This is a genomic window from Rhizobium sp. RAF56 (assembly GCF_052113965.1).
Taxonomy (GTDB): Bacteria; Pseudomonadota; Alphaproteobacteria; order Rhizobiales; family Rhizobiaceae; genus Rhizobium.
In genome coordinates, this window is record NZ_JBFRDU010000001.1 from 284,436 (window position 1) to 342,106 (window position 57,671).

The 57,671-nt window shown below is 61.6% G+C and carries 50 protein-coding genes (2 of these 50 cut by a window edge); 27 read left to right on the plus strand and 23 right to left on the minus strand.

Translation table 11 applies throughout. The features are described 5' to 3' along the window. The 4 genes from AB4048_RS01305 to AB4048_RS01320 form a co-directional block, all read left to right on the plus strand. Positions 1-650, plus strand: partial view of a transporter substrate-binding domain-containing protein gene (locus AB4048_RS01305; protein WP_442200093.1) — the 3' portion only. Its footprint begins 130 nt before the window's first position; 650 of the gene's 780 nt are visible here — the last part of the coding sequence; the start codon falls outside the window, past its left edge; the stop codon is at positions 648-650. Between the two features lie 150 nt (positions 651-800). Then, positions 801-1,526, plus strand: coding sequence for an ABC transporter permease (locus tag AB4048_RS01310; protein ID WP_442200094.1), 726 nt, complete (start codon positions 801-803; stop codon positions 1,524-1,526). Position 1,527: 1 nt separating this feature from the next. After that, complete coding sequence (locus AB4048_RS01315) at positions 1,528-2,352, plus strand: ABC transporter permease (RefSeq protein WP_442200095.1); 825 nt, start codon at positions 1,528-1,530, stop codon at positions 2,350-2,352. 1 nt (position 2,353) lies between these two features. Further along, positions 2,354-3,523, plus strand: a complete 1,170-nt coding sequence (locus AB4048_RS01320) for a M20 aminoacylase family protein (RefSeq protein ID WP_442200096.1) — start codon at positions 2,354-2,356, stop codon at positions 3,521-3,523. Between the two features lie 33 nt (positions 3,524-3,556). On the opposite strand, the gene AB4048_RS01325 is transcribed toward AB4048_RS01320, so the two are convergent. The 3 genes from AB4048_RS01325 to AB4048_RS01335 all read right to left on the minus strand — a co-directional run bounded on the left by AB4048_RS01325 (position 3,557) and on the right by AB4048_RS01335 (position 6,515). Then, complete coding sequence (locus AB4048_RS01325; protein WP_442200214.1) at positions 3,557-4,333, minus strand: FadR/GntR family transcriptional regulator; 777 nt, start codon at positions 4,331-4,333, stop codon at positions 3,557-3,559. Positions 4,334-4,491: 158 nt separating this feature from the next. After that, positions 4,492-5,484 (minus strand): sugar-binding protein, encoded by a 993-nt coding sequence (locus AB4048_RS01330; RefSeq protein WP_442200097.1) that lies wholly within the window; start codon positions 5,482-5,484, stop codon positions 4,492-4,494. A gap of 50 nt (positions 5,485-5,534) precedes the next feature. Beyond that, positions 5,535-6,515: an NAD-dependent epimerase/dehydratase family protein gene (locus AB4048_RS01335; protein WP_442200098.1), complete on the minus strand. Its 981-nt coding sequence runs from the start codon at positions 6,513-6,515 to the stop codon at positions 5,535-5,537. 222 nt (positions 6,516-6,737) lie between these two features. Between AB4048_RS01335 and AB4048_RS01340 the strand changes: the two genes are divergently transcribed. The 3 genes from AB4048_RS01340 (at position 6,738) to AB4048_RS01350 (ending at position 9,726) form a co-directional block, all read left to right on the plus strand. Beyond that, on the plus strand, positions 6,738-7,499 hold the full coding sequence (locus AB4048_RS01340; RefSeq protein WP_442200099.1) for an ATP-binding cassette domain-containing protein: 762 nt from the start codon (positions 6,738-6,740) through the stop codon (positions 7,497-7,499). Positions 7,500-7,542: 43 nt separating this feature from the next. Beyond that, positions 7,543-8,541, plus strand: coding sequence for an ABC transporter permease (locus tag AB4048_RS01345; protein WP_442200100.1), 999 nt, complete (start codon positions 7,543-7,545; stop codon positions 8,539-8,541). Between the two features lie 132 nt (positions 8,542-8,673). Next, a complete protein-coding gene (locus AB4048_RS01350; protein ID WP_442200101.1) occupies positions 8,674-9,726 on the plus strand; it encodes a FecR family protein in 1,053 nt (350 codons plus the stop codon). A 21-nt stretch (positions 9,727-9,747) separates the two neighbouring features. Here the strand turns inward: AB4048_RS01350 and AB4048_RS01355 are convergent, their stop codons facing one another. Continuing rightward, complete coding sequence (locus AB4048_RS01355; RefSeq protein ID WP_442200102.1) at positions 9,748-11,916, minus strand: CHASE2 domain-containing protein; 2,169 nt, start codon at positions 11,914-11,916, stop codon at positions 9,748-9,750. 160 nt (positions 11,917-12,076) lie between these two features. On the opposite strand from AB4048_RS01355, the gene AB4048_RS01360 reads away from it, so the two are divergent. Continuing rightward, positions 12,077-12,307: a hypothetical protein gene (locus AB4048_RS01360; RefSeq protein WP_442200103.1), complete on the plus strand. Its 231-nt coding sequence runs from the start codon at positions 12,077-12,079 to the stop codon at positions 12,305-12,307. Positions 12,308-12,358: 51 nt separating this feature from the next. On the opposite strand, the gene AB4048_RS01365 is transcribed toward AB4048_RS01360, so the two are convergent. Next, complete coding sequence (locus AB4048_RS01365; protein ID WP_442200104.1) at positions 12,359-13,636, minus strand: DUF763 domain-containing protein; 1,278 nt, start codon at positions 13,634-13,636, stop codon at positions 12,359-12,361. A gap of 132 nt (positions 13,637-13,768) precedes the next feature. Between AB4048_RS01365 and AB4048_RS01370 the strand changes: the two genes are divergently transcribed. Next, positions 13,769-14,377, plus strand: coding sequence for a DNA-3-methyladenine glycosylase (locus AB4048_RS01370; protein ID WP_442200215.1), 609 nt, complete (start codon positions 13,769-13,771; stop codon positions 14,375-14,377). A gap of 8 nt (positions 14,378-14,385) precedes the next feature. Here AB4048_RS01370 and AB4048_RS01375 read toward each other — a convergent pair whose 3' ends face one another. From AB4048_RS01375 to AB4048_RS01390, 4 genes are all read right to left on the minus strand, one after another. Continuing rightward, positions 14,386-15,933, minus strand: coding sequence for a DHA2 family efflux MFS transporter permease subunit (locus AB4048_RS01375; protein WP_442200105.1), 1,548 nt, complete (start codon positions 15,931-15,933; stop codon positions 14,386-14,388). Next, the gene (locus AB4048_RS01380) at positions 15,926-17,143 is read right to left on the minus strand and encodes an HlyD family secretion protein (protein WP_442200106.1); all 1,218 of its coding nucleotides are present in this window, start codon (positions 17,141-17,143) and stop codon (positions 15,926-15,928) included. The genes AB4048_RS01375 and AB4048_RS01380 overlap by 8 nt, the downstream gene beginning before the upstream one ends. Beyond that, a complete protein-coding gene (locus AB4048_RS01385) occupies positions 17,136-17,600 on the minus strand; it encodes a MarR family winged helix-turn-helix transcriptional regulator (protein ID WP_442200107.1) in 465 nt (154 codons plus the stop codon). Before AB4048_RS01385 ends, AB4048_RS01380 begins: the two co-directional genes overlap by 8 nt. Positions 17,601-17,832: 232 nt before the next feature. After that, on the minus strand, positions 17,833-18,627 hold the full coding sequence (locus AB4048_RS01390; protein ID WP_442200108.1) for a helix-turn-helix domain-containing protein: 795 nt from the start codon (positions 18,625-18,627) through the stop codon (positions 17,833-17,835). A gap of 1,074 nt (positions 18,628-19,701) precedes the next feature. On the opposite strand from AB4048_RS01390, the gene AB4048_RS01395 reads away from it, so the two are divergent. From AB4048_RS01395 to AB4048_RS01420, 6 genes are all read left to right on the plus strand, one after another. Next, positions 19,702-20,745 (plus strand): fibrinogen-binding protein, encoded by a 1,044-nt coding sequence (locus AB4048_RS01395; protein ID WP_442200109.1) that lies wholly within the window; start codon positions 19,702-19,704, stop codon positions 20,743-20,745. Between the two features lie 146 nt (positions 20,746-20,891). After that, positions 20,892-22,970, plus strand: coding sequence for a hypothetical protein (locus AB4048_RS01400; protein ID WP_442200110.1), 2,079 nt, complete (start codon positions 20,892-20,894; stop codon positions 22,968-22,970). 35 nt (positions 22,971-23,005) lie between these two features. Next, a complete protein-coding gene (locus tag AB4048_RS01405; protein WP_442200111.1) occupies positions 23,006-25,594 on the plus strand; it encodes a type I secretion system permease/ATPase in 2,589 nt (862 codons plus the stop codon). A 5-nt stretch (positions 25,595-25,599) separates the two neighbouring features. Further along, positions 25,600-26,964, plus strand: coding sequence for an HlyD family type I secretion periplasmic adaptor subunit (locus AB4048_RS01410; RefSeq protein WP_442200112.1), 1,365 nt, complete (start codon positions 25,600-25,602; stop codon positions 26,962-26,964). A 131-nt stretch (positions 26,965-27,095) separates the two neighbouring features. Then, positions 27,096-27,587 carry a hypothetical protein gene (locus AB4048_RS01415; protein WP_442200113.1) on the plus strand — a complete coding sequence of 164 codons (492 nt, stop codon included), beginning with the start codon at positions 27,096-27,098 and terminating at the stop codon, positions 27,585-27,587. Between the two features lie 146 nt (positions 27,588-27,733). Beyond that, complete coding sequence (locus AB4048_RS01420; RefSeq protein WP_442200114.1) at positions 27,734-29,491, plus strand: GNAT family N-acetyltransferase; 1,758 nt, start codon at positions 27,734-27,736, stop codon at positions 29,489-29,491. A gap of 68 nt (positions 29,492-29,559) precedes the next feature. Here the strand turns inward: AB4048_RS01420 and AB4048_RS01425 are convergent, their stop codons facing one another. Further along, the gene (locus tag AB4048_RS01425; protein ID WP_442200115.1) at positions 29,560-29,841 is read right to left on the minus strand and encodes a hypothetical protein; all 282 of its coding nucleotides are present in this window, start codon (positions 29,839-29,841) and stop codon (positions 29,560-29,562) included. 167 nt (positions 29,842-30,008) lie between these two features. On the opposite strand from AB4048_RS01425, the gene AB4048_RS01430 reads away from it, so the two are divergent. Genes AB4048_RS01430 through AB4048_RS01450 form a run of 5 tightly spaced genes read left to right on the plus strand, consistent with a single transcriptional unit; the run spans position 30,009 to position 35,491 of the window. After that, positions 30,009-31,901, plus strand: coding sequence for a SurA N-terminal domain-containing protein (locus AB4048_RS01430; RefSeq protein WP_442200116.1), 1,893 nt, complete (start codon positions 30,009-30,011; stop codon positions 31,899-31,901). A gap of 27 nt (positions 31,902-31,928) precedes the next feature. Next, positions 31,929-32,945 (plus strand): anthranilate phosphoribosyltransferase, encoded by a 1,017-nt coding sequence (gene trpD, locus AB4048_RS01435; RefSeq protein WP_442200117.1) that lies wholly within the window; start codon positions 31,929-31,931, stop codon positions 32,943-32,945. A gap of 14 nt (positions 32,946-32,959) precedes the next feature. Further along, a complete protein-coding gene (gene trpC, locus AB4048_RS01440) occupies positions 32,960-33,775 on the plus strand; it encodes an indole-3-glycerol phosphate synthase TrpC (protein WP_442200118.1) in 816 nt (271 codons plus the stop codon). A gap of 1 nt (position 33,776) precedes the next feature. Continuing rightward, positions 33,777-34,277, plus strand: coding sequence for a cyclic pyranopterin monophosphate synthase MoaC (gene moaC / locus AB4048_RS01445; protein ID WP_442200119.1), 501 nt, complete (start codon positions 33,777-33,779; stop codon positions 34,275-34,277). Continuing rightward, a complete protein-coding gene (locus tag AB4048_RS01450; protein ID WP_442200120.1) occupies positions 34,274-35,491 on the plus strand; it encodes a molybdopterin molybdotransferase MoeA in 1,218 nt (405 codons plus the stop codon). Before moaC ends, AB4048_RS01450 begins: the two co-directional genes overlap by 4 nt. A gap of 36 nt (positions 35,492-35,527) precedes the next feature. Here AB4048_RS01450 and gnd read toward each other — a convergent pair whose 3' ends face one another. Further along, positions 35,528-36,556, minus strand: a complete 1,029-nt coding sequence (gene gnd / locus AB4048_RS01455; RefSeq protein WP_442200121.1) for a phosphogluconate dehydrogenase (NAD(+)-dependent, decarboxylating) — start codon at positions 36,554-36,556, stop codon at positions 35,528-35,530. Between the two features lie 384 nt (positions 36,557-36,940). Here gnd and AB4048_RS01460 point away from each other — a divergent pair, with 384 nt between their 5' ends. From AB4048_RS01460 to AB4048_RS01475, 4 genes are all read left to right on the plus strand, one after another. After that, entirely contained in the window at positions 36,941-37,762 is an 822-nt protein-coding gene (locus AB4048_RS01460; RefSeq protein WP_442200122.1) for an alpha/beta fold hydrolase, read from the plus strand. Between the two features lie 248 nt (positions 37,763-38,010). Beyond that, positions 38,011-38,727: a dicarboxylate transporter/tellurite-resistance protein TehA gene (locus tag AB4048_RS01465; RefSeq protein ID WP_442200123.1), complete on the plus strand. Its 717-nt coding sequence runs from the start codon at positions 38,011-38,013 to the stop codon at positions 38,725-38,727. Further along, positions 38,715-39,002, plus strand: coding sequence for a potassium-tellurite ethidium and proflavin transporter (locus AB4048_RS01470; protein WP_442200124.1), 288 nt, complete (start codon positions 38,715-38,717; stop codon positions 39,000-39,002). Before AB4048_RS01465 ends, AB4048_RS01470 begins: the two co-directional genes overlap by 13 nt. A 428-nt stretch (positions 39,003-39,430) precedes the next feature. Then, on the plus strand, positions 39,431-41,284 hold the full coding sequence (locus tag AB4048_RS01475) for a tetratricopeptide repeat protein (RefSeq protein WP_442200125.1): 1,854 nt from the start codon (positions 39,431-39,433) through the stop codon (positions 41,282-41,284). A gap of 12 nt (positions 41,285-41,296) precedes the next feature. On the opposite strand, the gene AB4048_RS01480 is transcribed toward AB4048_RS01475, so the two are convergent. The 7 genes from AB4048_RS01480 to AB4048_RS01510 all read right to left on the minus strand — a co-directional run bounded on the left by AB4048_RS01480 (position 41,297) and on the right by AB4048_RS01510 (position 49,205). After that, a complete protein-coding gene (locus AB4048_RS01480) occupies positions 41,297-43,150 on the minus strand; it encodes a CHASE2 domain-containing protein (protein WP_442200126.1) in 1,854 nt (617 codons plus the stop codon). A 65-nt stretch (positions 43,151-43,215) separates the two neighbouring features. Further along, a complete protein-coding gene (locus AB4048_RS01485) occupies positions 43,216-43,746 on the minus strand; it encodes a FecR domain-containing protein (protein ID WP_442200216.1) in 531 nt (176 codons plus the stop codon). Between the two features lie 145 nt (positions 43,747-43,891). Continuing rightward, positions 43,892-44,941 (minus strand): HoxN/HupN/NixA family nickel/cobalt transporter, encoded by a 1,050-nt coding sequence (locus AB4048_RS01490; RefSeq protein ID WP_442200127.1) that lies wholly within the window; start codon positions 44,939-44,941, stop codon positions 43,892-43,894. 151 nt (positions 44,942-45,092) lie between these two features. Beyond that, a complete protein-coding gene (locus AB4048_RS01495) occupies positions 45,093-46,721 on the minus strand; it encodes a CTP synthase (RefSeq protein ID WP_442200128.1) in 1,629 nt (542 codons plus the stop codon). Between the two features lie 141 nt (positions 46,722-46,862). After that, a complete protein-coding gene (secG, locus tag AB4048_RS01500) occupies positions 46,863-47,306 on the minus strand; it encodes a preprotein translocase subunit SecG (protein ID WP_442200129.1) in 444 nt (147 codons plus the stop codon). Positions 47,307-47,424: 118 nt separating this feature from the next. After that, entirely contained in the window at positions 47,425-48,195 is a 771-nt protein-coding gene (tpiA, locus tag AB4048_RS01505) for a triose-phosphate isomerase (RefSeq protein WP_442200130.1), read from the minus strand. 119 nt (positions 48,196-48,314) lie between these two features. Continuing rightward, positions 48,315-49,205: an alpha/beta fold hydrolase gene (locus AB4048_RS01510; protein WP_442200131.1), complete on the minus strand. Its 891-nt coding sequence runs from the start codon at positions 49,203-49,205 to the stop codon at positions 48,315-48,317. 216 nt (positions 49,206-49,421) lie between these two features. Here AB4048_RS01510 and parE point away from each other — a divergent pair, with 216 nt between their 5' ends. After that, complete coding sequence (gene parE, locus AB4048_RS01515; RefSeq protein ID WP_442200132.1) at positions 49,422-51,488, plus strand: DNA topoisomerase IV subunit B; 2,067 nt, start codon at positions 49,422-49,424, stop codon at positions 51,486-51,488. A gap of 121 nt (positions 51,489-51,609) precedes the next feature. Beyond that, positions 51,610-52,791 (plus strand): AI-2E family transporter, encoded by a 1,182-nt coding sequence (locus AB4048_RS01520; RefSeq protein ID WP_442200133.1) that lies wholly within the window; start codon positions 51,610-51,612, stop codon positions 52,789-52,791. Between the two features lie 117 nt (positions 52,792-52,908). Here the strand turns inward: AB4048_RS01520 and AB4048_RS01525 are convergent, their stop codons facing one another. From AB4048_RS01525 to AB4048_RS01540, 4 genes are all read right to left on the minus strand, one after another. Further along, entirely contained in the window at positions 52,909-53,364 is a 456-nt protein-coding gene (locus AB4048_RS01525) for a GNAT family N-acetyltransferase (RefSeq protein WP_442200134.1), read from the minus strand. Between the two features lie 92 nt (positions 53,365-53,456). Then, positions 53,457-54,572, minus strand: a complete 1,116-nt coding sequence (locus AB4048_RS01530) for a DUF2336 domain-containing protein (protein WP_442200135.1) — start codon at positions 54,570-54,572, stop codon at positions 53,457-53,459. A gap of 126 nt (positions 54,573-54,698) precedes the next feature. Then, complete coding sequence (locus AB4048_RS01535) at positions 54,699-55,310, minus strand: flavin reductase family protein (protein WP_442200136.1); 612 nt, start codon at positions 55,308-55,310, stop codon at positions 54,699-54,701. Between the two features lie 5 nt (positions 55,311-55,315). Further along, the gene (locus AB4048_RS01540; protein ID WP_442200137.1) at positions 55,316-55,897 is read right to left on the minus strand and encodes a nitroreductase family protein; all 582 of its coding nucleotides are present in this window, start codon (positions 55,895-55,897) and stop codon (positions 55,316-55,318) included. Positions 55,898-56,006: 109 nt separating this feature from the next. Between AB4048_RS01540 and AB4048_RS01545 the strand changes: the two genes are divergently transcribed. Continuing rightward, complete coding sequence (locus AB4048_RS01545; protein ID WP_442200138.1) at positions 56,007-57,107, plus strand: hypothetical protein; 1,101 nt, start codon at positions 56,007-56,009, stop codon at positions 57,105-57,107. Between the two features lie 28 nt (positions 57,108-57,135). Here AB4048_RS01545 and AB4048_RS01550 read toward each other — a convergent pair whose 3' ends face one another. After that, positions 57,136-57,671, minus strand: partial view of a lysophospholipid acyltransferase family protein gene (locus tag AB4048_RS01550; RefSeq protein WP_442200139.1) — the 3' portion only. Its footprint extends 298 nt past the window's final position; the window shows 536 of its 834 coding nt (coding positions 299-834); the start codon falls outside the window, past its right edge; it ends in the stop codon at positions 57,136-57,138.

A 57,671-nucleotide genomic window follows, 5' to 3' on the forward strand; every position in this document is an offset into this window, starting at 1 on the left:
CGAGCGGTGACTGGGTCGGCTGGGAAGTCGATTTCCAGAAGGCCGTCTGTGCCCAGGCAAAGCTCGACTGTGTTATCACGCCGGTTGCCTGGGACGGGATCATCCCTGCCCTCACCTCGAAGAAGATCGATATGATCATCGGCTCGATGTCGATCACCGAGGAGCGTCTGAAGACGATCGATTTCTCCGATAAATACTACAACACCCCGACCGGCATCGTCGGTCCCAAGGATGAGAAGTTCGACGCGTCACCTGAAGCCTTGGCCGGCAAGACGATCGGCGTTCAGGTCGCAACGGTTCACCAGGACTACGCCAAGAAGTATTTCGGCCCGAAGTCGACGATCAAGGAATACCAGACCCAGGACGAGGCCAACCAGGATCTCGCCGCCGGTCGCCTTGACGCCATCCAGGCGGACGCCATCGCGCTCGACGCCTTCCTGCAGAGCGAGCAGGGCAAGGAATGCTGCGAAGCCAAGGGTAACGTCGTGGATGACGAAGCGATCCTCGGCAAGGGCGTCGGCGTCGGCCTGCGCAAGGGCGATACGGCGCTGAAGGAAAAGATCAACGCCGCGATCAAGGCGATCCGCGCTGACGGCACCTACGACAAGATTTCGAAGAAGTACTTCAACTTCGACGTCTACGGTAACTGATAGTGGCAGACGACCGGCGGGCACACACCCGCCGGTTTCGCCTTTTGATCATAGAGCGGCGAGAACGCTTCTCCCCTCCAAGCTTTTGATTTAACGCGCATCTCTGACTGAAACCGCTTCGCACGTTTCGGGATGCGCTCCAGAGAGCCGATGACCGACGCCTCGACCTTCATCAACTGGAGCCTGCTTGCGCTCTCCCCGCCCGGCTGGGGCGGCGTGCTGCTCGCCGGCTTCGCCAACTCGTTGAAAATCGCGGTGGGCGGTTACGGCCTTGGCCTGCTGCTCGGCATCGGCGGCGCCTCCGGCAAGCTCTATGGCGGGCCGATCATGCGCGATCTGCTGGAGTGCTACACCACCATCGTGCGCGCCGTACCCGAACTGGTGCTCATCCTTTTGCTCTATTATGCCGGCACTGACGTCCTCAACCGGGCGTTCGAAGTCTTCGGCTTTGGCTCGGTGGACATCAGCGGCCTTGCCGCCGGCATCTTCGTCATCGGCGTCGTTCAAGGCGCCTATTCGACCGAAGTGCTGCGCGGCGCGATCAAAGCTATTCCCGCGGGACAGATCGAGGCGGCACGGGCCTTCGGCATGTCGCCGCTGAAGGTCATGCGCCGCATCACCATGCCGGCCATGCTGCCTTACGCTCTGCCGGGCCTTGCCAACCTGTGGCTGGTCGCGACCAAGGACACCGCGCTTCTGGCGGTCGTCGGCTTCAGCGAGCTGACGCTCGTGACACGGCAGGCCGCGGGCGCGACGAAGGCCTATTTCCTGTTCTTCTGCGCGGCCGGCGTGCTCTATCTGTTGCTGACGCTGGTTTCGAATTTCGTCATCAAGATCATCGAGCGCCGTGCGCGGCGCGGACTGGCGAGGGCCTGAGGTGACCGACGAAACCATCCACGCCATGGCCATCGAGCCGGACGACCTTCCGGATCGCGCCAGCTTGCTGCAGCCGCACCGGCTTGTGCTGATGGCCGTCTTCGCGGTTATCGTCGTCGCGGTTATCGTCTTCATGCGTTGGGACTGGTTGCCGCAATATCTGCCGCTGCTCGCCTGGGGTGTCGGCGTTACCTTGATGATGTTGTTCAGCACGGCGATATTGGGCTTCTTCTTGGCCGTGCCGCTCGGCCTTGTGCAAGTGACCGGCCCATGGCTGCTGAAGGCGCCGGCGCAGGTCTTCTGCACGATCATTCGCGGCACGCCGCTCTTGCTCCAGCTCTGGCTGCTCTACTACGGTCTTGGATCGCTTTTTCCGCAATATCCTGTCATTCGCCACTCCATCCTCTGGCCTTATCTGCGCGAGGCATGGCCCTATGGCGTTGCGGCGCTGACGTTATCGTTCGCCGCCTACGAAGGCGAAGTCATGCGCGGCGCCTTTGCCGGCGTGCCGGCCGGCGAACTGGAAGCAGCGCGCGCCTACGGCATGAGCCCATGGACGACGTTCCGGCGCATCTGGCTGCCACGCGCAATCCATCGCGCGTTGCCGACGCTGACCGGCGAGACCGTGTTGCAGCTGAAGGCCACGCCGCTCGTCGCGACGATCACCGTTATCGACGCCTATGCCGTCGTATCGAAGGTGCGCCAGGAGACCTACATCACCTATGAGCCGCTGCTGCTCCTGGCACTGATCTATCTCTGCCTGACCGGCCTTCTGGTCGTCGGCTTCCGCTATCTCGAAAACCGCATCCCCACCCGTGGAGCCTGACATGACCGTGCATTCCGCGTTCGCCAACTCGGCGCCCGAACTCGTCGCGATTCGCCGCGACCTTCACGCCCATCCCGAACTCGGCCTTGACGAGGTCCGCACATCCGATTTCGTCGCCAAGCATCTGAAGGAGCTTGGCTACACGGTGACCCGCGGCCTTGCGAAGACCGGCGTCGTGGCGACGCTGAAGAACGGGACCAGCAACCGTTCGATCGGCATCCGCGCCGACATGGACGCCCTACCGATCCTTGAGGAAACCGGCCTCGACTACGCCAGCAAGACACCGGGCCTGATGCATGCCTGCGGCCATGACGGGCACACCACGATGCTCCTCGGCGCCGCGAGAGCAATTGCCGAGCGTCGGAATTTCGACGGCACCGTCCACCTGATTTTTCAGCCCGCCGAGGAGAACTTCGGCGGCGCCAAGATCATGATGGATGATGGGCTGTTCGAGAAGTTTCCCTGCGACGCCGTCTTTGCACTTCACAACGAGCCCAACCTCCCCTTCGGCCAGTTCGCCCTCCGCGACGGTCCGATCATGGCGGCGGTGGACGAAGCCCGCATCACCGTCAACGGGCGTGGCGGGCACGGCGCCGAGCCGCAGGAAACGGCCGATCCGATCGTCTGCGGCGCAAGCATCATCATGGCCCTGCAGAGCATCGTCGCCCGCAACATCCATCCGATGGACCCGGCGGTCGTGACCGTCGGCGCGTTCCACAGCGGTTCCGCCAGCAACATCATTCCCGAGCGTGCCGAAATCGTCGTCGGCATTCGTTCCTTCGATCCGAAGGTTCGCGATGATCTGGAACAACGCATCACCATGATCGCCAAGAACCAGGCGGAAAGCTTCGGCATGACGGCCACCGTCGCATACGAACGCAGCTACGACGCCACCATCAACCACAAGGCGGAGACGGATTTCCTGCGCGACCTCGCGACGCGCTTTGCCGGGACGGAGAACGTCAAGGATCTCGAGCGCCCGTTCATGGGAAGCGAGGACTTCGCCTATATGCTGGCGGAACGCCCCGGCAGCTATTTCTTCCTCGGCAGCCGCGTGACCGGCGACGAAAAGCCACTTCATCACCCGGGCTTCAATTTCAACGACGACCTGCTGCCGATCGGGGCCGCGTTCTGGACCGAGCTTGCGGAAACTTACCTGTCCCGCGCCTGAGATAGAGTGACCCGGCCTTGCCGGCGCAGCGCCTCACGTCCGCCTGATGATCTCGTCCGTGTTCGCAAGGAGCTTGCGAACAGCTTGGCGCGCGGCATTGGGGCGTTGCAGGCGGATGCATCGCTCGATGTCGGAGTGGAGCTTTTGGGCGAATTCCTGGCTGGTGTGCCTGCGGGTCACGTGCAGGAAGAGGTGCTCCAGCGCAGACTCGATCGCCACCCCGAGCGGCACCAGGAGTTCATTGCCGGATGCCCTGAGAATGGCGACGTGAAAACGCGTATCGGCTTCGGTGCGCTGCTGAAACGACGCCGCCGATCCCATGTCGTTCAGCGCCCGGCTGATATCCCGCATCTGGTCGGCGTCGCGCCTGACGGCCGCAAGTGCCGCGGCCTCCGGCTCGATGATGTGACGGAATTCCTGCAGTGTCCTCAGAAACGCTTCGCGATCGGGCGATGCCGCATACCAGCTGAGTACGTCGCGATCGAGAAGGTTCCAGCGCTCCCTGGGTTCGACCCAACTTCCGACCTTTGGCCGGGATGCCAACAGGCTTTTAGCCATCAGCATCTTGGTTGCTTCCCGCACCGCCGAACGACTGACGTCGAAAGTCTGCGACCATTGCGCCTCGTTTGGCAGGATGGTGCCTGGAGGATAGTCGCCGCGCACGATGCGCAAGCCGATTTCGCTTGCGAGCGAAAGGTGCACGCTCGTGCCTGTCATTCGGGGAACGTCAGCCCGGCGCATGGCCGGTGGTCGGTCTGCCTTCTGCGTTTTTCGCGCAGCCGGAGGCTTTTTGGATTTTCGGTCCGACATCTGCTTCGCCTCGGCAATCTTCGGCTCGACGCGCGACATTGGCGCGATCGCAGAGTTGCAACGATCCCTCGCGGACAGTTCACTGGCCGCGCCGCATTCCTAGATTTTTGCTGCGAGGAGAGCGGCAAGCCGTTGGCCTGCCGCTCCCAGATGACAGGCTACTTCTGAATGCAGGTGTCGACAGTGTCCTTCGTGCATTCGTCAAGACCGGTGAAGACCGGATCTTCAACCGGCTTGCCAGCGATCAGGTCGAGCATGACGGTCGGTGCCTTGTAGCCCATTTCGAACGGCCGTTGGCCGACGAGCGCGGTCACAAGGCCGTCCTTCGCGATTGCGACTTCATCGCCGATCGTATCGGCTGCGCCGATGACGAAATCGTTCTTGCCGATGCGGTCAGCCAACGGCTTGAACAGATCACGGTAAGGCTGCGGCGCACCGAAGAGCGGCCAGCCGCCCATGATGCCGAAGGCGTCGAGCTTCGGATTGGCAGCGAGGATGTCGGTCATCGCCTGAACACCCTTGGCGCCGTCGTCATTGGTGAAGACCGGGCATCCGGCGACTTCCGTCCAGCCGCCCTCACCCTTCAACTCGGCGAGCCCTTCCTTGCCGGACAGAGCGTCACGCATACCTTGCGCGCGGCGCAGGATGTTGTCGGCGCCGGGGTTGCCTTCGATCGTGCAGATCGTACCGCCGCTAGGCTTGCCCTTCTTGATGTACTCGCCGATTTTCTTGCCCATCAGGTAGTTGTCGGTTCCCAGATAGGTCTTGCGCAGCGCCGAGTCTTCCTTGGCAAGGTCGGCGTCGACAGTCATGATCGGGATCGACGGGTTGGCCGTCTTCAGCGTCTGGGCAATCAGCTTGGCGTTGGACGGGGAAATGGCCATGGCCACCGTTTCGGCCTTGCCGAGCAAATCCTGAACGATCTGTGCTTCGCCGGCTTCGTCCGAAGTGGACGCCGGACCGGTGTAGAAGCACTCATACTCGGAACTGGCGTTTTCCTTGTTCCATTTTTCGCAGCCCTGGTGGATCGCCTCGAAGAACGGGTTGTCTAGGCCCTTTACGACGATAACCAGCTGCTTCTTGGCGGCGAACGCCTCTCCTGAACCGAGCGCCAAGACCGCTGTCGCGGCGAGCAATAATGCCTTCCTCATAGTTTCCTCCCATTAGATACAAACGGACACGGTCGTGTCCGCCACTCAAATCAACCCGGATACCAGACGATGCGAGGGTCACTTTCTGGACGCTCGTATTGCCAGGCCGAGTCGATAAGCCTTTCGAGATCGTATTGCGGTTGCCAATCCAGCAGATATTTTGCCTTGCTGTTGTCCATCCAATTGGAGTGGTAGCTGCTGGGAATGTCGGTGGAACCGAGACCGCGGGTGCGTGCGAGATAGGCGGCGACTTCTCCGTAATCGACCGGCCGATCCATGCAGATGTTGAAAAGCTGGCGCGTGGCGCGCGGATTGTCGAGCGCGGCCAGAATTGCCGATGCCAGATCGTCGACATGAACGAAGTTGCGTTTCAGCGGGCGCTGATCCGCATCGAGCAGGAGCGGGACGGTGCCCTCCGCTGCGTAGCGCCTGGCGTCAGCTTCGGGAACGAGCGTCTTCCAGACGGGACCGCCGAAGACGTCGTCTCCAAACGACAGCGTATATTTGAAATCATCCTTCTCCATGATCCACGGCGCGCGCAGACAGACCGTATCGATGCCGTACTGGATGCCGAACTGCTCAAGCACCACCTCTTCAAGCACCTTCGACAGCGCATAGCTGCCCGGATAGGCCTGGTGCCGGGTTTGCTCGGTTATTGGCCCGTCGTGGCGATAGAAGAAATGCCCGATCCCCGCGTCGCCGCCGATCAGGATGAACCGTCGCGCACTGGCGCTGGCGCGAAACGCTTCGAGCAGCCAGAAAAGACCCTTCACCGTGACGTCCATGACGTCTTCGGGTGTTTCCTTGCAGGTGGCGAGATGAACGACGTGCGTGACGCCGGCAAGTGCTGCGTCCGCAACATCGCGATCTGCGATGGAGCCGCGCACTACCTCAAGCCGTTCGCTCCCAGGAAGCACGCGATTATGACAAAGCGCACGGATCCGCGCTTCGCCAAACCGCGAATCGGCAAGTAGCCGCGCAATGAAATGCCGTCCGACCTTTCCGGTCGCGCCGGTGACGAGGATCAGCATGCTCTTCCCCCCAAGAGCGGTTGTCCAAGTATGAAAGCCTGTGGGTATTTGTCCTACAAAACAGATATTATCATATTTTTCTAATTTTGACAGTCAATTGATTGACGCTTTCATTTCGTTTTGCGTAAATGCTCTCAATTGCCGGGCTGGGGGGAGAAATCGGCCGGGCGACATGCGCAAGGACTTCAATCGCTCCTGTCGGGGCGGTGGTGGTTCTAGCGGTTGCGGGAGGCTAGACGACGGGTGCCGGTTCTCGAACTCACCAACATATCCAAGCATTTCGGCGCCATCCAGGCGGTCAACGACGTTTCTATCTCGATTGATGCCGGCCAAGTGGTCGGCCTGATGGGCGATAATGGCGCCGGCAAATCGACGCTGGTCAAAATGATCGCCGGCAATTTCCGGCCGAGCCACGGGACGATGCGCCTGGACGGAAAGGAAATCGTCCTTCACCGGCCCGTCGAAGCCAGGCAGCACGGCATCGAGATCGTCCACCAGGACCTGGCGCTCTGCAATAATCTGACCGCGGCTGCGAACGTCTTTCTCGGGCGCGAATTGCGCCGTTGGCTCGGCCCCGTCGGCATCCTCGACCACAAAACCATGTACCGGCGCGCCGGCGAACTGTTCAAGGAGCTGAAGTCGGAGACGCGTCCGCGCGATCTGGTGAAGCAGATGTCCGGCGGCCAGCGGCAGGCGGTAGCGATTGCGCGCACCATGCTTTCGGAAGCGAAGATCGTGCTGATGGACGAACCGACGGCGGCGATCTCGGTTCGCCAGGTCGCGGAGGTGCTGAACCTTATCAGGGAATTGCGCGACCGCGGGATCGCGGTGGTGCTGATCAGCCACCGCATGCCGGACGTCTTTACCGTCGCCGACCGCGTGATCGTCATGCGGCGCGGCCGGAAGGTCGCCGACAAGGATATCGCGGCGAGTTCGCCGGAAGAAGTGACAGGACTTATCACCGGAGCCATCGAGCAGGTATGACCGCTCGATTGAGACAGGTTTCGGTAAGAAACGAAGGTCGATAATGGCGATTACACTGGATCGGACAATCGAACAGAAGCAGCACAGCTGGCTGAGCACTGTATTCGGCAGCCAGACCTTCTGGGTGCTGATCGCCGTGCTCCTCGCCTGCCTGTTCTTGAGTTTTGCAACGGATTCCTTCGCGACCGCCAAGAACCTCTATAACATCACGCGCAACGTCACCTTCGTCGCGATCATCGCGCTCGGCATGACGCTGGTGATCATCACCGGGGGCATAGACCTCTCGGTCGGCTCGGTGCTTTGTCTTTGCAGCATGATCCTGGCCGTCGTCATGCATGCCGGTTACAGCATCGAGGTGGGCATCGCCGCTTCCATTGGCACGGCGCTGGTGGTTGGCGCCTTCAACGGGCTGCTGATCGCCTATCTGAATTTTCCGCCCTTCGTGGTGACGCTCGGCATGCTCTCGATCGCCCGCAGCCTGGCGATGGTCGCCTCCAACAACACGGTCGTCTTCCAATTCGGGCCGGATCACGACAAGCTTCTGGCCCTTGGGGGCGGCGCCTGGCTGTTCGGCATCGCCAACCCGGTGATCTACATGATCGCGCTGGCGCTTCTGACGGGCTTTGTACTGCGCTGGACGAAGTTCGGGCGCTATGTCTTCGCCATCGGCGGCAACGAACACGCAGCGACGCTGACGGGTGTTCCCGTGCGCGCGATCAAGGTCGTAGTCTATATGATATCGGCCCTTTCGGCCGGTGTTGCCGGCATCATCCAGACAGGTTGGCTCGGTGCCGTCACCACCAATATCGGTGCCGGCATGGAGCTGCAGGTTATCGCCGCCGCCGTTATCGGTGGCGCAAACCTTGCCGGCGGCGTCGGCACGGCCTTCGGAGCCATCATCGGCGCGGCGCTGATCGAGGTGATCCGCAACAGCCTTGGCTTGCTCGGCATCAACGCCTTCTGGCAAGGCGCATTCATCGGCGGCGCGATCGTGCTCGCTGTCCTCTTCGACCGGCTGCGCAATTTGCGCCAGTCAGAATAGCTGCGTACGAAATCCCAAGTGAGCCGGCTGCGGTAGCTAGGCGGCTTCTTGACTAGTCGTATGAGTACGCAAATTGGATAATGCGACACCCTTCCTATCCCATGGTAAAACCATGATAATTAGGAGGGCGATATGTTGTTTTCGCGTGGTGCAACTATCGCCGCGCTGGGTGCCACGCTCTTTTGTCCAGTGCTGGGGTATGCCGCCGAGCAAGTCGGCGAAGCCACCAACATCCGGACCGAGGTCACCGGGGCAGCCGGTTCGATGGGCGTCAACGATCCCGTCCATCGGGACGAGCGAATAAAAACATCCATGTCCGGACTGGGACAGTTCCAATTTCGGGACGGCACCAAGCTTGCCGTCGGATGGGGCTCGTCGGTCACGATCGACAAGTTCGTCTTCGATGACCAAGACACCGTCAAGAAGCTGACGATCAAGGCCGCGAAGGGAACGTTTCGCTGGATCAGCGGCAGTTCTAATTCGTCCGCCTATCAGATCCTGACGCCGGCGGGCACGATAGGCGTGCGCGGCACGGCTTTCGACTTCTTCGTCGACCGTGACGGAACGACAGCGGTCGTCTTGCTCAACGGGGCGGCCCAGTTCTGCGGTCCTGGCGGTTGCCGGCAACTGAGGAAAGCGTGCGACTGCGTGGTGGCAAAGCCCAATGGCCGCATGACGCAAACCGCTCGTGTCAGCCGCGACATCTTCAAGACCCTGGGGAATGCGCGCGCCCTGCCCTTTCTTTCCGGCGATCAGTCGCTGACAGGGCGGCTAGGCTATGTCGCGGCAAGCCGCTGCGGGTTGTCGATGAACACGGCGCCTACCCGCACGTCGCCGGGGATCCAGTCGCCCCGTGACGCGCCGCAAAGCCCGCAGGCACCTAGCCCGCAGTCGACGCCGGCCGCAGCCGCAGCACCTGCCGCGCCCGCTGCCGCCGCAGCACCTGCTGCCGCGGCACCACGGAGCACGCCAAGCGATCCTGGAACACCGAGCCCACCCAGCGATCCGGGGACGCCGAGCCCTCCAAGTGATCCGGGGCCGGACTGCGACGACAACGGTCATGATCACGCTCACGATCATCATCATGGACGTGGCGGGTGGGGCCACGGCGATCGCGGCGACGGCGACGGAGGTGACAGCGGCGGTGGTGACGGCGGCCGTGGGCATGGGGGTCACCATCGCTAGAAGCAGGCCCCGCCGCTTTGCTTATTCCGCGACGCGTGTGGCCTCGACCGGGTCGTCCGCGAAATCATCGGCCCGCCGAGAAATCCGTCCGTAGAAATCCTCAAGCTGCGACGTTATTTCGAAGCCCAAACTTCTTGCCGCGCCAATGAGCTTTCGGCGCGCCTGAGATCGCATCCGCAACGCCTGGACCAGCAGTGTATGAATCTGCTTCAGTTCGATGAACTGGGGCGATGACGCGAGGCGTGCGTCACCTGCTACGGCAAAGAGCTTGGTCCGCATGCTCTTTCCCTTGAGGGCGAGAGCGCCTGCCTCCAGGATCGCGTAGCCTGGCAGCTGCTGCATCGTGCTTTCCGAGACGAGGACATCGAAGTTCACATCCTTGCAGGCGGATTCGATGCGCGCCGCGATGTTGACGGCGTCGCCAACCGCTGAGTAGTTGAAGCGCGCCTCAGCGCCCATATTGCCAACACAGGCAATCCCGGTGTGGATGCCGATCCCAATGCGAACTTCGCGGTCACCGCCGAAACCGAAAGCATCTCTGGCATTCAGCTCCGCCATCGTTTCGCGCATGGCAAGCCCCGCCTTCACGGCTTTTTCGGCATGATCGGCGACGTCGACGGGAGCGTTCCAGAACGCCATGATGGAATCCCCGATAAACTTGTCGAGGGTGCCCTCATTGGCGATGACGTGGCGACTCAGTGCATCGAGGAGCGTATTCAAGAATCGGACCACCTCCGTCGGCGTCAGCTTTTCGCTGATCTCGGTGAAGCTGCGCACATCGACGAACATTACGGTGAGCTCGCGGTCGTCACCCCCAAGACGCAGCGCGTCGCGGGTATGCTCGATGCGATAAAGCAGCGACGGCGATAGGTAGTGGCCGAAGGCGCGGCGCACCTCGCGCCGCTCCCTGTCCGTGACTAGGAAGCGGAAAGCGGTCGCCGCAAAATGCGTGATGGATGCCGCGACGATGGGCGCCAGGGGATCGAAGAGGAGCCCGCCATAGAAGAATGCCGCCCAGGACGCCGCAAGTCCAAGGCCGGTGATCATCAGGCCACAGGCAAGTGCGACCGCTGGATTGACGAAAGTGGTGAGCAGCACGAGAAGCGTGCCCGCGGCCGCGATCGAAAATATTTCCAGCCCGTTTGCCCAATCCGGCCGGGATAGGAAGCGGCCGGACAAGATCTGCTCGACGATCTGTGCGTGGATCGATACGCCGGGCACGTTCTGGCCGAGCGCCGTGGTGCGGATATCCTGCAGGCCCGCCGCCGACGTGCCGATGAAGACGATGCTCCCTTCGATGGCGGCCTTTGTCTCGGCTGAAGCGCCACCGGCCGCCAGAACCTTCCGAGCCGAAACGTACCGCTCGGCCCTGTCAGGGTCTAGATAGAGCCACAGCGCGCCGGACCCCGTGACCGGCACGACGAAATCGCCGATCTTGACCATCGTCATGGTATTGGGCGCGTCGGGAGCGCCGGCAATGACATAGGTGGATGCGCCCTGTGCGATGCGAAGCGCCTCAAGGGCAAGGCTTGGATAAAGCTGTTCACCGTCGGTGAGAAAAAGCGGCACGGCGCGAACGACGGAAGACGGGTCGCCGGGATTGAGACTGATGTGCCCGATGCCGGCGGCATTTGCCTCGAGTTGGGGCCTGAGCGGCGTTGCCGCCTTCAGGAGCGGCGGCGCGTTGACCGGACTTTCGCCGGTATAGGCGATGCCGGCTTTGACAGGCGGGCGGTATGAGCCTTCGTTGGAGAGGCCGACGCCGAGGACCACGGGTCTGCCTTCGATCGATTTGGCGAAGATTTCGTCGTTATCAGGAAGTCGCTCCAGCACCGAGCGGTCGACACCCCCGATGTCGCGAACGACCGAGCGCGGCGACAGGCGATCGGGCTCCGCAAACAGAATGTCGAAGGCGATCGCCGCCGCCCCCATGTCCACGAGATTGCCGACCAGAGCGGCGAGCCTGTCTCGCGGCCAAGGCCACTGGCCGAGTTCCAGCAACGACGCTTCGTCGATATCGACGACCCGGACCGGCATGCTGACGTATTTGCGCGGCGCGATGCGCTGATACTGGTCGAAGGTCGCCTCGCGCGCTGCTCTCAGCACATCCGGGTCCCTCGCGCGCAGGGATGTGAGCGCCGCGACGATCGCGAGGCCAAGCAGGACGCCAATCAGCTGCGCGCGTGTCATGCTGCGGTTGAGCCCTCCTTGCGGCTATGCCGATCGCTGCGTCACTTATGAACCCACTCTGCCCGCCTTCGCCACCTGACCATTCGGCGATCCGACGAACCGGCTTGACTCCTGTCATCAGGCTGTCACGTTGGCACCCAGATGGTATTGGGAGGACGAAATGGCGCTAGTGAAAAAACAGTTCTACAAGAACAAGAAGGACAACGGCGACGAATATTGGTTCTCGCTGGCCCGCGACACGGATACGGGCGAAATCTCGGTCATTCGCGAATTCGACTACCTGGTCGACGGCGGCAGCGAAAAGAAAATGTCGCTCTACGAATTCCTGGCCAGCGGCGGTAACCGCCAGAATGCGCTTCTGCAATTGATCGGCACCTTGGTGCCAGACTAGCGATTTGGATCGCGGCGGGGCGTCACGCTCGTGTGACGGTCGGACGCCTCGTCATCCCCGCGATGTGCCCTTCGCGTCATCGCCGGCAAGCTCCTCCTCCCAGCCGAAAACCGAGCGGCCGCCAAACGAGGTGGATTGACGGAATTCGCCGGCAACTATTTCCTTAAGGTCAGGGCCAGTAGCATAGCGCTCAAGCCGCCGTGCCTGATCGTCCAGCCTCTTCAATGCCTGCAATTCCTCCTGATGCCCAAGCCGGCCTTTTTGCACGGCGGATTTCATCACCCTGATCGTTTCGTCATAGACCCGGAGCGGCACCGGAAACGGATGCCGATCCTTGCCGCCGTGGGCGAGCGAGAAGCGCGCCGGATCGGAAAAGCGGCAAGGCGCACCGTGCAGCACCTCGGCGACCATGGCGAGCGCCTTCACCGTGCGCGCGCCGACACCTGGCGTCAGGAGCAGCTGTTCGAAATCCTCCGGTCCTCGATCGGCAGCCGCGGCAAGATTGCCGTGCAGCCGGCGCATATTGACGTCGCTCTCGCGGACATCGTGATGATCAGGCATGATCAGGTGCGGCAGCATCGGCTGTGCCGGCAGGGCCGCCGGTACAGATTGACGGTCCTCTCTTTCAAGGGCTGCCACCTCGCGCACGATCCGGTCCGGGCCGAGCGAGGCAAGAAGATCCAGCTGGCCCTTCCGCGAGGCATCCGCGCGCCGGTCGGCGAGGTTGACGATACGCCCCTGATCCCTGCCCTCGATGGCGGCATGCGGAGAGTCGATGAAGCTCTTCAAACCCTCCGACAACCAGTGATAACGCCGCGCCTGCCGCCGGTCGCCGTTCATGCCCTGCTGGACGACGACCCAACGCCCATCGTCGGTGACGATGAACCCGTGCAAATAGAGATCGAAGCCGTCCTGTACGGCGGCGCTGTCTACCTTCGCGATCAGCCGGCTTGTGGTTGCCAGCCCCGCGCCGTCAAAGCCGACGCGATTCCCGATCGCGACCAATTCATCCGGTGTCTTGCGCGAATGAGCGCCACGGCCGCCGCAGATATGGATCCCAAGCTCGCCGGAGAGCGGCTTCAGGCCACGTTTCAGCGCTCCGATAACGCTCGTGGTGATCCCCGAGGAATGCCAGTCCATGCCCATCACCGCGCCGAAGGACTGGAACCAGAATGGATGCGCCATCCGCCGCAGCAATTCGTCGCGACCGTAATGATGCACGATGGCTTCGGTGATGACAGCGCCGAGTTTTGTCATGCGCTCGCCAAGCCACGGCGGCACCCGGCCACCATGAAGAGGAAGATCAGCGCTGCCCGCGCGTTGTGCCATGCCGTCAGCCCGTTCCTGAAATATACGATTCGACTATAGCACCTTGGCGCTGTCGATGCGGCGATGTTGAGACTGGAGCGAAGCTTGAGTATATCTCGTTCATTCGAGCAGGTATGGGCGAGTACCGACATAATGCATGGTGATCATTCCGGCCTCGCGCCGCCCGAATCCGGCCGAAGATTTTCATTGCAAGGCGAAAAGCTTATCGCCTTTTTCTCGCGTGACTCTGTAGCTGTCGCACGTGATCTGATCGACTGGCGCTTCTTCGTCGACGGCGTCGGCGGAAGGATCGTCGAGACCGAAGCCTATCGTCCCGACGACGAGGCGTCGCATAGTTTTCGCGGACCGACCGCGCGCAACGCCGCGATGTTTGGTCCTCCCGGCCGGGTCTACATCTACCGTTCCTACGGCATCCACTGGTGCCTGAACTTCGTCTGCCGGGACGCGAGCGCGGTATTGATCAGGGCAATCGAGCCTGAAAGCGGCTTGCAACAAATGATCGAGCGGCGGGGGATGCAGGACGTTGTCCAGCTCTGTAACGGCCCGGGCAAGCTTTCGCAGGCACTTGCAATCGATATTGGCGTGAACGGCCGTTTTCTCGATGCCGCTCCCTTCGATCTCGTTGCGGCCGAACCGGTCAAGGTCGCCGTCGACAAGAGGATCGGCATCACCAAGAATGTCGATCCGCTCTGGCGTTTCGGCGCGGCGGGCTCCCGCTTCGTGAGCCGCCGCTTCCGATAGTTTGCGCCCTAATCCATCGCCGCGCTGTGATCGACCACCGGCGGCGCCTTGGGTTTGCGCAACAGCACGACCAGAGGCATGGCACAGAGCGCCATCAGCATCAAAAGCTTGAAATCGTCGACATAGGCGATGATCGTTGCCTGCAATGTGACGATGCCATCGAGCGCCGCCCGGCCAGCCGCCGTCATCGGGTCGACGGCCTGAATTGCCGCCGGCGCGTTGAAGGCATGGTTGAACGGGGTCACGTATGAGGCGATGGCCTCGTGGTTTGCCTGAACGTTTTCGGTCAAGAGGGCCGCCACGATCGAAATGCCGACGCTCGAGCCGATGTTTCTCGACAGGTTGTAGAGGCCGGTGCCCTCGCCGCGCATCTGCGGCGGCAGTGTCGCAAAGGCGATCGTCGTGAGCGGCACGAACAGAAATCCGAGGCCGGCTCCCTGGACGAAACCGATGGAAATGATCGTCGATTGCGAGACGTCAGGCGTCCAGCCGGTCATCTCGTACATGGCCCATGCGGTAAGCGCGAGGCCACTCAGAAGCAGAAGGCGCGTGTCGATTTTCCCGATCATGCGGCCAACGATGAACATGCTGAGCATCGTTCCAAGGCCACGAGGCCCCATGACGATGCCGGCGGTAATCACCGGATACCCCATCAGCGTTTGCAGATACGGCGTCATCAAAGCGAGCGATGCCAGATAGGTCACGCCGATGATGAAGATGAAGAAGATGCTGACAGTGAAATTGCGGTCGAGGAATAGCCGCGGATTGATGAAGGACCGCTCTGCGGTGAACGTGTGCACCACGAGCAGATAGAAGGCCGCGGCACAGACAACCGCCTCAAGGACGATTTCCCCGGAGCTGAACCAGTCGAGCTGTTCTCCGCGGTCAAGGAAGAGCTGCAGCGAGGCGATCGTGATGCTCAAGGTGGTGAATCCGAACCAGTCGAGCTTGGCGAGCACGTCACGCTTCGTCTCGCCAACGAAGACGACGATGCCAGCGAAAGCGAGCGCCCCGATCGGCACGTTGATGTAAAACACCCATCGCCAGCTGATGTGATCCGTCAGCCAGCCGCCGATCACGGGGCCGAGTACCGGCCCGACCATGACCGACACGCCGAAAAGCGCCATCGCCCGGCCACGTTCCTCCAGCGAATAGATGTCTAGCAGGATGCCCTGCGAGAGCGGCACGAGCGAAGCGCCAAAGAGGCCCTGGAGCAGGCGGAACGCGACGATCTGCGGCAGCGACTGCGCAAGCCCGCAAAGCACGGATGCGGCGACGAAGCCGGCGATGGCCGTCAGAAGCACGCGCTTGCGGCCGAACTTCGCCGCGAGGAACCCCGACGGCGGCGTCATGATCGCGGCCGCGACGATGTAGGACGTCAGCACCCAGTTGATCTGGTCGGCGCTGGCCGAGACGCTGCCCTGGATATAGGGCAGCGCAACGTTGGCGATCGTGGTGTCGAGCGCCTGCATGATCACGGCAAGGATGACGCAGGCCGTGATCGCACCGCGATTGGCAACCACCAATGCGGGACCAGCGGATGCAGCGCTACTCATGTGCCTTACCGCTCGAACGATCGAAGAGCTTGCTGATGCTGTCGGGCAGACCGCGGGCGTGGCCAGTCTCCACATCGACGACGGCGCTCATGCCGACCCGCAGCGGCGGCTTGCCTTGCAGATCGGCGACGTCGACGCGCATTGGAATACGTTGAACCACTTTCACCCAGTTGCCGCTCGTGTTCTGTGCCGGCAGCAATGCGAAGGAGGAGCCGGAAGCAGGGCTGACGCTCGCGACGGTGCCCTTCCACTCGACGCCCGGATAGGTGTCGATCGAGATGGTGACGGACTGGCCCGGCTTCACGTAGGTGAGTTCAGTTTCCTTGGGGCTCGCCGCGATCCACATCTTGGTGTTCGACACCAGCGAGAAGCCGGCCTGCGCAGCCGTCAGGTAGGAGCCCACCTGCAAGGCGCTGACGTTGGTGACGATGCCGTCGAACGGAGCGCGGACGACCGTGTCGTCAAGCTCGCGTTGAGCGTTGTCGACGGCGGCTTTCGCTTGAAGATAGACGGGATTTTGTTCGACCGGCTGATCCGCATTGCCACCGAGCTGGGCGAGCGTGGTTGCCGCCGTCGCCTTCGCGACCGCCACCTTCTGCAGGGCCGCGTCGAGATTGTGCTTGGCCTCGTCATAGGCCGACTTGGACGCTACGGAGCTGTTGATCAGGTTTTGCTGGCGGGTAAATTCGGTCTGATAAAAGGGAATGTCCGCCTCGGCCTGTTCGGTCTGCGCGAGTGTCTGGCGGTAGGTCGCCTGCAGGTTCAGGATCTGGTTGCGGGCAGCGCCAAGCTGCGCCTCAGCGCCGTCAAGCGTGATGCGGAAGGAGTCGGGCTTCAGGCGAAAGAGCACCTGCCCGGCTTTCACCGGCTCGTTTTCGTGAACCTCGATCGAGGCGACGGTGCCGGAAACATCCGTCGACACCCCGACCATATCGGCCTGGACGTAGGCGTTGTCGGTCGACATCACCTGGCCGCCGGTCACGTAGTAATAGCCGCCGATGACGAGCGCCACCGGCAATAGGGAAAAGAGAACCGGCCGCGTCATGTTGCGACGGCGGCGCGGTTTCGTCGGCGCAGCCGCGGAGGTCGGCGGCGGCGCAACGTCAGCGGCAGGAGCCGGATTGGTCGGCGCTTCGGCCCTCTCTTCGAGGGGAACGGCCGTAATATTGGCATTTGCGGGTACGCGAAGGTGGGAGGATGCCTCAGCCATAATGTGTCTCTTTGCAGTCCGTCGGCGTGCGGCACGCCTGGGCCAGGTTGGATTTCATGCGGGTAAGAATTTCGAAAAGCTGGTCGCGATCGTCGGCGGAAATGCCCTCGAACGCTTCCGCCCGGGTCGTGTCGCCGAGGCCGCGCATATCCTTGAGCAAGGGACGCGCCTCGTCGCAGAGGTAGAGAAGCCAACTGCGGCGGTCATTCGGGTGCTGGCGGCGCTCGACCAGGCCGCGCTCGGCGAGCTTGTCGAGGATACGGACCAGCGTGATCGGCTCGATCTCGAGGATCTCGGCCAATCCGGCCTGATGGATGCCCTCGTTTCCCGCGAGATAAGCAAGCGTCTGCCACTGCGACCGCGTCAGCCCAAGCCCCTTCGCACGCTGCTCAAACCGCTTCCTCAGGAGGCGGGCAACGTCGTGCAGGAGAAATCCAAGGGTGGGCGCTGGGTTCATAAACAAGAAGCCTGCTATTCATAAGCAACCTTATAATGCTCTTGCATATAGTAAGGCATGGCGGCTTACAAGTCCGCGGCAGGGCGAAAAATGTTGGGATTGCCAATATGTCGCAGGACAGCGAGGGCACTAATCCTGGAGCCTAGCCGCAGCGCGGCAACCGACTGGAAACGGAAACGCCGCCCGAGCTGGGAGGCTCAAGCGGCGTCGAAACCGTGCCATCATCGGCCAGTCAGTTGCGCCAGCGGCGCCCGCCATCGCGGTCCTGACCGACGTCCGAATTGAAGAACCGCGAGGCGGCTTCCGTTCGATTACGGACGTTCATCTTCTTGTAGATATTGCGAACGTGCACTTTCACAGTGTTTTCCGACAGGTTGAGCTGATCGGCGATGATCTTGTTCTGCGTACCTTTGCAGATCAGATCGAGTATCTGCACTTCGCGTGTCGTCAGCGTCTGCAGGTGTCCGCTGCGGGCGCCAGTCCCTTCGTCGTAGGACCTAGGCCCTGGGGCCAGGCGCGTAGGCGATGGGTAGTAGGTCGGGGCGCTATGCTGAGGCTCTCCTGAAAGCCGCCGCAGCAATGCCGAGGGGAAGTGTTCCCCACCCTTCATCAATAGGTCGATTGCCGCCATGAAGACGTCGAGACGGAGATTGAGCGGCAGTACGCCGTGCAGATTTCTCGCTTCGACCAGTTTTGCCACGTAAGGGTCGAGCAGATCGATCGTTTCAACGACTAGGCCGATCGAAATGCTAGGGGCCGATGAACGCAGCATGCGTAGGATCTCCTGCAATTCATCTGACGGCAGATGATACAGTAGAATTAGTTTAACGTGTTCCAGGACGTCGCCCTGAAGCGTCTTCGGATCTGCCACACTCACTATATCATATGCCGAGAATCTGACGCCAAGCGCTTGTGCCAAGCATTCAGAAAATAGATCGGCATCCGCGAGTACGATGATGGTGTCTTTTAGCGGTATGATATTGTGATTTTCTTCGGCATCCCCTGCTCTTGTGCTTGCGATGTACATTTGTGCATCCCCCAAAGCTCGCAGCCAGTTTCATTCACCCGCTTCATGCTGGAGTATTATGATTAGCTTTCGTCGCATATCAGGACTGTTGCACAGCCTCTTAACACCTAATTAAGAAACACTAATATAGCTCCGATGCAAATGATATTGCCCAAACGGGTTAATTTTGCTGCAAAAGCGTTAAAAATCGTCAGGAATGTGGGATTTAGAGTAAAATTAGTACCCTATTTCAGGCCAATAATACACATTTACGACCGCTTATATTCGTTCGCCGGTGCCCTCGTGGGGGTAATGCAAGCCACGCGATCCCAGACGCGGTACGATCAATCCTATTGTAATTACTCATTTTATGTCGATGACGGTCGGGTTAAGCAGCTTCTTTTCGGGGGTAGCCGTGGCTGGATACGTTTTGTTACGCCCTGCAACGACGCGAGAGCCGCAAGTAAAATTCGTCTCGGGGTCAGTAAATTTTTACTTTTCAAATACCTAGCGCCCCATGCCGGTAAGCAGGACGGATTAGAGGAGAGGCTTTGGCGGGCCCTTTTTCCTCACAAGCGTCAGCTCGGCAAATTATTCTTGCGTTGTCGCTTCAGCCCGAATTCGAAACATTCGTAATGTCTTATGTATGAGGTTTGCTTGGCTTACGAAGCAAAATGGCAGCCGCGGAGCCCTTTAGCCCGAATTGATATCTAGGAGTTTGCCTGCTTTTCAGCGACATTCGGCGTGTCTCTCCAAACAAGAGACGGGGCTTAGGGGAAACAAAAATTCGGCAGTTCAAGTTCCTTGCGTCGCCGAACTAAAGACTCCCCCACTCAAAACAAAATCGAAGAAAGCAACATTGACACGCAGCGGTGTGTCAAAGCGGTTCTGCAATGTGTGTGTGTTTGTTTTGTAACGAGTATGCAGATCCGAAGGGCCCAGGCCTGATCCAACAGGCCGGTACCGAACGGCAGATGAAGAGGAGTAACGCGTACATCGGCCGAGTTGTAACAGTACCTGGGGCCGCCGCGAATTGAATCCCGATATAGATGAAAGGGATTGTTCGGACGGCCTCCTCACTCCGGAGGAGATATCATGCCCACAGACCTGGATCTGGCAAATGTGACGGCTGACGACGATCTCAAAGTCGGCGCGCTGGCGGATGGCCTTGCCTCGACCGCAACCGATAAATCGGATGTCGATGATAGCGCTATCGGGGTCGCGAATGCGTCCGATAGCAACAACGGAAGCAACAACGACAGCAGCACCACGAACACGGATAACAGCGAAGCCAACAACAATGGCGACAACCGTAGCAACGATTATGACTTCGACCTGAAGGTAATCAACGCTACGAACACGTCGAACAGCACTTCGACATCGACAGAGACTGACGATCATACCAAGACAGTCAGCATCAACGATCCGAAGCACAGCTACAACACGGATGATAGCTACAATACGGATTCGAGCACCCATACGAAGGATAGCTACAACGCGGATTCCAGCACGCATGTGAAGGATAGTGGCAACACCTTCGACTATGCCGACTCGAGCTCCCACGTGAAGGACAGTGGCAACACCTTCGACTATGCCGACTCGAGCAGCCATGCAAACGACAGCTACAACAGTGACTCCAGCAGTCATTGGGGTACGCTCGATGATGTAACGAACGGTGGCAATATCGGTATTGCCGGCGGCGACCTGAATTTCCATCTCGGTGACGACTTCTCGTTCAACCTCAACCTCGACAACGTGCTCAACAACGCGTTGAACGGCGAAGGCAACGATACGGGCTTCACCCTGGCGCAGGCGAACAACCTCGCCGACCAGGACCAGGCCTACAGCATCTCGATGGATAACTCCGGAGCCCACAACAACCTTCATTCCAGCGGCGGAGACCCGACCGGTGGCGTGGGTGTAGGTTACGACGTGTCGCACGAGCACCATGCAGGTGCGGGCGACGCTACGAACACCGCCGGGCATGACCAGTCGAGCTCGGTCGATGCTTCGTCCATTCTCGCCAACTCTGGCTTCCATCAGGAAATCGTTCAGGGTGCGAACTTGGTCAGCAACGCAGCCGATATCGCGATTACCGGTGGCAACGACCATCACGACACCACGAGCAGCAGCTCCTGATCCCAGATCGCGACCACCGAAAACAGCACCGGCCATCCCGGCCGGTGCATTTCTGGTGGCCATGACCGGTGCCAATTGGCGCGGGCGTCGCGAAATGTCACGGGCCGGCGAAATCCGGACGGTGGCGAATGCTGGGGAGGCGTGCTATGGACGTCCAAAGAGTTTCCGAGATCATTGCCCATTTCATCGGCCTGTTCGATACGCAGGTCGACGACGTTCGTTTGCGGCAAGAGCATCTCGACGGCCAACTGGCTCGCGAGGCCCATGCCGATCCGGCGGTCGCTGACATCCAGCAAACTCCCTTCTCATCCGATCTCGACCTCAAGGACTATGATCCGCACCTGAGCTATACGCCGCCTCAGGACAGCTACGATCAGCTCCAGCTCCGACTTTACGACCGCACCTTCGAAGAGAGCCTGCAGAAACTCACGGCTCTTGCCCACGAGGACCTGTCCCAAGAATATCAGACCACACCGCTGTCGAACTACGACATTCCGACCATCCGAGAGGTATGGAGTGAATTTCGCCCCATCGAGGTGAATAGCGTGCTTTCGCCGGACATCGGTCCGGGCTCCGAGGGAGTGCACGTTCTCCAGGCAAATTCCGTGCGGGACGACGACATCCTCGACATGACGAACGGCAACCACCCCGTTCAGGATCTGACCTATCTCCATGAACAGCTTGGCGAACTCGCAGCCAAGGCTGCCGACCTGTCGCCTTTCCAGACCTGGGATCGAACGGAAAACCCCGACGATATCGCCAGAATGGACAACGAGGTCCACGACGTCGCCACGGCGGCCACGCAGGATACCGATACGCTGCCCGACGACAGCGGCCAAAGCAGCTATCATGTGACGCAGGCGATCGATACCAGCAGCAGTGACCCCATCATCATCGTCGATGGCAAGAGCGCGAGTTCCGCGCCGCAACTCGACGACTACCTGCCCGATCGCGGCCTTGCCACCCCGAAAGAGGATCCACAGGGGAGCGACACGCCGCAGCACCTGGAAGGTTCCAGCGGCAATTCGCTGGACGTCGAGGCCGGCGCCAACCTAGTCGCCAACATCGCCACGATCGTGGACACCAACGTCGTGGCGCCGGTCATGGCGGTGCTCGGCGACTATCACTCGGCCAACGCGATCTCTCAGATCTACGTCTACAGCGATCACGACAAGGTTGACGGCGTGCTCGACAGTAGCGCCAGCTCGTCGATGAGCGCTCAGACGATCGGCACGAACATCGCGATATACGCGCACAGCCAGTACGACGCTACCAATAGCGCCGACGTCGACGCCGCCGGCCATGCGCGGATGCCGAACGCCTGGCACGTCAGCGTGATAGACGGTGACGTTTCGTTTGTGCACTGGACGGAGCAGTACAACTTCCTCTCCGACAACGATTCCATGACGGTCACGACTTCTGGCGTCGATACGACGGTGCTGACCGGCGGCAACTCCGTGCTCAACCTGGAATCCTTCCTCGGCCTCGGCACCCAATACGATCTGATGATCGTCGGTGGATCGACCTACAACCTCAACGCCATCACGCAGATTTCGGTGCTCTACGATAACGACACCGTCAATCTTGGCGGGAGCGCCGGGGACGTCCATACGGGCAACAACCTTCTCTGGAACCTCGCCTCGATCGAAAACGTCGGCGATCCCGGCCGCTTCGCCGCGATGCCCGACTATATTTCCGAGACGCTCAAGAACATCGAGAACAAGGTCAACGACATGCCGACAGGCCTGTCGAGCGATGCGAACTTCGCCGGCTATCACGGCCTGAACGTTCTCTACATCACCGGCAACTTCTTTGATGTGAATGTCTTGAAGCAGGTCAACATCGTCGGCGACGCGGACTCTGTGCACAAGGTCGCCAGCAGCGTCCTCGACGACAATCCGGATGCGGTGGTCAAGGTCGATACCGGCAGCAACGCCGTCATCAATATCGCCAGCATCATCGATTTCGACAGTGGCGCGCACACGACTTACGTAGCGGGGACCGTCTATTCGGACGCCGTGCTCATCCAGGGGGGCATCATCGAGCACGGCGTCACGGATGGCACCGGCCAGCCCACCAACCAACTCGCCCCGGAGGCGATCGCCTTTCTCGGTGATCATGATCCGACCGGACTGGCGACCGATCACGACGCAATCACAATTGGCCATGACGCGAACCTGCATGCCGGCGCCGTCGGCGACGTCATGCAATCCGTTACAGGCTAGGCACAACTCATGGGTACTGGGAGAGTGGCAGGCAGATGAACCAAGTCTCAAAACTAAGAATGGCGGAAAGCCGCACGTTGCGCCTGAGATCTTCCATTTCCCAGATCAACGACCAGACGAACGACCGCGACCCGGATGCCTTCGTTGCCGCGATAGAAGATGCGGTCGAAAGCCTGCGGTGCTTGCGCCGCGAGACCGCCACCAAGGATCTGGCCGCCACGCGACCCGCCCCCGAAGCGTTGCCCACGGTGGACGAGGTCGTCGAAAGCCTGAGAAAGCTGCGCGAGGACCAACAGTTTCGCCCGATCCCCGTGGCGCCTCAGGAAATCGAGGCTGAACCGATCGCCGTAGCCGAGACCGCTGTCGAGGCGCTGCCGCAGACTGTTGTCGAGGCACTGCCTCAGACTGTTGGCGAGGCGCTGCCGCAGACTGTCGTCGAGGCACTGCCGCAGACCGAGCCCGAGACAACGAATAGCCCGGCGCCCACCCCTGAAATTATTATCTCCGCGGAGCCGGCCCAGGAAGTCGTGACGGCAGCACCGCTAGCACCGCCGGCAAACCAGGCCAGCCCGGTTACTCCGGCGACCGTGGTACTTGCCGAACCGTCGCCGGCGCCGGCGCCCATGCCGATGGCGGCGATGCCCAAGCCGGCCGTGGCCGAACCACAGTTGCGGCAGGCTCCCCTGCCCGAGATCGAACAAAAGGCGGATTTCAAGATCCCGCCCCCGCCGCCTCTTCCGAAAACGATCGACAACAATCCCGGCCCGATCCGGGAAAACGAACGCCATCCCCGCGCCGGCGGCGGCGGCAACGACAACGATAAGGACGGCGACAACGGTCGCGGTGGTGGCGGCGGCGGCAACGACGGCGGCATTTTCCATAAGCGCAGCAACCAACCCATCAACTTCGCGCTCAGCCTGCGCAACGGCATGGCGGCCGTCCGGCGCAACATGCTGATCGTCATGATGTTCACGGTTGCCATCAACGTCCTGGTCCTGGCGATCCCGATCTATCTCTTCCAGATTTCCGACCGCGTGCTTACCAGCCGCTCCGTGGACACGCTGGTGATGCTGACCATCGCGGTCGTTGGCGCGATCGTCCTGCAGGTCATCTTGGATTCGGTTCGGCGCTTTATTCTGATGCGCACCGCCGTCGAATTGGAAGTACAGCTCGGCGCGCCGATCCTAAGCGCGGCGGCGCGCGCCTCCCTGCATGGCAACGGTCGCGACTACCAGATCTTGTCCGACCTGCAGCAGCTGCGCGCATTCATTACCTCGGGCACGTTGGTCGCCTTCCTCGACGCCCCGCTGATGCCGCTGTTCGTGCTGGTGGTCTACCTGGTTCACCCGCATCTCGGCGTCATCGTCATGGCCTGCTGCGCGATCCTCTTCGTGATTGCCTACCTGAACCAGAAGATGACAGCCCCGGCGTTCGCCGAAGCGAATGCCTTCATCAGTCGCGCGAACTTCCACCTCGATTCCATGTCGCGCAACTCCCAGATCATCAACGCGCTGGCGATGATCCCGGAAGCGGTGAAGATGTGGGGCCGCGAGACTGCCGGTTCGCTAAAGGCGCAGGTCGCCGCACAGGACCGCAACATCATGTTCTCCGGCCTGACCAAGGGCTGCCGCATGATCACGCAGATCGCGCTGCTCGGCTGGGGTGCGCATCTTTCGCTCTCCGGACAGCTTACCGGCGGCATGGTTATCGCCGCATCCATCATCTCGAGCCGCGCGCTGGCGCCGGTTGAGGGTGCGATCGAAGGCTGGAACCAGTTCAACCACTCCCGTGCCGCCTACGGCCGCATCAAGCAACTGCTCCTTAATTCGCCGCTTAACTTCCCCCGGCTGAGGCTCCCGAACCCGGAGGGCCGCCTGGATGTCGAGCGCATTCTCTTCGTACCGCCGCCGCAAAAGCGCGTCATCCTGAACGGCATCACCTTCTCGCTGCAGAAGGGTGAATCGCTTGCCATCATCGGCAATTCCGGCTCCGGCAAAACCACACTCGGCAAGATGCTGGTGGGCTCGATCCTGCCGACCTCCGGCAATGTGCGCCTGGACCTGATGGACCTGCGCAACTGGGACCAGCGGCAGTTCGGCGAGAGCATCGGCTACCTGCCTCAGGACGTGCAGCTGTTTCCCGGCACCATCAAGGCGAACATTTGCCGCATGCGTGACGACGTTCCTGACCGCCTCATCTACGAGGCCGCCGTCCTTGCCGACGTGCATGAACTGATCGCCTCCTTCCCGCAAGGCTATGAGACCGTGGTCGCGTCCGATGGCGCACCGCTCTCGGGCGGACAGAAGCAGCGGATCGCGCTTGCCCGCGCCTTCTTCGGCGATCCGAAATTCGTGGTTCTCGACGAGCCGAATTCCAATCTCGACACCGCCGGCGAAGCCGCGCTGGCCCGCGCACTGCTTCACGCCAAGAAGCAAGGCATCACGACGGTTACGATCACGCAGCGGCCGGCTCTTTTGCAATGCGTCGACAAGATCCTCGTCCTCAAGGAAGGTTCGGTGGCGCTGTTCGGAGAGCGCGCGCATGTGCTGAATGTTCTTAGCGGCAAGTCGGGTGATGCAGACAGCATCGGCAATGGCCAGCAGGTTCCTAGGATTCAAGGTTAAGAAGCATGTTCAAATTCCTAAAAAGCAATAAAAAAACCGAAACTGCTGAACTGGGCCAGATAGAGTGGTACTCCGAAGTTCCCCGTTCCATCCGCCTTCATAGCTTTACCGGCATGGCCATCCTGATTGCCTCGTTCGGCGGCTTCGGCTACTGGGCGGCAACTGCCCCGCTTTCCTCGGCGGTCATCGCCCAGGGCAGCTTCGTGGCGACTGGCAACAACAAGATCGTCCAGCACCTCGAGGGCGGCATCATCAAGGAACTGATGGTCAACGAAGGCGACGTGGTGCATGAGGGCGACATTCTCCTGACGCTCGATCCCACGGCGGCACTCTCCAGCGAGCGCGCTCTAAAGCTGCGCCGGCTGCGCCTGGAAGCGGTTGTAGCCCGCCTCAAAGCCGAGGCACAGGGTGCCGACGACTTCGACGTGCCCGCCATCGTCAGCCAGGAATCCAGCGATCCGGACGTGACCGCAATCATCCAGAGCCAGAACGTCATCTTTCATAGCAAGCAGGTGAAGCTGCAGGAGCAGCTCAATCTCATCGACAAGAACATCGCTTCGCTCGAATCCCGCAACAAGGGCTATGACGGCCAGAAGCAGGCGTTCGTAACGCAGCTCAACCTGCTGACGGAAGAGCAAGGCGTGCGGCAGAAGATGGCGGATGCAGGCGTCATGCGTCGCACCGACCTTCTTGCCATCCAGCGCGCTGTCGCCGACGCAATGGGCGAGCTTGCGCGTCTCGATTCAGAAATCAATGAAAGCCTGGCGCAGGTCGCGAAATACCGCCAGGAGGCGATCATCGCGATCAACGCCAACAAGCAGGCAGCGCTCGACGCGCTAGAGACCGCCGAGTCCGATCTTGAAAGCGTGCGCGAGCAGGTTCGTGAGGCTTCCGGCGTGCTCGACCGCACTGTCATCCGTTCGCCCGTCAGCGGCACCGTCGTGCGCGCCTACTATCACACGGCCGGCGGCGTGATAACGACCGGCAAGCCGATCATGGAAATCCTGCCGAACAACGTTCCCCTGATCATCGAAGCGCAGGTGCTGCGCACCTCGATCGACCAGCTTCGCGAAGGCGAGAATGCATCGATCCGTCTCTCGTCCCTTAACCGCCGGACGACGCCGGTTCTGAACGGCAAAGTATTCTACGTTTCCGCCGACTCCATCGAAGACGCCTCTGGCAGCTTGCAACGCGACGTCTATGTGGTGCGCGTTGCGATTCCGAATGAGGAGCTGAAGCGCATCCCCGGCTTCCGACCCGTTCCGGGCATGCCCGCGGACGTGTTGATCGCAACCTCCGAACGGACCTTCTTCGAGTATCTGGCAAAGCCCGTCGTCGACAGCATGTCGCGCGCCTTCAAGGAACGCTGATCGGTCCCACCCGCACTTCATCCACCGCGGCCCTCTGGCCGCGGTGCTGATGCACGCAATAAGATGTGATGATAAGCAAAGCGATTTATGGCTAATATGTAAATCTTCGAATTTAGCCCCAGGATCGCCCCATGCCCGCGATGTCAGACATTCTCTTGCGTGTCGGCCGGTTGAACTACGTCTGGACGAACACGGAAAGCCTTCTCATCTACATCATCGCGCATCTTCTCAAGGTCGAGAAAGACGCGGCGATCGTTGTCTTTCTCACCCTCAATACCACCCGCGCCCGCATCGATCTTGTCGAGCGTCTCGCCAAACTGCCAGCGACCCCCGAGCACGAAACCGACGTGGTCTTGGGGCTGATGGCGCGGCTGAAGCGCGAATCCAAGATGCGCAACAAGTACAATCACTGCATCTACTCCTTCGATGATGCCGGCGACATATCCAGCACGCAGCTGATGCGCCTGATCGAGGACGAGCGGGAAGTGAAATACGGGAAGGTCGAACCGCTCGACCACAGGGAAGTGGACAGGCTCGAGAAGTCGATCGGCGCGATCGTAGACATCAGCAAGGGCCTATGGACCTTCATCCGCGCCAGCCCGCTCTACACCGACGCGGCCTGACTCTATCGCTTTGGTCTGGCACTCGAGGGCTTCTAATCCCATTGGCGCGTCAAAATAACACGAAGGGAATATTTGAAGCGGCTCAATTGCGGCTAAGATGAAGCATCCGGCGATACATGTCACGCTGACGCTACGGATGGGGCCGCATGCGCATAGACGTCATCGAAACGCTTTCCGATCTGGAAGCCATCAGGGACAATTGGGATCGTGTCTATCTGAACGATCCGTCGGCCCAATACTTCCTCTCCTGGACCTGGATTTGCGACTACCTGCGCCGGCGCGGCCGGTGGTTGATCCTCGCCTTGCGCGAAAGAGAGCCGGGCTCGCCTTACGTCGCCTTCTTCCCGCTTCGGCTGGTGACCAACCAGGATCCTAAAACAGGTCTATTCACTGACGACATCGTCATGGGTGGCAGCCGCATTGCCGACTATACTGGGCTGCTTAGCGATCCCTCCTATGAGGACCGCGCAATCGAGGGCTTCGCCCATTTCTTGCGCAGCCAGAATTGGACCATGCTTCGCCTGGAGAATTTTCACGGGCCCGCCAAACGCCAGGATGCGCTGCTTCGCGCGCTCAGCGCGGCTGATGTGACGGTCCACCGCTTCACGCCAGTCGACAACGGCGTTGACCAGTCGATATGCCCCGTCGTGGAATTGCCTGATAGCTGGGACACCTATCTCGAAACGAAGATGAGCAGCCAGATGCGGCAGAAGCTTCGGCGCTTTCTTCGCCAGGTCGAGGCTGATCAGGCTTTTCGCATTACCTTCGCCACGAATGAAACCATCGCCAGCGACCTCGACATTCTCTTTCGTCTCTGGCGCGGCAAATGGCAGGAGCAGAAGGGCGATAGAACAGAGCCGATCATCAATTCCGCCTGTGACATGCTTCTCGATACGTTCGATCGGGGCGACCTGTCGCTTCCGGTCCTGTGGCATGGCGCCCGGCCGCTGGGTGCGCTCGCCAATTTGCTGGACCGTCAGAAGAAAGCCGTTCTCTTTTATGTGACCGGGCGGGACGACACATGGAAGACGCCCTCGCCCGGGCTCGTTCTGCATGCGACCGCCATTCGCCAGGCAATCGCGCAAGGGTATCGCACCTATGATTTCCTGCGCGGAAACGAGCCTTACAAATACGCCTTCGGCGTCGAGGAGCGGTTCATCCGCTATCACCATCTTCGCTCCAAGACAGGCCGCAACCTGCGTGGTGGTCTAAATCTGCGCAGCGTCGCCTACGTCTACGAACGCGCGGTTCAGCACTATGCGAAGGGAGAGAAAGCGTTCGCAGCGGTCGCATTCAACCAGGTCGCCGCTACCGATCCGGAACATTACGGCGCCCGCTTCGGCCTGGCGCAGCTGCTCTTTGACAACGGTCGTCTCGCTGAGGCTGAAGCCGCGTACAAGCAGATTCTCGGCAAACTGCCCGATGTGGCGGCCGTTCTCCTCCGCCTCGGCGACGCGCAGATGGCTCAGCAAAAATTTTCCGATGCCGTGAAAAGCTTTGCTGAAGCGGTGGAGCATCAACCAAATTCCTGCGAGGCGCTCTATAAGCAGGGTATCTCGCTGGTCGCAGCCCGGCGAAAGGGCGATGCGATCAAAGCCTTCCGAGCGGTGGAGGCTCTTCATTCCGACGATGCGGCGAATGCTACCTATCGGCAAAAGGCAAGAGAAACGCTTTTGAAGCTGCTTCCAGGACCTGCGGCTGAGGTCCATCTGCCCGCGATCCATCCTTCCGGGTGCCCGCTCTCGACGGATTCTCCGCTGTTCGCGAAGGACCTCGCAACGAGGCTTTCTGCCTCCGTCGGCGTATTGCCCAAGGAAGGTTCGCTGCCGCCGCTCATGATGTCCGAGCTTCCGCAGCGCCGTCGCGGCGCCACGAAAGTCCTGGGATTGCGGACGAAGCATTGATTTGAATTGCGGTAGTCGGCCAGCGCGCCAAAAAAAGTCCGGCAGAAATCTGCCCGATTCGAACGAACCTATCGGCGGCTGAGCAACCCGATCATGTAAGCGATCCCAGCCGTGACCGCGATAGCGAACAGCGGCTCTTCACGAACCTTGTCGCGCACCCGCTCCGTCATTAACGAAGCTTCCTCCGTGACGACCGATTTCGCACCCTGCCCGATGGCCACCACACTCTCGGACAGTTTTGCAAGATCAGCTCTCAGAGCCGCGATCTGCGCGGTCAACTCATCTGCCGCCACCTCGGCCTCGACACGATTGGCGGCTGATTGGGCGGTGGCGGATTTCAGTTCGGCCATGATGGACTCCTCTTCATGCGTGTTCTCAAAACGCTCTGTTCGGTCAAAGGTTCCTGGCCCCGCGTCATTTCGGCCGAAGCTCTTCAATTCCGTTTCGGATTGTTCTAAGGAACGACGGATGCTTCGCCCTAAAGCGAAGCCCTGGTTGATATGAGGTTTGCAGTCCGATGTTCGATATCCTGAGAAGAGCCGCCCAGACCTGGGTCGCCAAGGCGCTGATGCTGTTGTTGGTCGCGTCCTTCGGCATATGGGGCGTCTCGCGTTCGATGATGACCGGTGGATCGAGCAACACCGTCGTGTCACTCGGCGACCAACATATCGACGTCAACGAATTCCGCCTCGCCTACCATCGTCAGGTTGCAGCACTCAGCCAGCGCTTCGGCACGCAGCTGACCAGCGAACAGGCGCGGGCTTTCGGTGTCGAGCAGCAAACGATCGCCCAGCTCGTCGCCGGTGCCTCGCTCGATCAGCTTGCCAGCGAACTCAGCCTCGGATTGTCGGAGGATCGCCTTGCGAAGCTGATCGGCGACGATCCGGCATTCAAGGCCGTCAACGGCCAGTTCGATCGTGATCTCTTCGCAAGCCGCCTGCGCAACGCCGGCCTCACCGAGGAAGACTTTATCCGCGAGCGCAGCAAGGTGGCGATCCGCAGCCAGATCGTGGACGCCGTCTCGAATGGCTTTGCCGCTCCGAAGACGCTCGTCGACGCGCTGAAGCTCTATCATGACGAAAGCCGCGGCATCGACTACCTCCTTTTGACGAACGCCAACATCGAGCCGATCAAGACCCCGGCCGACGATGTCCTTGCCAAGTGGTTCGACGGCGTGAAGCAGCGCTTCCGCGCGCCGGAATTCCGCAAGATCGCATTCGTCAAGCTGCAGTCCGAGGATATCGCTGACCTCGGCTCGGTTTCCGATGAGGCCATTCGCGCCGAGTTCGAGAAGCGTAAGGACAGCTTCAAGACGCCTGCCGCGCGCACGATCGAGCAGCTCACTTTCGCCAACAAGGACCTGGCCAATGCCGCGGCTGAATCCTTGAAGAGCGGAACGACCTTCGACCAGTTGGTTACCGATCAGGGCAAGACCAAAACCGACGTCATGCTCGGCGAGTTCACCAAGGACAAGGTGCCGGATCCGGCGGTCGCCGAGGCAGCTTTCGCCATTGCCAAGGATGGAGGCACGAGCCCCGTCGTCGAAGGCTCGTTCGGGCCGGTCATCCTGCGCGTCACCAATCTGATGGAAGAAACCGCCAAGAGCTTCGACGACGTCAAGGAAACGATCCGCAAGCAGTTGGCGCTTGTTACCGCCTCGCAGGAAATCGTTGACGTGCACGACCGTTTCGAGGACCTGCGCGGTTCAGGCGCAAGCCTGCAGGACGCAGCCCAGCAGCTCAAGCTTAAGGCCGCGACAATCGATGCGATCGATGCCACGGGCCTCGACAAGGAAGGCAAAGAGGTCAAGGACGTGCCGGCGAAGCAGCAGTTCCTGGCCGCCGCCTTCAAGACGGAACAGGGCATCGACGCCCCGCCGCTGACGCTCGGCAACGACGGCTTCGTCTGGTTCGACGTACAAGGCATCACGCCGGAGCGCGACCGCCCGTTGGCGGAAGTGCACGATAGCGCAGTGGCGGACTGGACCGCCGAGCAGCAGAAGGCAGCACTGGCCGCCAAGGCGCAGGCGCTGAAGACTGAAGCTCAGAACGGAAAGTCGCTTGCCGACATCGCAGCGCCACTCGGCATCACAGTCGAGACCAAGTCGGACGTCACGCGCACCACGGACGACGCGGTGCTCGGGCACGGCGGTGTAACCGCCGCCTTCTCCGGCCCGGTCGGGACGGTCGCGGCCTCTGTCGGCGGCGACGAGACGACGCAGATCCTTCTCAAGGTGACCGACGTCAACGCAAGCCCGACAACCGATGTGCTCGCCAATCAGGATCAGCAGGCAATGGCGATTGCCAATGCCGCCGGCGACGATATCCTCGATCAGATGGTGAGCGCGCTGCAGACGAAGTATGGTGTTTCGGTCAACGAGAAGCTCGCCGAACAGGCGACGGTCCGCTAAGGCTGACCCCAAGGAGAAAGAGAGCCGATGGCCGATCTGAAACCGCTCCTTGCGAAGGTAGCCAGCCGGGCATCGCTGACGCGGGACGAGTCCCGGCAGGCCTTCGAAATCATCATGTCCGGGCAGGCGACGCCTTCGCAAATCGGCGCCTTCCTCATGGCCTTGCGCGTTCGCGGCGAAACGGTCGACGAGATCGTCGGCGCGGTCACCACCATGCGCTCGAAGATGCTGCATGTCGTTGCGCCCGCCGATGCGATCGATATTGTCGGTACGGGGGGCGACGGCGCCAGCACCTATAATATTTCGACGCTCGCTTCGCTGATCGTCGCCGGTGCCGGTGTTCCCGTCGCCAAGCACGGCAATCGCGCGCAGAGCTCGAAATCGGGCACGGCCGACAGCCTGGCGGCACTCGGCGTCAAGCTCGACATCGGGCCTGACGTCATCGCCCGCTGCATTCGCGAGGCTGGCATCGGCTTCATGTTCGCACAGCTGCATCATTCCTCGATGCGGCATGTCGGGCCGTCCCGCGTGGAACTCGGCACCCGCACGATCTTCAACCTCTTGGGGCCGCTTTCGAATCCCGCCGGTGCGCGTCGTCAGCTGCTCGGCGTCTTTGCCTCGCAATGGGTGGTGCCGCTCGCCGAAGTGCTGCGCGACCTGAAGGCGGAGAGCGTGTGGGTCGTACATGGAGACGGGCTCGACGAAATCACGACCACCGGCACAACGACGGTAGCGGCGCTGGAAGACGGCAAGATCCGCACCTTCGAACTGACGCCTGGCGATTTCGGCCTGGCGCCGGCAAAGCTCGCCGACCTCAAGGGCGGTGACGGCATCGTCAATGCCGCAGCGCTTCGCGACGTGCTCTCCGGTGCAAAAAACGCCTACCGCGACATCGCGCTCGCCAATGCCGCCGCCTCCCTCGTCATCGTCGGCAAGGCGGAGACGATCCGCGACGGCATGCGCCTTGCCGCCGATTCCCTCGATAGCGGCGCGACCGCTCTGGCGTTGGACAGGCTGATCGCCGTCTCCAACGACGAAGGCTGAAAAGCGAGGACGCGATGACCGACATCCTGAAGAAGATTGAAGCCTACAAGCGCGAAGAGATCGCCGCCGCCAAGGCTGCCGTTACGCTCGCCGACCTGAAGGCAATGCAGGCCGATCAAACGGCGCCGCGCGGTTTTCACAAATCACTGGTCGAAAAGCGCGACGCAGGCAGCTACGGCCTGATCGCGGAGATCAAGAAGGCAAGTCCCTCCAAGGGGCTGATTCGTCCGGATTTCGATCCGCCAGCGCTTGCGAAAGCCTATGAAGCCGGCGGTGCGGCTTGCCTTTCGGTACTCACCGACACGCCAAGCTTTCAGGGAGCGCCGGAATTCCTGATCGCCGCGCGTGCTGCCTGCTCGCTCCCGGCGTTGCGCAAGGACTTCATGTTCGACACGTATCAGGTGCACGAGGCGCGTGCCTGGGGCGCAGATTGCATCCTGCTGATCATGGCCTCGCTCAGCGATGACGTCGCCGAAAGGCTGCAGGACGAAGCGTACGGCCTGGGCATGGACGTGCTGGTGGAAGTCCACGACGCCAACGAAATGGAGCGGGCGTTAAAACTCTCCTCTCCACTGATCGGCATCAACAACCGCAATCTGCGCACCTTCGACGTCAGCCTCACCACCAGTGAAGTATTAGCGCCGATGGTGCCGGCGGGTCGGTTGCTTGTCGGCGAGAGTGGCATATTCACCCACGAGGATTGCAGGCGCCTCGAAGCCGTCCGCATCACCACGTTCCTGGTAGGGGAAAGCCTGATGCGCAAGGAAGATGTCGCGGCGGCCACGCGCACGCTCCTGACCGGCAGCTCCGCCGCGGTCGCGGCCGCGTGAGATGAGCGGCGACCGCCCGACCCTCACCCATATCGGCGCCACCGGCGAGGCGCATATGGTCGACGTCGGCGGCAAGAGCGAGACGGCGCGTAGCGCCACGGCCGAAGGCTACGTGAAAATGAATAGGGCAACCCTTCACCTGATCCGGGAAGGGAATGCCAAGAAGGGTGACGTCATCGGTACCGCCCGCCTAGCCGGCATCATGGCTGCCAAGCAAACCGCAAACCTCATTCCACTCTGCCACCCGCTTATGCTGACGAAAGTCGGCGTTGATATCGTCGAGGACGAGACGTTGCCCGGGCTACGCGTGACGGCCACCGCGAAACTCACCGGCCGAACCGGCGTCGAAATGGAGGCTTTGACGGCGGTTTCGGTTACCTGCCTTACCATCTACGACATGGCCAAGGCTGCGGATCGCGAGATGGAGATCGGCGGCATCCGGCTTGTCGAGAAGTCGGGCGGCAGATCGGGCGACTACCGCCGCGCAGAGGGCGGACAATGAACCTCCTTCCGGTCGCAGAGGCGCAGGACCGGCTGTTCGGCAAGGCTCAACATATAGCAAGCACCGAAACCGTGCCGCTTGCCGAAGCCGACGGCCGCGTGCTTGCGGAAGACTTGTGCGCACGTCTAACGCAGCCGCAGTTCGATGCCTCCGCGATGGATGGCTATGCCCTCAGACAAGAGGATGCTCCCGAACCCGGCGCCATCCTGAAAGTCATCGGCACGTCGGCTGCCGGCCGCGCCTTCGGGGGCAGCGTCGGCAAGGGACAAGCCGTTCGGATCTTCACGGGCGCGCCGGTACCTGACGGTGCCGACAGCGTGCTCCTGCAGGAGGATGCGGAAAAGCTCTCGGATGGCACGATATGCAGCACCTTCCGCGTGCGCCCCAGCCAGCATGTCCGTCCGCGTGGCCAGGATTTCGCTCTTGGTGAACCCGTGCTGCCGGCCGGAACCGTCATGGATTTTTCCAGGCTGACGGTCGCCGCGGGCATGAACTACGAAACGCTCAAGGTCTACCGCCGCCCGCGCGTGGCAATCCTTGCGACCGGCGACGAGTTGGTGGCGCCGGGCCGCGAGCCCGGGCCGGCGCAGATCGTCGCTTCGAATACCTTCGGCATCGCGGCGCTAGCCCGCGGGGCCGGCGCTGAGGTCCTCGATCTCGGGATCGTCCCAGACGACAGGGCTGCGATCACTGCATCAGTCGAACACGCGCGTACCGCCGGTGCCGACGTTCTTGTCACGCTCGGTGGCGCTTCGGTCGGTGATCACGATCTCGTCCAGGCGACGCTTGTCGCCGCTGGCATGACGCTTGATTTCTGGCGGATCGCCATGCGGCCGGGCAAGCCGCTGATGGTTGGAACGCTCTCAGACATGCATGTGCTGGGTCTGCCCGGCAATCCGGTCTCCAGCCTGGTCTGCGGCCTTCTTTTCCTGGAACCGCTCGTGCGCAAGCTCGCCGGCCTGCCGCCATCGCGGCGGGAGGCGACGGCGCTAGCGGCGGTTGCGCTGAAGCCAAACGAGCAGCGTCAGGACTATGTCCGCGCGCGGCTCACGCAGTCGGCGGCCGGCGAATGGCTCGCCGAACCCTTCGGCAAGCAGGATTCCTCGATGATGAAGACTTTCGCGCGTTCCGACTGCCTCATCGTTCGTCCACCGCACGCGCCGGAATTGCCTGCTGGGGCGCCCTGTCCCATCCTCCTGCTCAGGCAGGTTTAGCGGCGCGGTAACCGCGCCACCATTCGCGACGATCGTCTACTTTGCGGTCGGCTTTTCCGCATGCCCGCCGAAGCCTGCGCGCATGGCGGAAAGCAGCTTGTTTGCGAAGTCGTCGTTGCCGCGCGAACTGAACCGCCCATAGAGCGCGGCACTCAGCACCGGTGTCGGAACGCCCTCATCGATGGCGGCGGAGATGGTCCAGCGTCCTTCCCCCGAATCCGAAACCCGGCCGGCATACTGCACAAGTTCCGCATCGCCGTGCAGCGCGTCGGCGGTCAGATCCAGCAGCCAGGAGGTGATGACGCTACCGCGCCTCCATACTTCGGCAACCTCGGCGACGTTGAAGTCGTACTGGTAGAACTCCGGATAGGTGAGCGGCGCGGTCTCGGCGTCGGCTTCCGCCTTCACCTTCCCGATATTGGCATGATGGAGAATGTTCAGCCCCTCGGCATAGGCAGCCATCAATCCGTATTCGATGCCGTTGTGAACCATCTTGACGAAATGGCCGGCGCCGTGCGGTCCGCAATGCAGAAAACCTTGCTCGGCGGTGCTTGTCCCGGCGCTCGCCGCGGTTCGCAGCGGAGAAGCCGCGACCCCGCTGTTGCCCGGTGCCAGCGTGGCGAAGATGGGCGACAAGTGCTCGACCGTCTCCTTCTCCCCTCCGATCATCAGGCAGTAGCCGCGCTCGAGGCCGAAGATCCCGCCGCTCGTGCCGACATCGACATAGTGGATGCCCTTCGACTTGAGTTCCCCTGCCCGGCGCATGTCGTCATGGTAGAAGGAGTTGCCGCCGTCGATGACGATATCGCCTTCGCTGAGCAACGGTGTCAGCTGCGCGAGTTCCTGGTCCACGATCGCTGCCGGTAGCATCAACCAAATGGCGCGCGGCCGCTGGAGCTTCGAGACGAAATCCACAAGCGAACCGCTGCCCTCCGCCCCCATGCGCTGCAATCCCGCAACGCTCTCGGGGCGCGCGTCAAACACGACGCATTCGTGCCCGTGTTTCAGCAGGCGTTGGACCATGTTGCTACCCATGCGGCCAAGACCGATCATTCCAATTTGCATCTTGAAATCTCCAGGCAAGAGTTCCGTAGAGGAATTCTCCAAATTTGGGAAAGTCGGCGTTTACGCCGCCAGCGACACTCAAGCTAAGCTTCGGCGCCAACGCAAGCAAGCCAAGCTTGCATCATAAACCTGTCATATATGGCGCTTAGCCCTACATCTCGTCACGCGACTCTCGCCCCAAACAGGGATGGACGCATCGCGAAAATTCTGTACCTCTAAAGTAGTCATGGAAACATCGGCAAGATTTCTGTGATGCTCATGCAGGAACGCCGCCGAGAAATCTCAATCAGAAGAGCTGGCGCCTCGCCGCTCCAACATCCGACAATTGCAATCATCAATTACTTGCGAGATCCAACTCTAATCCTCGACGAAAAGGAACTGGGCATGCCAACAATCACGACGAAGGACGGTGCGCAAATCTTCTACAAGGACTGGGGCGATGGCCAACCGGTCGTCTTCAGCCATGGCTGGCCGCTCAACGCCGACGCCTGGGACGAACAGCTCTTCTTCCTTGCCGAGCAAGGCTACCGCACCGTCGCGCATGACAGGCGTGGCCACGGCCGTTCCTCCCAGACGTGGAGCGGCAACGATATGGATACCTACGCGGACGATCTCGGCGCCGTTATCGAGGCGCTCGGTCTCAGGGATGTCATCCTTGTCGGCCACTCCACGGGCGGCGGCGAAGTCACCCGCTATATCGGGCGCCATGGCACCAGCCGCGTGGCGAAGGTCGTACTCGTCGGGGCCATTCCGCCGCTGATGCTGAAGACGGAAGCAAACCCGGGCGGCCTGCCGCGTTCCGTCTTCGACGGCATTCGCTCCGGCGTGCTGTCGGACCGCTCGCAGTTCTACAAGGATCTGAGCCTGCCCTTCTACGGTGGCAATCGCGAGGGTTCCAAGCTCAGCCAGGGCCTGCGTGACCAGTTCTGGCTGCAAAGCATGCAAGTGGGCATCAAGGGCGCGCACGACTGCGTCGCGGTCTTTTCCGAAACGGATCTGACGGAAGACCTGAAGAAGTTCGACGTGCCGACGCTGTTTATCCACGGCGACGACGATCAGATCGTGCCTATCGACGCTGCCGCCAAGATAGCGTCGAAAATCGTCAAGGACGCCACGTTGAAGATCTATCCCGGCGGCGCCCATGGCCTGACCGCCACGGAAAAAGACAAGTTCAACGCCGATCTGCTCGCTTTCATCAAGGGCTGACAGGCAAGGCCGGCGGCCCTGACGGACGCCGGCCATATTGAAGCCGTCGAAGTGGACGGTTCGAGACACCACAAGTCCCGCCGAGGCGTTTGCAGTTTGCCGGCGTCTGGCTGACAGCCGCGGCTGGCACCATCGTCGAAAATATCCGCGCCGCGGCCGTCTACTGCCCTCGAAGCTTGACGCAAAAGGGGGCAATACGTCGTCAATCCCCTTCTTCCGCGTTTGACCGCACCCAGTAGAGGTCCGCCATGTCGTCAATCAGGCTCCCCCTCGTGCCGGCTTCGTTCTTCGGCATGGTTCTCGGACTATCCGGTCTTGGCACCTGCTGGCGGCTCGCTGCAGGCGTGTGGCACGTGCCCGGCGCCGTTGGCGAGGTGATCATCGTCGTCGCCGCCATCGTCTGGGCGCTGCTCGTGGTGCTCTATGCGATGAAGTGGCTCCTTGTTCGCGAGGAGGTCCTCAAAGAGGCGGCCCACCCGGTTCAGTGCTGCTTCATCGGGCTTGTCGGCGTCGCCACGATGCTCGTGTCGATTGGCCTCCTGCCCTATGTGCACCTTCCGGCGGAGATCCTGTTCGCCGCAGGCTCGCTCTACACGCTGATCTTTGCGGTGTGGCGCATGGGCGGGCTGTGGCAGGGCGGGCGGCAGGACACGACGAATACGCCGGTACTCTATCTGCCGGCGGTCGCGGGCACTTTCGTCACGGCGGCGGGCTTGGGAGCGCTCAACTATGCGGATTGGGGGCAATATTTCTTCGGCGCCGGCCTCTTTACCTGGCTGGCAATCGAATCGGTGCTGCTCCACCGCTTTTTCAACGCTGCCCCCATGGCGCCCGCCATGCGCCCAACGCTTGGCGTTCAGCTTGCCCCGCCGGCCGTCGGCGCGGTGGCCTATCTCGGCGTCACCCAGGGACCGCCCGATATTTTCGCGCACGCGCTCATCGGTTATGGCTGTTGCAGGCGCTGATCCTCCTGCGCCTCATACGCTGGATCGCGGAAGAAGGGTTCACGCCGGGCTACTGGGCCTTCACCTTCGGTGCGACGGCACTTGCAGCCGCGCCGCTGCGGCTGATTGCGCGTGGCGATAGTGGCGTGATCGTCCTGCTTGCGCCCGTGCTTTTCGCGGCCGCGAACATCGTTGTCGGTCTCGTCGCGTTCGGAACGGTGAAGTTGCTCGTCACTGGCAAATTGCCAGTGAGCTTCGCTCAACTTGGCGACCGCAAAGTCGACGCTGAACGTTAAAACCACCCTCGTAGGCGATTCGCCGACTGCTGAACCGATGGTTCCGCGTAGGCTGCCGTTAACCCGAATATCCATAGCAATTGGGGGTATGCAATTCTCCGGTCTACCCCATCGGAGAATTATCTTTCCGCTTGGATCGCTCCAAATTATGCCGCAAGCGCTGTGGAGTAGTAGGAGCCGATGCATGGATAAGGCAGCATATCCATGGCATTTCGGAAGATACGGGTTAGCAAACATGGCAGCTTTCCCCTCATTTCTTCCAAAATGGCTAATCAGAATAGCCAACTCGCCTCAAACCATAATCAGTGGTATCAGCCCCGGCTTACAAAATAGGGCGTCGTGGTGCGAAGATGGAACGATATGCACGACATTTGGGTGATGACAGCGTAAATTACGGTGCGAGACCGCAGCAGGAATTTGGAGGGCACTTGGAACGCCGTCTGACAGCAATTCTTGCTGCCGACATCGTGGGCTACAGCCGCCTCATGGGCTTGGACGAGGCCGGGACAGTTGCCGCGGTTCGACTTCACCGCACGGAACTGATCGACACCGCCATAGCGGCGCACCGCGGCCGGATCGTCAAGAACACCGGCGACGGGCTGCTGGCCGAATTTCAGAGTGTCGTGAACGCGGTCGCATGCGCGGCCGAAATCCAGCGCGGTATGCTTGCCCGCAACAAACAAGTGCCGGCCGAGCGCCGGATCGAAATGCGCATCGGCGTCAACCTCGGCGATGTCATCGTCGAGGACGGTGACATCTTTGGCGATGGCGTGAACGTCGCCGCCCGCCTGGAAGGCATGGCCGATCCGGGTGGCATCGCGATTTCGTCCTCCGTGCGCGATCACATCGGCGCCCGCCTCGACCTGAACTTCGAGGACAAGGGCGAGCACTATCTGAAAAACATCGCGCAGAGCATCCACGTCTATGCGATTTCCTTCGGTGCTACGACACCCCTCAGACTCGTTCAGCGCGGCAACCCGAAACGGTTGATTGCCGTTCTGCCCTTCACCAACATGAGCGACGAACCGGGACAGGAGTATTTTTCCGACGGCATTACCGAAGACCTCATCACCGATCTTTCCAAGATCTCCGGCCTGCATGTCGTCGCCCGCAACACCGTCTTTACCTACAAGGGCAAGTCCGTGAAGGTGAAGCAGGTGGCGCAGGAACTCGGCGTTCAATACGTGCTGGAGGGCAGCGTCCGCAAGGCCGCCACGCGCGTGCGCATCACCGGCCAGCTGATCGATGCGAGGACAGGCGAGCACCTCTGGGCCGATCGCTTCGACCGCGATATGACTGACATCTTCGCGATCCAGGACGAGATCACGCATGCCATCGTCGATCAGCTGAAGGTCAAGCTGCTGCCGCAGGAGCGCAAGGCTATCAAGAACGAGCCGACGGCCAACGTGGAGGCCTATACCTACTACCTGCGCGGCCGCCAGTTCTCGCATGCCTGGACGCGGTACTATCTGCTGATGGCGCGCCGCATGTTCACGAAGGCAGTCGAATTGGATCCTGGCTACGCACGCGCCTATGCCGGTATAGCTGACTGCGATTCGGCGCTGAGGGACTGGTATTCGAGGGAATTCTCGCTCGACTGCATCATGGAGATGAGCGCGAAGGCGTTGGAACTCGACCCCGATCTTGCCGAGGCTCACGCATCGCGTGGTCTTGCTCTTCACCAGAGCGGCAGGAACGACGAAGCCATCGCCGCTTTCACCAAGGCGCTGGCGCTCGATCCGAACCTCTACGAGGCGAATTTCCACTATGCGCGCTTCCTATTCATGCATGGGAATTTCGAGGAAGCCGTCTACTACTTCACGCATGCAGCGGACATCAGGACCGACGACTATCTCTCGCCGATCCACCTGATGAGCGCCTTCCGCTCGCTCAACCAACCGGACGAGCGCGAACATTGGGCCAAGCTCGGGGTCGAACGGGCGCAACGCGCGCTTGATCTCAATCCGGATAATTCCGGGCCAGCGCATCGCGGCGCGCTGGCGCTTGCGCACATGGGCGATGAGGCAGGCGCGCGCGAGTGGGCGGCACGCGCGTTGGCGATCGATCCCGACGATATCGTGGCGCAGTACAACATCGCCTGCGTCTACGCGTTGCTGGGTGAACTCGATGCGTCGATCGATCTGTTGGAGCGACTGCTGCCCAACAGCTCGACCTATCAGGTGCTGTGGTTCAAGAACGATTCGGACCTCGATTCGCTGCGGAGCCTGCCGCGGTTCCAGAGACTGCTCCAGGCGATCGCGGAAGAGGTGGCGACGGCTTGAACCGCCGCCGCCTCATGCCCGCCACAACCAGACCAACATCGAACCCTCGCGTCCGCGAAGCCGCGTTTCGACCGGCCCGCGGAGCTGGCCCCTCTCATGAACCTCACTGCCGTGGCCAGCGGCGCGCAGGAGTTCGTCGCTAACAGCAACGTCGGCCTTGTGGCGCGCGGCGACTTCCATCAGGCGGCTTGCGACGTTGACGGTGTCGCCGGTCGCGCTGATCTGCTGATGACTGCCCTCGCCGAGCCGCGACGCGACCACCGTGCCGAAATGCGCACCGATCTTGAAGCCGATGCGGGCAGCAGTCACCGACGGCAGCGTTTCGCGCCAGGACCGCATACGCGTGGTCAGCTTCAGACAACAACGAATGGCGTTGTCGCTGTCTCCGGCGGACGGCTGCGGCAGACCAAACAGCAGCATCGCGCCATCGCCCATGAAGCTGGTGATCGCGCCGCCATGCGCCGTCACCTCCTCGTCGACCAGTTCATAGAATCCGCTGAGCAGTTCCCGTACGGCCGCTGGACCGATCGTCTCGCTGAGACCGGTAAATCCGTTGAGATCGATGAAGACGACGGCTGCGTCCTGGCGCACCGGGATCGCCAGGAAATCCGGATCTCGGGCCAGAAACTCCGAAAGCCCGGGCGCCTCGATGCGCTGCAGAAGCTCGCTTTGCCGCTCAAAATGCGTCGCGCGGCGCCGCCCGAGCAGCAGTTGCGCGGCACCGAAGAGCAAGGCCGGCGGAGCAGCGGCGGCGATCGGCAGCGCCGCCGATAGCCAGACGCCATGCGTGAACGCAACGACGTTGACGGCAAGCCACACGGCAATCACCGCAAAGACCGCGACGAGCCCAGCGACGCTGCGGCGCCACGCCAGCAACCCGACGAGGATCGCCGGGAGCGCCACGGCGAAAGCGAGATCGATCCACCGCGTCGTCGTATTCCGCATAAGGCCGTCGCCTGCCATGAGATGGGTTATCGCCGTCGCGATGACTTCAACGCCGGGCAGCACCGGATCGAACGGCGTCGGAAAGACGTCGCCACCGCCGGTGACGGTTGCCCCGATCACCACCACATGATCCTTGATCCTGTCGGCCGGCAGGTTTCCCTTCAGCGCACCTGCCGCACTCACCACGGAAATGCTGCCTCGCGGTCCGTAGAAGGAGAGTGGCAGCAGATAGCCGATGTCGGTCGGTATCCTGCGGCCGCCGATGACGACGGCTCCGGGCTCGATACCGGGCTCGGCCGCCGTCGCCGCCGCCGCGACGCTTAAGGGGAAGGACGGCTCCAGCCGCGCGCCGCTGCGAAAGAGCATCGGTGCAAAGCGCGGCGTGCCGGCCTTGTCGGTCTCGACATTGACGACGCCGATCGCGGCAACGTCGGTAAAGCGCCGCTGCGGCAACAGCAGTTCGCGCGCATTCGGAAGGCTGCTCATTGGATCGCCGCCTGCTGCTGACAGCTCCTGCAGGCTTTCGGGAAAGACAGCGGCGGCTGCGATCACGCTGCGCCCGAGGCGCAGCGCGTCGGCCAGCGCCTGGTCACCCGCTTCAGGCCCTCGATCGACCAGCAGCAGGTCGAGGGCGAGCGCCTTTGGCCTTAGCTTCGCCACGGTATCTACGATCGACGCGAGTGCCGCGCGCGGCAGCGGATAGCCTCCGGCCTCATCTACTGTGGCATCGTCGATGGCGACGATAGTGACGATATCGGGCGGACGGCGCGGGCCACGAAGCACGGTTCTGAAATTCGCAAGCGTTGCCTCCGCACCGTCGATCGCCGGGAAGCGGCCGCTCAGATGCATCACGCCGAGGGCAGCACCCCAGGCCGCGGCGAGCATGACGGCGATCAATGTCTGGCGCGATGGTCGCCGCATGGCTCCTCGAGAGCAATTCCGGAAAAGTGCGAAGCGGTTTTCTGTCCGGCAAAACCGGAATTGGTCTATTGGCCGAGGCGCGCCATGAGGGCGGCGACGCGGGGTGCGCCCCACACCTTCACGACGAGCGGAGCCGACCCGCTCTCGACATCGACGCCCTGCCCCGGCCCCAGTGTCACCGCAGCCTGGCCTGCCGGCCGGCGAACGGACACACTGCCACGAAGGACAAGAACCGACGTCTTGCCGCTTCCGGTGTCGACCGCCCAACGCGTGCCGCGCACGGCCGCGATCGCTTGCGGGGTCGCCACCTGGAAGCCGCCCTCCACTCGCGCGCTGTCGACATCGAGAAGAATGGCTTTGCTATCCAGTTTCGCGCCGTCGACACGGCCGTCGCCGTTGCGGTCGATCAACTGGAAACGTGCGCCGCGTTCGGCGGTGACACTGACGCCACGGTCGCAGCGCAGCGTCTGCAGCGCCATGCCGCTGACGGGCTGCAACGTGCATCCGCCCGCCGCTTGCGCCCGCGCCGCCTGCGGGACGGCCGCAGACAGGGAGAGTGTGAGCATCACGGCGATTGCAGTGCCGGCCTGGTGCATGATCATCCCCTCCATTGGCGGTGGCACGTCCGCCACATTAGAGCGGCGCAAAGAATTCGCTCCGCCGCGCTAGTTTTTTGATTTGGCGCGTATCTTGTCTGAAAACCGCTTCGGGGTTCCCGGAGTGCGCTTTTTCGATGATGCTTTAGGAACTGCTTATCTGCAAGCGGTCATAGCCCTTGAGCCTGTAGAGCGCCATCGAGACAAGCCAGCCGCCGAGAAAGATGCCAACCACGGCGAAACCGAAATTCGCCAGATTATCGTTGAGCGCCGCCACCGCGTCCCAGAGACCACCGTCGAGGCCCATCTTGTCGGAGACAAGCGCCAAGGCCTCGATGCTGCCGATGAAGAGGGCAACCGCGACGGAGGTTGCCGTGATCGTCAGATTGTACCAAAGCTTGCGGACGGGTTTGACGAAGGCCCAGCCATAGGCGCCGGTCATCAAGACGCTGTCCAGCGTATCCATCAGAGACATGCCGGCGGTAAACAGCGCCGGAAAGATCAGGATCGTCCAGAACGACATCCCGTGCGCAGCCTGGGTGGCGGAGATGCCGAGCAGTCCGATTTCCGTGGCGGTGTCGAACCCGAGCCCGAACAGAAACCCGATGGGATACATGTGCCACGAACGCGTCACCACGCGGAACATCGGTCGGAAGATGCGCGCCAGTACGCCACCTCCCCCGAGCAATCCGTCGAGATCTTCTTCCAGGATGCGCTCACCGCGTCGCGCTCTTCCGAACGCGCCCCAAACGCCGCGCAACACGAAAAGATTGGCGACGCCGATCGACAAAAGAAATACCGCCGAAATCGTGGTGCCGACGACGCTGCCGATAGGATGAAACGCCTCGAAACGGTTCTGCATGGCGGCTGCTGTCGCGGCGATCGCTATCGAGGCCAGAACGACGATGGAGGAATGCCCAAGCGAGAAGAAAAAGCCGACGGCAAACGGGGATTTCCGCTCCTGCATCAGCTTGCGAACCACGTTGTCGATCGCGGCGATATGGTCGACATCGAAGGCGTGCCTAAGCCCGAACATATAGGCGAGGAAAGCAGTCCCGAGCAGCGCCGGGCGATCCGCGAACGCCACCCACGCCCAACTCCACGCGGCAACGTTGAATGCAATCAGCATGGCCAGCACAAAACCCGCCTTGGCTCTCGCGCTTTCGGCCCGATCGTCAAACGGATTCAGAATCATACCGCTACCCCTCGCTCTTCGCGAGAGAGACATTGCCACCGTCCGCCGACGATGACGACCGGCAAATAGCGTAGGTGGCGACTTTCAGGATGTAAGTCTCGATAAAAAAACCCGGCCTGAGCCGGGTTCTTCGATCATATGAAGCGTGGTCTCAGACCAGACGGCTCTGCTCGGTCGCCGCTTCGATGAAGCTTGCAAACAGCGGATGCGGATCGAGCGGACGCGACTTCAGCTCGGGGTGATACTGAACGCCGATGAACCAGGGATGGTCCGCATACTCGACGGTTTCGGGCAGTACGCCGTCCGGCGACATGCCGGAGAATACAAGACCGCAGTTCTCCAGCCGGTCCTTGTAGTCGACGTTGACTTCGTAGCGGTGGCGGTGGCGCTCGGAGATATCGGTCGAGCCGTAGATCTCGGAGATCTTCGTGCCCTTCTTGAGGGATGCCTTGTAGGCGCCGAGGCGCATGGTGCCGCCGAGATCGCCCGCGGCGTTGCGCTTCTGCAGCTCGTTGCCCTTGACCCATTCCGTCATCAAGCCGACGACCGGCTCCTTGGTCGGGCCGAACTCGGTCGAGGACGCATTCTCGACACCGGCAAGGCTGCGTGCCGCTTCGATGACGGCCATTTGCATGCCGAAGCAGATGCCGAAATACGGCACCTTGCGCTCACGCGCGAAGCGCGCTGCGTGAATCTTGCCTTCCGCGCCGCGCTCGCCGAAGCCGCCGGGCACGAGGATGCCATGCACCTTTTCGAGATACGGAGCCGGATCTTCCTTCTCGAAGATTTCCGACTCGATCCATTCGAGATGAACCTTGACGCGGTTGGCGATGCCGCCGTGGTGCAGCGCCTCGATCAGCGACTTGTAGGCGTCCTTGAGGCCGGTGTACTTGCCGACGATCGCGATCGTCACTTCGCCTTCCGGCGTGCGGATGCGGTTGCAAACGTCTTCCCATGCGTCGAGGCGCGGCTTCGGCGCCGGCTCGATCCCGAAGGCGGCGAGCACTTCGCTGTCGAGGCCTTCCTTGTGGTAGGCCATCGGCACATCGTAAATGTTCGCCACATCGAGCGCCTGGATGACGGCCGACGCACGGACGTTGCAGAAGAGCGAGAGCTTGCGGCGCTCCGCTTCCGGAATTTCGCGGTCTGCGCGAACCAGGAGAATGTCGGGGTGGATGCCCAGCGCCTGCAATTCCTTGACGGAATGCTGCGTGGGCTTGGTCTTCAGCTCACCCGCAGCCGGGATGTAGGGCATCAGCGTCAGATGGACGTAGATCGCGGTGCCGCGCGGCAGGTCGTTGCCGAGCTGACGGATCGCTTCCATGAAGGGCATCGCCTCGATGTCGCCGACCGTGCCGCCGATTTCGCAGATGACGAAATCGTAGTCGTCATTGCCCTCGGTCACGAAATCCTTGATCTCGTTGGTGACGTGCGGAATGACCTGGACGGTGGCGCCGAGATAGTCGCCGCGCCGTTCCTTATCGATGATGTTCTTGTAGATGCGGCCGGTGGTGATGTTGTCGGTCTTGGTTGCCGAGCGACCGGTAAACCGCTCGTAGTGGCCGAGATCGAGATCGGTTTCCGCGCCGTCGTCGGTGACGAACACCTCGCCGTGCTGGGTCGGGCTCATGGTGCCCGGATCCACGTTCAGATAGGGATCGAGTTTGCGTAGCCTCACCCGGTAACCACGGGCCTGTAGCAACGCTCCGAGAGCCGCGGCCGCAATTCCCTTGCCTAGAGAGGAAACCACGCCGCCGGTGATGAAGACATATCGCGCCATGGGAGTCACCGGATACCTTTTCACGAACGATTCCGCCAGCCCTAAAATTCCTTCACGGAAATCAGGATGCCAAGCGGAAAGTTGGACAAAAGAAAACCGGCAGGTCGATGGACCTGCCGGAAGCTTAAATGCGCGACCGTCTTACTGACCGGTCGGAACGCCTGTTTGGCCTTGCGCAGGCGCTGCCGGAGCAGCCTGACCTGCAGCGGGCGCCTGCGGTACGGCCGCGCCGCCTGCGGCCGGCACCTGTGCCGCGGGAGCCTGACCTGCTGCCGGCTGTGCGCCGTTCTTGTTCAGCGAGTCGAGAATGCCGTTGCCCTGACCTGCGGTCGCCGGAATCCGGTCGAGAATATCGGTCGGACGGCCCTGATAGCGTGTCAGGATGCCGAGGCTGATCGACGTCAGGAAGAACAGTGCCGCGAGGATCGCGGTCGTGCGGGTCAGCGCATTGGCCGTACCGCGCGCGGACATAAAGCCCGAACCGCCGCCGATACCAAGACCACCGCCCTCGGAGCGCTGGATGAGCACGACGCCGACCAGCGCAATCACGATCATGAGATGAATGACAATCAAAACGGTCTGCATGGGTCCAGTCCTGCCCGCAAATCACGGGCATAAAAAATAGAAGCTGGCGGCTCTTTACATGAGGCGCACGCCTATTCCAAGTCCCTTTTGAACAACGAAACAGGTTGAGCGCGAGACCTCAGGCCAGAAGCTCGCCATACGCGCCATACATGGCGAGGAAGTCCGCGGCTTTCAAGCTTGCGCCGCCGACCAGAAGACCGTCGACGTTGTCCACAGCGATCAGGACACGCGCGTTGCCGGGATTGGCCGATCCGCCATAAAGCAGGCGTATCCCCTTGGCTTCCTCGCCGAAGCGCTCGGCAAGCGTCGACCGGATGAAGTCATGCGCTTCGGCCACGTCGGCAAGCGTCGGCGTCAGCCCGGTGCCGATCGCCCAGACTGGCTCGTAGGCGATGACGGTCGATTTTGCCGTCGCGTTTTCCGGGACTGACGCTCCTAGCTGCCGCTTCAATACTTCCAGCGTCTCGCCCGCCTTGCGCTCCGCTTCGGTCTCGCCGATGCAGATGACGGCGATCAGATCGGCGGCATAGGCCGCTTCCGCCTTGGCGCGGATGAGGTCGTCGCTTTCGTCGTGATCCCTGCGGCGCTCCGAATGGCCGACGATGACGTGGGTGCCGAAGCAGTCGGCAATCATCTCGGCGGAGATATCGCCCGTGTGGGCACCGCTGGCCTTCTGATGGCAATCCTGCGCGCCGATCGCAAGCGGGCTGTCGTCGCAAAGCGCGGTCGCGACGTAGAGAAGCGACACGGGCGGGCACAAAAGCACGTCCAGCTTCTCCGACAGCGACGTCTTTACGCCGTCGCCAATCGCCTTGATCTGATCCAGGGAGGCCCTGGTGCCGTTCATCTTCCAGTTCCCCGCCAAAAGCGGCCGCCGTTTCGATGTCATGGTAATCCCTCGCTCCCCTCGTCGATCTCCCGCACTAGCAAATAGGCGGCTGCTTGGATAGCTGCCGCTTCCACCTCAAGATGTACAAATCGTCGCAACATGTACAAATCGTTTGAAAGTCAGGCGCGCTGTTCGATGATCCAGTTCAGCACCTTGCGCCAGTCTGTCATGCGCACCGGCGTGCCGTGGGAACCCGTTGCAAACAGCGTGAAGCGCGCAGGATAGCCGCTCTTGAAGAGCTTCTCGAAGAATGCCTGCTGGTTGACGGCGGGATAGACCGGATCGTTGCCGCCATGGGTGAACCAGATCGGCAGCTTGGCGGCATAAAATGGGCTCTTGAGGAATTCCGGGTCGGTCGCGCCGCCGATGATCACCATGCCGCCGAGCCGCTTGACGCTTTCGGGATCGCGGGCGATCGCCCAGCAGATAAAGCTGCCCATCGAGGCACAGGATAAAACCACCGGCCTTCCCCCCGACTGTTCGTAGGCATGCGCGACGAGCGCCGCGACATCGGCGGTACCCGCGTCGTCGAAGCTTTTGACGCTCGGTGCATAATAGGTGCCGCCATTATCGACGGCGAGATTCTTCAGGCGGTTGAAGTTGCCGCCGAACCTGTAGTCGTCCGACCCCAGCCTACGGTCGCCGCCACGGCCGTGAACGAATATGACCGTGAAGGCCTGCCCCGTTTGCGGTCCCACCCTGGTGACATCGACCTTGCGCCCGCCGAGCATCAGGGTCTCGTCCTTCTGGTTCCATCGCACGCCGAGGGAGAGATAGGCCCGCTTGGCGCGTTTTTCAGGGATCTCGTCGCGTCCGTTGAGGTCGCGCGCCTTCTGGTAGTCAATGGTCTCGAATGCGCCGCCGTCATGGCTCTCGAGTACTGGCTGGCTGGAGAATAGCTCATCCTTGAAGGGCTTCAGCGCCTCCGCGGAGGCGTCCGAGGCAACCGCGAACGGCATAAAGGCCACAATTGCGGCTAAGATCGTCAAATGAATTGTGGACATTCGCATCCAGACGGCTCCCTTGCGACCCCAGCGGGCTTGCCATCAAGCGCCCGGCAACGCAAACCTTTTCTCGAACCACCAACCCGCAAAATGGCGCGTCGCGCGGACGCACGATTTCTGGCAAAATCGGTCGATTCGCAAAGCTGACGGCAAATACGGTGATTTTGAGGATCATCCGGCGAGGCCGGGTGCATACCCACCAAGGATATTTGAAGAACTTCCATGGACGATAGCAACGATCTCTTTTCCGGAGTGCCGCTCACCGCCAAGCCGGAAGCCACGCAGAAGGCCGCCGCCCCGGCCGAGAAGGCAGCTGCATCGGCGTCGCGCGCGATACCGCAATCGCCGGCCGCGTCCTCGTCGGACGGATATGACGCTTCGGCCATCCGGGTGCTCGAAGGACTGGAACCGGTGCGCATGCGCCCCGGCATGTATATCGGCGGCACGGACGAGAAGGCGCTGCATCACCTCTTCGCCGAAGTCATCGACAACTCGATGGACGAAGCCGTTGCCGGTCACGCCAACTTCATCGAAGTCTATCTCGACCTGGAAGGTTATCTGACCGTCACCGACAACGGTCGTGGCATTCCCGTCGAGCTCCATCCCCAGGTGCCCGGCAAGTCGACGCTCGAGGTCATCATGACCAAGCTGCACGCCGGCGGCAAATTCGACGGCAAGGCTTACGAGACGTCAGGCGGTTTGCACGGCGTCGGCGTGTCGGTCGTGAATGCGCTCTCCGACGATTTGATCGTTGAAGTCGCCCGCAACCGCAAACTCTATCGCCAGCGTTTTTCACGCGGCATCCCTCAAGGCGGGTTGGAAGAATTAGGCGATGTGCAGAACCGTCGCGGCACGCGCGTGCGCTTCCATCCCGATCCGCAGATCTTCGGCGACCACGCGCGCTTTGACCCGGCCCGCGTTTTCCGCATGGCCCGTTCCAAGGCTTACCTCTTCGGCGGCGTGGAAATCCGCTGGGGTTGCGATCCTGCCCTCGTGGAGGGGTTGGATACGCCCGAAAAGGCGGTGTTTCACTTTCCCGGCGGCCTGAAGGACTACCTTCAGGCAACGATGGGCAAGGAGTTCACGGTCACGCGCGAGATCTTCGCCGGCAAGACCGAAAAGACAAGCGGTCACGGCTCGCTCGAATGGGCCATCACCTGGTATGGCGGCGATCCGCAGATCCACTCCTATTGCAACACCATCCCGACGCCCGAGGGCGGCACGCACGAGGCGGGCCTGCGGCTTGCGTTGATCAAGGGCTTGAAGAACTACGCCGATCTGACGCAGAACAAGCGCGCGGCACAGATCACCACCGACGACGTGATGATTTCCGCGGTCGGCATGCTGTCGGTCTTCATCCGCGAGCCGGAATTCGTCGGCCAGACCAAAGACAGGCTGGCGACGGTCGAGGCGCAGCGCCTGGTCGAAAACGTGCTGCGCGATCCCTTCGACCACTACCTCGCCGACAACCCGAACGAGGCGGCAAAACTGCTGGACTGGGTGATCGAGCGTGCGGAAGAGCGCCTGCGCCGCCGCAAGGAAAAGGAAGTCAGCCGTAAGACCGCCGTGCGCAAACTGCGCCTGCCCGGCAAGCTTGCCGACTGCGCGCAGAACACCGCCGAGGGCGCGGAGATCTTCATCGTCGAAGGTGACTCGGCCGGTGGCTCGGCCAAGCAGGCGCGCAACCGCGCCAACCAGGCGATCCTGCCCTTGCGCGGCAAGATCCTCAACGTTGCCAGCGCCGGCCGCGAAAAGCTGGGCGCCAACCAGCAGATCGCCGATCTCATCCAGGCGCTCGGCTGCGGAACACGAACGAAATACCGCGAGGAGGACCTGCGCTACGAGCGTGTGGTCGTGATGACCGATGCCGACGTCGACGGCGCACACATCGCCTCGCTTCTCATCACCTTCTTCTATCAGGAAATGCCGGAACTCATCCGCGGGGGCCATCTCTTCCTTGCCGTGCCGCCGCTATACAAGCTCACGCAAGGGGCGAAATCCGCCTATGCCCGGGACGATGTCCACCGGCAGGAACTGATGGAGACCGAGTTCAAGGGCAAGGGCAAGATCGAGGTCAGCCGCTTCAAGGGCCTCGGCGAAATGCTGCCCGCCCAGCTGAAGGAAACGACGATGGACCCGGCTAAGCGAACGCTTTTGCAGGTGCATATCGACGACGTGGATTTCGAGGGTACGCGCGACGCCGTCGACAACCTGATGGGCACCAAGGCGGACGCCCGCTTCCGCTTCATTCAGGAACGCGCCGCCTTCGCCGAGAACCTCGATATCTGAGGCGACGCCCTCGCCGTCCCGCGCCATGCCCGCATTCGGAAGCGCATTTGCGCTACGCCCCTTGAATCGGCCCTGATCATGGCGGATAACCGATCCATCTGGCGTGTGGGGCAATTTTTCGGTGGGTATGTTCGAAGCTCAAAAACCAAGGGAATCTCGATGGCTGGGGCCGGCCTCGCCTGCGCGTATCGCGCTGATCCCCTCCATATCCGCCGCCCGCTGGCTGCTGATCCTGATCGCCGCAGCCGGCATCTATTTCTTCTATGGCTTCCTGGTGCCGGTGCTGGCGGCACTCGTCATCGGCTTTGCGACCTGGCCGCTCTATAGCGACCTCTTGAGGCGCGTCGGCGGCCGGCGGACGATCGCCGCGACGATTGCCATCATCATGATCATCGCCTTTCTCGTGCTGCCGATCGCGCTTGCTGTCACCTATACGGCAGGCGAGGTCAGGGAATGGTTCGCCTGGGCGGTGCACGCCAATCGCTTCGGTGCGCCGACCCCGGAATGGATCCAGGTCCTTCCCGTCGTCGGCGGCTGGCTCGACGAGCAGTGGAGCCTATTTATCGGCAGCCCCGGCTCGTTGGGCGAACTGGCGCAGGTGGTGAGCGGTGCCAATATCGGCAATATCTATCGTGCCGTCCTCGCCGCCGGCGGCGGCGCTTTTCATGTGCTGCTCACCCTGCTTTTCATGCTGATCGCGCTGTTCTTCGTCTACCGCGACGGGACGACCTTCGCGCGCCAGGTCGATCTTCTCGGCGAGCGCATCCTGCCGAGCCGCTGGGAGCGCATTTCGCGTGTCGTGCCGGCGACGATCAGTTCGACGGTCATGGGCATGACGGTGATCGCCATCGGTGAAGGCATCGTGCTTGGTGTCGCCTATTGGATCGCCGGCGTCCCCTCGGCCGTCACACTCGGCGTGCTGACCGGCCTGATGGCGCTGGTTCCGGGCGGTGCTCCGCTGTCCTTCAGCCTTGTCTCGATCTATCTGATTGCCAGCGGTTCGCACTTTGCCGGCATCGCGCTCTTTACCTGGGGCACCGTGGAGCTCTTCATCGTCGACAAGACGCTTCGCCCGAAACTCGTCGGCGGGCCGATCAAGCTGCCGTTCCTGCCGACATTTTTCGGTCTGATCGGCGGCGTCAAGACGATGGGTTTTCTCGGCCTGTTCATCGGCCCGGTACTGATGGCCATCATCGTCGCGATCTGGCGCGAATGGATCCGGGAAGCAGAACTCGCCGAAGAACTGGATCGACGCGAACCAGAGCTTGCACTCCACGTCGCGACGGATGCCTCGGAAGGCTAGCGCAGATCTGCTTTTCTTTGAATCGCAGATCCGCTCTATCTTTTTGTTTTCACGCAATTCCGGACGGAAAACCGCTTCACACTTTTCCTGGAACTGCTCTGACCGGCGAGCGCGGCCTTAAAGAGTCTTTTCCATGAAGATGCTTAGCGGATCGGGCTGATAGCTGCCGAAGGCTGGGATAACGATATAGCCGAAAGCGCGGTAGAGCCCGATCGCTTCCGGCTGGTAGATGCCGGTCTCGAGCCGCAAGGCCGTCAGTTGCTTTTCCCGTGCCGATGCTTCGAGCGTTTCCATCAATCGGCGGGCGACCCTTTGACCCCGCGCGCCGGGATCGACAAACATACGCTTGATTTCCGCCGATCCGTCGCCGGCATCCACCAGCGCGCAGCATCCAACGATCTCGCCGTTGAGGCGAGCGACCCAGAAACTCACCGAGGGCGTTTCCAGGGAGCTGAGATCGAGCATGTGATTGCTTTCCGCCGGATAAAGCGAGGCGGCATAGGCGTCCGACATTTCCAGAAGGCGCATCACTCCGTCCTGGCGGGGCGTTTCAAGCGTTATGGTAACCGGCACCGGCATTTCCCTGAAATCAAATAGCTACTGCGAATTCAGAGGATTCCATGGCGGTCACGGCTTATCAAGCCCTGAAGGATAGGTTTGGCGAACTAAGCTGCTGCCATTGCCGCAAAGCCTCGCGCCGTCTGGCGCTGTTCGGCCACATGCAGCCGCTCGACCATCGCGAGCAGTTCCCTGGCCGCATCCGAGGCGCTTTTCGTCCGCGCAAAACTCTTGAGCAGTCCCAGCGAAACCGTGGACGCAGTGGTCGAGGCGTTCCGCCACAGGGTCGTCGCTTCGACGAAGATGACGGAAATATCCCTCTTCAAACCCATTGATTCGTATAGAGCCCGCAGAGCGTGCCTCCGCCCGGTGGCGAGGATCGAACGCACCCGGCGCTCGTCGCAACCCGAGAGGTTGACGACCGCACCGGCGAAGAAGTCGATCCGGCCGGAGCAGAGCGCATGCATCAGGAACGCCGGCGTCAAGCGTTGCGCGAGGCGCAGATGCTCCACCAAGCCAGGGATATCGTCATGCGGGACGGCGCCCGCGATGGTGACGGCGGCCGCCTCTTTCGCTTCCCGGGTCACTCGCTCCAGTCCTCGCTCGCCAATGGTGGCGCGCGCCAACGGCAACTCCAAGAGCGCATCGCTCACCTGCTGCACCAGCACGTGACGCGCATCGGCCGGCAGGCTTGCGCGTTCGGCCAACCGATTGCGAACCTCGGCCAGATGCCCGAGGCGCTCGGCTATGCGTTTCAACGAGGGTCGGGAAATCGAAGCGCCGCCGTTATCGAGGAGACAAAGAATGCTTTCGAACTCGCCTACTTCCGCAAGCGCTGCCGCGACGATGCGAGAGACCTCCCCACGCGAGGCGATCAGAAGGCGCGTGAGTTCGCTGCCGCGCGCCGTCAGGTCGACCAGATCCGCCTCAGTCAGGACAGGAGACGCTATGATCACCTGCCCAGCTATCTCGGGCTGATCTTGAGCCAGCGAAAGAATGATGTTGCGCGGCGCGGCCTGCGAATGCGCCAGCGCTTCTGAGAGCGCCATGCGGACCTTCGGCGACGGATCGTCCAGCAGGTGGAGCATGGCCATACCGGCCGCGGTCCGTTCCTTGGCGGGCATGGCAGATTGCAGATAGGACCGACCTAGTGCGCTGGCCGCACGCGCCCGGTCTCCAGCCTTGGCGGTTTCCGCCCAGCGAAGAAATGCCTCAACGATCACTTTTTTGCCCCAATCCCAACAGGGCAAAGCTCGCCCCGTTAACCTATTGGGATTAGATTATCGGCAAATAGTTTACGATTGGTTCACCACGTTCGTTAACTGCGACCGCATTGCGGCGACGGGATGTCAAAGTGGGGGCCGCCTGGGCCGAAGCATTTCGAACACGTCACTTGCCTCGCTGTAGTCCATATAGCCCATGCGCGCGACAGGTCGGGCAAGCGCCATGTCGAGCCGTCCGTCCCTGATGATCGACTCGTCGATGTGGATGCCGACGACTTCGCCGAATATCACGAAGTTTTCCGCTGGCTCACCGGAAAGCGTCTTCGGTTCATGAACTTCGGTCACGCGGCATTCGAGGACTGCGAAGGCCTCGCCGACATAGGGCGCATCCACAAGTCGGCCCGGCACGGCCGTCAGACCCGCCAACGTAAACTCGTCCGTCGCATAAGGTACGGCTGCGGACGATGCGTTCATCTGTTCGACTAGGTTGCGGCTGACGAAGTTAGTGGTGAAAACGCCGGTCTCCTCGACGTTGCGCAGGCTATCCTTGCGTCCGCTCGAGGAAAACATGACGAGCTTCGGCCGGTCGCCGATGGCATTGAAAAAGGAATAGGGCGAGAGGTTCAGTGAACCATCCCTGCCCTTGCTGCCGATCCAACCGATCGGCCGAGGTGCTACGATCGCCTTGAAGGGGTCGTGCGCAAGTCCGTGCTGATTGGCATCCGTCGGATAGAACATGGCGGCTACTCGCCTCCAACCCAGGTCACCGTCTCCGCCAGTTCCGGCCGCGGCCGCTCGATGGGTGGAAAGTCGCTGGAGCCTATGTGAATGAAGCCGGCTACTTTTTCTCCCGGCTGCACGCCAAGCAGCGGATAGGCACGCTCGTCGTAGGCATACCACTCCGTCAGCCAGTTCGAGACATAGCCATGGGCATTGGCCGACATCAGCATATTGAGGCAAAGAGCGCCCGCCGACATCAACTGCTCCCATTCCGGGATCTTGAAGTGGGGTCCAGCCTTGCTGACTACGGCGACCACGACGGGTGCTCGGGTGAAGCGGCTGCGCTCGACGCCGATCATCTCCTCGGAAAGGTCGGGCTTCGCGGCGATCGCAAGCTTCAATAGCTCTTCGCCGATACGCACGCGTTCTTCGCCACGATAGACGATGAAACGCCACGGCGCGATCTTGCCATGGTCAGGCACGCGCGAAGCCAATCGCAGGATTTCCTCGACCTCCGCCCTCGGAGGGCCGGGCTCGGACATCTGAAACGCGGGAATGGAGCGCCGGATCGCCAGATAGTCGATCAGCTTAATATCGGATTTCATCGAATGATTGCCTCATTTTGGTATGTGCAAGGACGAGTGGTCTTGAATTTGCCATGGCATTGGTCTTGAAGTGGCCTCTGTTACTCAGGAAGTCAATCGGTCGCTATTCATGTCAGGCATTCCGCTCCTAGCCCAGCTTCGCTTGGCCATTGCAATCGTCGCATGCGTTGCGACAGGCGCGTCCGCTCAGGATGCCTTCAAGGAATTCAAGCAGCTCGACAACACCTCCAAGAAAATGCCGAAGCTCAATGCGTTTCTGGCGCCGGGCGCGGCCAAGAACGCCGCGGCGCTGCGTGACGTTGCACTGCAGGCCAAGCTGACAGCGGATGGCGCGCCGGTGCAGCAGGGCCTGCACTGGTATGTCTTCAGCCCGATCTCCGGCGCCGACGGCAAGCTGCCGCTCGTGGCAAGCTCGGAAGGCGGATCGGCCGCGTTTCAGCTCGCGCCGGGCGACTATTTCGTCAACGTCTCCTTCGGTCGCGCGGGCGTCACCAAAAAGCTCAGCGTCCCTACGACGGGCGAGACGCAAAAACAGGTCATGGTGCTGGATGCCGGCGGCATGGTGCTCAATGCCGTCTCCGGGTCCGACGTCCGCATCCCGCCGGAAGAGCTCAGCTTCTCCGTCTATTCCAACGACGTGAAGGAGGACGGCGAACGCGGGCTGGTGATGGAAGAGGTCAAGCCGAATACGCTTCTCGGCCTCAGCGCCGGCACCTATCACATCGTTTCCGAATATGGCGATATCAATGCCGTTATCCGCGCCGATATCCAGGTCGAGGCCGGAAAGGTCACCGAGGCGACGATCCAGCACAAGGCTGCGAAGATCATCTTCAAACTGGTCGCCGAAACTGGAAGCGAGGCGATCGCCGATACCGCCTGGTCGATCCTCACTTCGGCCGGCGATATCGTCGGCGAAAGCCTGAGCGCGTTTCCGACCATGGTTCTCGCGGAGGGCCGATACACTGCGGTCGCCCGGAACAAAGACAAGATCTACCAACGCGACTTTACCGTACACGCCGGCAAGAACACCGATATCGAAGTGCTGATGAAGGCTCAGCAGCCGCAGGAAGTGCCCGAGCCGGAGGACCAACCGGTCGCCCAGCAAGTGCCGGAACAAGTGCCGCAGAACAAAGCCCAGCCGCCTGTCGCCGTGCAGCCGACGCAGGAAGAGCAGCAGATGCCCACGAGCGACGATAGCAGCATGGATTGATGCCCGACGCGTGTCGAATGGCGATGCGTCAGGCCGGACGTCTGCGAAACTGTCGCCTGGGTGGGGCCATGGAGAATACGGCGCTGTAGAGCCTCGACAGCAAATCCTTGCGATCGGCGCCGCCGCTTAAGGCTTCCCAACTGATGACATTGCCGATGTGCGAGGTGATCGTGCTGCCGGAGAGCCTTCGGAATTCACGGATCAGCAGCGATATGCGCAGCGTCATCGAGAGTTTGCTGGCGAGATGGAAAAGCCGGCCGTTCTGGCCCTCGAAATAGACCGGAATAACGCTCGCCTTGGCGGCCTGGATGAGCTTGGCCGGGAATATCTTCCACGGCAGGTCCTCGGCGCGGCCGAAGCCTTTCCTGGCGGTGGCGACGCCACCGGCGGGAAAGACGATGATGGTCACGCCTTCCTTCAACAACCGTACCGCCTCATGCCGCGTCTGCATGTTGATCGCCATCGCCTCCTTGGTTTCCTCGAAGGAGACCGGGAGCGAATAGTCGGCCATTTCAGGCACTTTCAGGAGTTCGTTGTTGATGAGCACCTTGAAGGGGCGACCGA

What these genes read in the sequence shown, in the direction of transcription:
- AB4048_RS01535 (WP_442200136.1), bottom strand. Translation starts at nt 55,310, where the DNA reads ATGTTCTATCCGACGGATGCCAATCAGCACGGACTTGCGCACGACCCC.
- AB4048_RS01380 (WP_442200106.1), bottom strand. Translation starts at nt 17,143, where the DNA reads ATGGCTGAGGCATCCTCCCACCTTCGCGTACCCGCAAATGCCAATATT.
- tpiA (WP_442200130.1), bottom strand. Translation starts at nt 48,195, where the DNA reads ATGACATCGAAACGGCGGCCGCTTTTGGCGGGGAACTGGAAGATGAAC.
- AB4048_RS01465 (WP_442200123.1), top strand. Translation starts at nt 38,011, where the DNA reads ATGTCGTCAATCAGGCTCCCCCTCGTGCCGGCTTCGTTCTTCGGCATG.
- AB4048_RS01335 (WP_442200098.1), bottom strand. Translation starts at nt 6,515, where the DNA reads ATGCTGATCCTCGTCACCGGCGCGACCGGAAAGGTCGGACGGCATTTC.
- AB4048_RS01425 (WP_442200115.1), bottom strand. Translation starts at nt 29,841, where the DNA reads ATGGCCGAACTGAAATCCGCCACCGCCCAATCAGCCGCCAATCGTGTC.
- AB4048_RS01420 (WP_442200114.1), top strand. Translation starts at nt 27,734, where the DNA reads ATGCGCATAGACGTCATCGAAACGCTTTCCGATCTGGAAGCCATCAGG.
- AB4048_RS01325 (WP_442200214.1), bottom strand. Translation starts at nt 4,333, where the DNA reads ATGTCGGACCGAAAATCCAAAAAGCCTCCGGCTGCGCGAAAAACGCAG.
- gnd (WP_442200121.1), bottom strand. Translation starts at nt 36,556, where the DNA reads ATGCAAATTGGAATGATCGGTCTTGGCCGCATGGGTAGCAACATGGTC.
- AB4048_RS01385 (WP_442200107.1), bottom strand. Translation starts at nt 17,600, where the DNA reads ATGAACCCAGCGCCCACCCTTGGATTTCTCCTGCACGACGTTGCCCGC.
- AB4048_RS01510 (WP_442200131.1), bottom strand. Translation starts at nt 49,205, where the DNA reads ATGCGAATGTCCACAATTCATTTGACGATCTTAGCCGCAATTGTGGCC.
- AB4048_RS01345 (WP_442200100.1), top strand. Translation starts at nt 7,543, where the DNA reads ATGGCGATTACACTGGATCGGACAATCGAACAGAAGCAGCACAGCTGG.
- AB4048_RS01365 (WP_442200104.1), bottom strand. Translation starts at nt 13,636, where the DNA reads ATGGCACAACGCGCGGGCAGCGCTGATCTTCCTCTTCATGGTGGCCGG.
- AB4048_RS01375 (WP_442200105.1), bottom strand. Translation starts at nt 15,933, where the DNA reads ATGAGTAGCGCTGCATCCGCTGGTCCCGCATTGGTGGTTGCCAATCGC.
- AB4048_RS01405 (WP_442200111.1), top strand. Translation starts at nt 23,006, where the DNA reads ATGAACCAAGTCTCAAAACTAAGAATGGCGGAAAGCCGCACGTTGCGC.
- AB4048_RS01430 (WP_442200116.1), top strand. Translation starts at nt 30,009, where the DNA reads ATGTTCGATATCCTGAGAAGAGCCGCCCAGACCTGGGTCGCCAAGGCG.
- AB4048_RS01415 (WP_442200113.1), top strand. Translation starts at nt 27,096, where the DNA reads ATGCCCGCGATGTCAGACATTCTCTTGCGTGTCGGCCGGTTGAACTAC.
- secG (WP_442200129.1), bottom strand. Translation starts at nt 47,306, where the DNA reads ATGCAGACCGTTTTGATTGTCATTCATCTCATGATCGTGATTGCGCTG.
- AB4048_RS01370 (WP_442200215.1), top strand. Translation starts at nt 13,769, where the DNA reads ATGCATGGTGATCATTCCGGCCTCGCGCCGCCCGAATCCGGCCGAAGA.
- AB4048_RS01540 (WP_442200137.1), bottom strand. Translation starts at nt 55,897, where the DNA reads ATGAAATCCGATATTAAGCTGATCGACTATCTGGCGATCCGGCGCTCC.
- AB4048_RS01460 (WP_442200122.1), top strand. Translation starts at nt 36,941, where the DNA reads ATGCCAACAATCACGACGAAGGACGGTGCGCAAATCTTCTACAAGGAC.
- AB4048_RS01330 (WP_442200097.1), bottom strand. Translation starts at nt 5,484, where the DNA reads ATGAGGAAGGCATTATTGCTCGCCGCGACAGCGGTCTTGGCGCTCGGT.
- parE (WP_442200132.1), top strand. Translation starts at nt 49,422, where the DNA reads ATGGACGATAGCAACGATCTCTTTTCCGGAGTGCCGCTCACCGCCAAG.
- moaC (WP_442200119.1), top strand. Translation starts at nt 33,777, where the DNA reads ATGAGCGGCGACCGCCCGACCCTCACCCATATCGGCGCCACCGGCGAG.
- AB4048_RS01485 (WP_442200216.1), bottom strand. Translation starts at nt 43,746, where the DNA reads ATGCACCAGGCCGGCACTGCAATCGCCGTGATGCTCACACTCTCCCTG.
- trpD (WP_442200117.1), top strand. Translation starts at nt 31,929, where the DNA reads ATGGCCGATCTGAAACCGCTCCTTGCGAAGGTAGCCAGCCGGGCATCG.
- AB4048_RS01355 (WP_442200102.1), bottom strand. Translation starts at nt 11,916, where the DNA reads ATGACACGCGCGCAGCTGATTGGCGTCCTGCTTGGCCTCGCGATCGTC.
- AB4048_RS01310 (WP_442200094.1), top strand. Translation starts at nt 801, where the DNA reads ATGACCGACGCCTCGACCTTCATCAACTGGAGCCTGCTTGCGCTCTCC.
- AB4048_RS01390 (WP_442200108.1), bottom strand. Translation starts at nt 18,627, where the DNA reads ATGTACATCGCAAGCACAAGAGCAGGGGATGCCGAAGAAAATCACAAT.
- AB4048_RS01320 (WP_442200096.1), top strand. Translation starts at nt 2,354, where the DNA reads ATGACCGTGCATTCCGCGTTCGCCAACTCGGCGCCCGAACTCGTCGCG.
- AB4048_RS01545 (WP_442200138.1), top strand. Translation starts at nt 56,007, where the DNA reads ATGTCAGGCATTCCGCTCCTAGCCCAGCTTCGCTTGGCCATTGCAATC.
- AB4048_RS01495 (WP_442200128.1), bottom strand. Translation starts at nt 46,721, where the DNA reads ATGGCGCGATATGTCTTCATCACCGGCGGCGTGGTTTCCTCTCTAGGC.
- AB4048_RS01480 (WP_442200126.1), bottom strand. Translation starts at nt 43,150, where the DNA reads ATGCGGCGACCATCGCGCCAGACATTGATCGCCGTCATGCTCGCCGCG.
- AB4048_RS01400 (WP_442200110.1), top strand. Translation starts at nt 20,892, where the DNA reads ATGGACGTCCAAAGAGTTTCCGAGATCATTGCCCATTTCATCGGCCTG.
- AB4048_RS01410 (WP_442200112.1), top strand. Translation starts at nt 25,600, where the DNA reads ATGTTCAAATTCCTAAAAAGCAATAAAAAAACCGAAACTGCTGAACTG.
- trpC (WP_442200118.1), top strand. Translation starts at nt 32,960, where the DNA reads ATGACCGACATCCTGAAGAAGATTGAAGCCTACAAGCGCGAAGAGATC.
- AB4048_RS01360 (WP_442200103.1), top strand. Translation starts at nt 12,077, where the DNA reads ATGGCGCTAGTGAAAAAACAGTTCTACAAGAACAAGAAGGACAACGGC.
- AB4048_RS01490 (WP_442200127.1), bottom strand. Translation starts at nt 44,941, where the DNA reads ATGATTCTGAATCCGTTTGACGATCGGGCCGAAAGCGCGAGAGCCAAG.
- AB4048_RS01350 (WP_442200101.1), top strand. Translation starts at nt 8,674, where the DNA reads ATGTTGTTTTCGCGTGGTGCAACTATCGCCGCGCTGGGTGCCACGCTC.
- AB4048_RS01395 (WP_442200109.1), top strand. Translation starts at nt 19,702, where the DNA reads ATGCCCACAGACCTGGATCTGGCAAATGTGACGGCTGACGACGATCTC.
- AB4048_RS01450 (WP_442200120.1), top strand. Translation starts at nt 34,274, where the DNA reads ATGAACCTCCTTCCGGTCGCAGAGGCGCAGGACCGGCTGTTCGGCAAG.